This window comes from Desulfatitalea alkaliphila, assembly GCF_022968795.1.
Taxonomy (GTDB): domain Bacteria; phylum Desulfobacterota; class Desulfobacteria; order Desulfobacterales; family Desulfosarcinaceae; genus Desulfatitalea; species Desulfatitalea alkaliphila.
Window position 1 is genome coordinate 1 of sequence record NZ_JALJRB010000018.1, and the last position, 57,671, is coordinate 57,671.

General features: G+C 61.4%; 47 protein-coding genes (1 of these 47 running past the window's edge). 15 read left to right on the plus strand and 32 right to left on the minus strand.

What is annotated here, in order from left to right; genetic code table 11:
* The first annotated feature begins 365 nt into the window (after positions 1-365).
* The 4 genes from MRX98_RS14700 (at position 366) to MRX98_RS14715 (ending at position 4,989) form a co-directional block, all read left to right on the plus strand.
* Positions 366-2,177: a BCCT family transporter gene (locus tag MRX98_RS14700; RefSeq protein ID WP_246911116.1), complete on the plus strand. Its 1,812-nt coding sequence runs from the start codon at positions 366-368 to the stop codon at positions 2,175-2,177.
* Between the two features lie 87 nt (positions 2,178-2,264).
* Positions 2,265-2,984: an alpha/beta fold hydrolase gene (locus tag MRX98_RS14705; RefSeq protein ID WP_246911117.1), complete on the plus strand. Its 720-nt coding sequence runs from the start codon at positions 2,265-2,267 to the stop codon at positions 2,982-2,984.
* Between the two features lie 39 nt (positions 2,985-3,023).
* On the plus strand, positions 3,024-3,986 hold the full coding sequence (locus MRX98_RS14710) for a thiamine pyrophosphate-dependent dehydrogenase E1 component subunit alpha (RefSeq protein WP_246911119.1): 963 nt from the start codon (positions 3,024-3,026) through the stop codon (positions 3,984-3,986).
* A 25-nt stretch (positions 3,987-4,011) separates the two neighbouring features.
* Positions 4,012-4,989 carry an alpha-ketoacid dehydrogenase subunit beta gene (locus MRX98_RS14715; RefSeq protein WP_246911121.1) on the plus strand — a complete coding sequence of 326 codons (978 nt, stop codon included), beginning with the start codon at positions 4,012-4,014 and terminating at the stop codon, positions 4,987-4,989.
* A 77-nt stretch (positions 4,990-5,066) separates the two neighbouring features.
* Here MRX98_RS14715 and MRX98_RS14720 read toward each other — a convergent pair whose 3' ends face one another.
* Positions 5,067-6,533 carry a VOC family protein gene (locus MRX98_RS14720; protein WP_246911123.1) on the minus strand — a complete coding sequence of 489 codons (1,467 nt, stop codon included), beginning with the start codon at positions 6,531-6,533 and terminating at the stop codon, positions 5,067-5,069.
* A gap of 261 nt (positions 6,534-6,794) precedes the next feature.
* Between MRX98_RS14720 and MRX98_RS14725 the strand changes: the two genes are divergently transcribed.
* Positions 6,795-8,573: a CoA-transferase gene (locus MRX98_RS14725; protein WP_246911124.1), complete on the plus strand. Its 1,779-nt coding sequence runs from the start codon at positions 6,795-6,797 to the stop codon at positions 8,571-8,573.
* A gap of 84 nt (positions 8,574-8,657) precedes the next feature.
* On the opposite strand, the gene MRX98_RS14730 is transcribed toward MRX98_RS14725, so the two are convergent.
* The 8 genes from MRX98_RS14730 to MRX98_RS14765 form a co-directional block, all read right to left on the minus strand.
* Entirely contained in the window at positions 8,658-9,824 is a 1,167-nt protein-coding gene (locus tag MRX98_RS14730) for a (Fe-S)-binding protein (protein ID WP_246911125.1), read from the minus strand.
* Positions 9,824-11,182, minus strand: a complete 1,359-nt coding sequence (locus MRX98_RS14735) for an FAD-binding oxidoreductase (protein WP_246911127.1) — start codon at positions 11,180-11,182, stop codon at positions 9,824-9,826. Before MRX98_RS14735 ends, MRX98_RS14730 begins: the two co-directional genes overlap by 1 nt.
* A gap of 55 nt (positions 11,183-11,237) precedes the next feature.
* A complete protein-coding gene (locus MRX98_RS14740) occupies positions 11,238-12,278 on the minus strand; it encodes a heterodisulfide reductase-related iron-sulfur binding cluster (protein ID WP_246911128.1) in 1,041 nt (346 codons plus the stop codon).
* Between the two features lie 302 nt (positions 12,279-12,580).
* The gene (locus MRX98_RS14745; protein WP_246911129.1) at positions 12,581-14,404 is read right to left on the minus strand and encodes a CobW family GTP-binding protein; all 1,824 of its coding nucleotides are present in this window, start codon (positions 14,402-14,404) and stop codon (positions 12,581-12,583) included.
* Between the two features lie 73 nt (positions 14,405-14,477).
* The gene (locus tag MRX98_RS14750) at positions 14,478-15,656 is read right to left on the minus strand and encodes an MBL fold metallo-hydrolase (RefSeq protein WP_246911131.1); all 1,179 of its coding nucleotides are present in this window, start codon (positions 15,654-15,656) and stop codon (positions 14,478-14,480) included.
* A gap of 18 nt (positions 15,657-15,674) precedes the next feature.
* Positions 15,675-17,087: a hypothetical protein gene (locus MRX98_RS14755; protein WP_246911132.1), complete on the minus strand. Its 1,413-nt coding sequence runs from the start codon at positions 17,085-17,087 to the stop codon at positions 15,675-15,677.
* 91 nt (positions 17,088-17,178) lie between these two features.
* Positions 17,179-17,463 carry a hypothetical protein gene (locus tag MRX98_RS14760; RefSeq protein WP_246911133.1) on the minus strand — a complete coding sequence of 95 codons (285 nt, stop codon included), beginning with the start codon at positions 17,461-17,463 and terminating at the stop codon, positions 17,179-17,181.
* Positions 17,464-17,658: 195 nt separating this feature from the next.
* The gene (locus MRX98_RS14765) at positions 17,659-18,099 is read right to left on the minus strand and encodes a NifB/NifX family molybdenum-iron cluster-binding protein (protein WP_246911135.1); all 441 of its coding nucleotides are present in this window, start codon (positions 18,097-18,099) and stop codon (positions 17,659-17,661) included.
* Between the two features lie 327 nt (positions 18,100-18,426).
* On the opposite strand from MRX98_RS14765, the gene MRX98_RS14770 reads away from it, so the two are divergent.
* Positions 18,427-19,776: a sigma-54 interaction domain-containing protein gene (locus MRX98_RS14770; protein ID WP_246911140.1), complete on the plus strand. Its 1,350-nt coding sequence runs from the start codon at positions 18,427-18,429 to the stop codon at positions 19,774-19,776.
* 34 nt (positions 19,777-19,810) lie between these two features.
* On the opposite strand, the gene MRX98_RS14775 is transcribed toward MRX98_RS14770, so the two are convergent.
* The 5 genes from MRX98_RS14775 to MRX98_RS14795 all read right to left on the minus strand — a co-directional run bounded on the left by MRX98_RS14775 (position 19,811) and on the right by MRX98_RS14795 (position 27,440).
* Positions 19,811-20,167: a hypothetical protein gene (locus tag MRX98_RS14775; RefSeq protein ID WP_246911142.1), complete on the minus strand. Its 357-nt coding sequence runs from the start codon at positions 20,165-20,167 to the stop codon at positions 19,811-19,813.
* Positions 20,168-20,404: 237 nt separating this feature from the next.
* A complete protein-coding gene (locus tag MRX98_RS14780; protein WP_246911149.1) occupies positions 20,405-21,553 on the minus strand; it encodes a transporter in 1,149 nt (382 codons plus the stop codon).
* A 67-nt stretch (positions 21,554-21,620) separates the two neighbouring features.
* Complete coding sequence (locus MRX98_RS14785) at positions 21,621-23,558, minus strand: REJ domain-containing protein (protein ID WP_246911150.1); 1,938 nt, start codon at positions 23,556-23,558, stop codon at positions 21,621-21,623.
* Positions 23,559-23,645: 87 nt separating this feature from the next.
* Positions 23,646-24,563, minus strand: a complete 918-nt coding sequence (locus tag MRX98_RS14790; RefSeq protein ID WP_246911151.1) for a CsgG/HfaB family protein — start codon at positions 24,561-24,563, stop codon at positions 23,646-23,648.
* A gap of 918 nt (positions 24,564-25,481) precedes the next feature.
* On the minus strand, positions 25,482-27,440 hold the full coding sequence (locus MRX98_RS14795) for a fibronectin type III domain-containing protein (protein WP_246911152.1): 1,959 nt from the start codon (positions 27,438-27,440) through the stop codon (positions 25,482-25,484).
* A gap of 598 nt (positions 27,441-28,038) precedes the next feature.
* Here MRX98_RS14795 and MRX98_RS14800 point away from each other — a divergent pair.
* Positions 28,039-30,246, plus strand: a complete 2,208-nt coding sequence (locus MRX98_RS14800; RefSeq protein WP_246911153.1) for an amino acid permease — start codon at positions 28,039-28,041, stop codon at positions 30,244-30,246.
* Between the two features lie 33 nt (positions 30,247-30,279).
* Here the strand turns inward: MRX98_RS14800 and MRX98_RS14805 are convergent, their stop codons facing one another.
* From MRX98_RS14805 to MRX98_RS14815, 3 genes are all read right to left on the minus strand, one after another.
* Positions 30,280-31,041, minus strand: coding sequence for an SDR family NAD(P)-dependent oxidoreductase (locus tag MRX98_RS14805; protein WP_246911155.1), 762 nt, complete (start codon positions 31,039-31,041; stop codon positions 30,280-30,282).
* An 81-nt stretch (positions 31,042-31,122) separates the two neighbouring features.
* On the minus strand, positions 31,123-31,845 hold the full coding sequence (locus MRX98_RS14810) for a DUF4412 domain-containing protein (RefSeq protein WP_246911158.1): 723 nt from the start codon (positions 31,843-31,845) through the stop codon (positions 31,123-31,125).
* 91 nt (positions 31,846-31,936) lie between these two features.
* Positions 31,937-33,238, minus strand: coding sequence for a nucleoside recognition domain-containing protein (locus tag MRX98_RS14815; protein ID WP_246911159.1), 1,302 nt, complete (start codon positions 33,236-33,238; stop codon positions 31,937-31,939).
* Between the two features lie 52 nt (positions 33,239-33,290).
* Here MRX98_RS14815 and MRX98_RS14820 point away from each other — a divergent pair, with 52 nt between their 5' ends.
* The 4 genes from MRX98_RS14820 to MRX98_RS14835 are packed head-to-tail and all read left to right on the plus strand — an operon-like array spanning position 33,291 to position 35,464.
* The gene (locus MRX98_RS14820; RefSeq protein ID WP_246911161.1) at positions 33,291-33,509 is read left to right on the plus strand and encodes a hypothetical protein; all 219 of its coding nucleotides are present in this window, start codon (positions 33,291-33,293) and stop codon (positions 33,507-33,509) included.
* 16 nt (positions 33,510-33,525) lie between these two features.
* The gene (locus MRX98_RS14825) at positions 33,526-34,092 is read left to right on the plus strand and encodes a GAF domain-containing protein (RefSeq protein WP_246911163.1); all 567 of its coding nucleotides are present in this window, start codon (positions 33,526-33,528) and stop codon (positions 34,090-34,092) included.
* Complete coding sequence (locus MRX98_RS14830) at positions 34,092-35,000, plus strand: protein kinase (protein ID WP_246911165.1); 909 nt, start codon at positions 34,092-34,094, stop codon at positions 34,998-35,000. Before MRX98_RS14825 ends, MRX98_RS14830 begins: the two co-directional genes overlap by 1 nt.
* Positions 35,001-35,020: 20 nt before the next feature.
* Complete coding sequence (locus MRX98_RS14835; protein WP_246911167.1) at positions 35,021-35,464, plus strand: universal stress protein; 444 nt, start codon at positions 35,021-35,023, stop codon at positions 35,462-35,464.
* A 70-nt stretch (positions 35,465-35,534) separates the two neighbouring features.
* Here MRX98_RS14835 and MRX98_RS14840 read toward each other — a convergent pair whose 3' ends face one another.
* Entirely contained in the window at positions 35,535-37,352 is a 1,818-nt protein-coding gene (locus tag MRX98_RS14840; RefSeq protein WP_246911168.1) for an acyl-CoA dehydrogenase, read from the minus strand.
* A 295-nt stretch (positions 37,353-37,647) separates the two neighbouring features.
* Between MRX98_RS14840 and MRX98_RS14845 the strand changes: the two genes are divergently transcribed.
* Complete coding sequence (locus MRX98_RS14845; protein WP_246911169.1) at positions 37,648-38,370, plus strand: MerR family transcriptional regulator; 723 nt, start codon at positions 37,648-37,650, stop codon at positions 38,368-38,370.
* A gap of 198 nt (positions 38,371-38,568) precedes the next feature.
* Here the strand turns inward: MRX98_RS14845 and MRX98_RS14850 are convergent, their stop codons facing one another.
* Positions 38,569-39,540 carry a fasciclin domain-containing protein gene (locus MRX98_RS14850; RefSeq protein ID WP_246911170.1) on the minus strand — a complete coding sequence of 324 codons (972 nt, stop codon included), beginning with the start codon at positions 39,538-39,540 and terminating at the stop codon, positions 38,569-38,571.
* 259 nt (positions 39,541-39,799) lie between these two features.
* On the opposite strand from MRX98_RS14850, the gene MRX98_RS14855 reads away from it, so the two are divergent.
* Positions 39,800-40,216, plus strand: coding sequence for a hypothetical protein (locus MRX98_RS14855; protein ID WP_246911172.1), 417 nt, complete (start codon positions 39,800-39,802; stop codon positions 40,214-40,216).
* A 21-nt stretch (positions 40,217-40,237) separates the two neighbouring features.
* Here MRX98_RS14855 and ubiE read toward each other — a convergent pair whose 3' ends face one another.
* A complete protein-coding gene (ubiE, locus tag MRX98_RS14860; protein WP_246911173.1) occupies positions 40,238-41,053 on the minus strand; it encodes a bifunctional demethylmenaquinone methyltransferase/2-methoxy-6-polyprenyl-1,4-benzoquinol methylase UbiE in 816 nt (271 codons plus the stop codon).
* A gap of 35 nt (positions 41,054-41,088) precedes the next feature.
* Positions 41,089-41,823: a bifunctional 2-polyprenyl-6-hydroxyphenol methylase/3-demethylubiquinol 3-O-methyltransferase UbiG gene (gene ubiG / locus MRX98_RS14865; RefSeq protein WP_246911179.1), complete on the minus strand. Its 735-nt coding sequence runs from the start codon at positions 41,821-41,823 to the stop codon at positions 41,089-41,091.
* 298 nt (positions 41,824-42,121) lie between these two features.
* Between ubiG and MRX98_RS14870 the strand changes: the two genes are divergently transcribed.
* Positions 42,122-44,782, plus strand: coding sequence for an aldehyde dehydrogenase family protein (locus tag MRX98_RS14870; protein ID WP_246911180.1), 2,661 nt, complete (start codon positions 42,122-42,124; stop codon positions 44,780-44,782).
* A 12-nt stretch (positions 44,783-44,794) separates the two neighbouring features.
* On the opposite strand, the gene MRX98_RS14875 is transcribed toward MRX98_RS14870, so the two are convergent.
* The 8 genes from MRX98_RS14875 to MRX98_RS14910 form a co-directional block, all read right to left on the minus strand.
* Positions 44,795-45,808: a nucleotide-binding protein gene (locus MRX98_RS14875; protein ID WP_246911181.1), complete on the minus strand. Its 1,014-nt coding sequence runs from the start codon at positions 45,806-45,808 to the stop codon at positions 44,795-44,797.
* Positions 45,809-45,907: 99 nt separating this feature from the next.
* Positions 45,908-46,918 carry an alpha-hydroxy-acid oxidizing protein gene (locus MRX98_RS14880; RefSeq protein ID WP_246911182.1) on the minus strand — a complete coding sequence of 337 codons (1,011 nt, stop codon included), beginning with the start codon at positions 46,916-46,918 and terminating at the stop codon, positions 45,908-45,910.
* A 102-nt stretch (positions 46,919-47,020) separates the two neighbouring features.
* Positions 47,021-47,803: an SDR family NAD(P)-dependent oxidoreductase gene (locus tag MRX98_RS14885; protein ID WP_246911183.1), complete on the minus strand. Its 783-nt coding sequence runs from the start codon at positions 47,801-47,803 to the stop codon at positions 47,021-47,023.
* A 20-nt stretch (positions 47,804-47,823) separates the two neighbouring features.
* Positions 47,824-48,441, minus strand: a complete 618-nt coding sequence (locus MRX98_RS14890; protein WP_246911185.1) for a class I SAM-dependent methyltransferase — start codon at positions 48,439-48,441, stop codon at positions 47,824-47,826.
* 283 nt (positions 48,442-48,724) lie between these two features.
* Positions 48,725-49,900 carry a 3-hydroxyacyl-CoA dehydrogenase gene (locus tag MRX98_RS14895; protein ID WP_246911187.1) on the minus strand — a complete coding sequence of 392 codons (1,176 nt, stop codon included), beginning with the start codon at positions 49,898-49,900 and terminating at the stop codon, positions 48,725-48,727.
* A gap of 41 nt (positions 49,901-49,941) precedes the next feature.
* Positions 49,942-50,553 carry an MBL fold metallo-hydrolase gene (locus tag MRX98_RS14900; RefSeq protein ID WP_246911189.1) on the minus strand — a complete coding sequence of 204 codons (612 nt, stop codon included), beginning with the start codon at positions 50,551-50,553 and terminating at the stop codon, positions 49,942-49,944.
* 28 nt (positions 50,554-50,581) lie between these two features.
* Positions 50,582-52,141, minus strand: a complete 1,560-nt coding sequence (locus tag MRX98_RS14905; protein ID WP_246911191.1) for an acetolactate synthase large subunit — start codon at positions 52,139-52,141, stop codon at positions 50,582-50,584.
* Positions 52,142-52,143: 2 nt separating this feature from the next.
* Positions 52,144-53,277, minus strand: coding sequence for an NADH:flavin oxidoreductase (locus MRX98_RS14910; RefSeq protein WP_246911192.1), 1,134 nt, complete (start codon positions 53,275-53,277; stop codon positions 52,144-52,146).
* Between the two features lie 262 nt (positions 53,278-53,539).
* Here MRX98_RS14910 and MRX98_RS14915 point away from each other — a divergent pair, with 262 nt between their 5' ends.
* A complete protein-coding gene (locus MRX98_RS14915) occupies positions 53,540-54,340 on the plus strand; it encodes a crotonase/enoyl-CoA hydratase family protein (RefSeq protein ID WP_246911194.1) in 801 nt (266 codons plus the stop codon).
* A 21-nt stretch (positions 54,341-54,361) separates the two neighbouring features.
* Here the strand turns inward: MRX98_RS14915 and mltF are convergent, their stop codons facing one another.
* From mltF to MRX98_RS14930, 3 genes are all read right to left on the minus strand, one after another.
* A complete protein-coding gene (gene mltF, locus MRX98_RS14920; RefSeq protein ID WP_246911196.1) occupies positions 54,362-55,762 on the minus strand; it encodes a membrane-bound lytic murein transglycosylase MltF in 1,401 nt (466 codons plus the stop codon).
* A gap of 162 nt (positions 55,763-55,924) precedes the next feature.
* Positions 55,925-57,250, minus strand: coding sequence for a tetratricopeptide repeat protein (locus MRX98_RS14925; protein WP_246911198.1), 1,326 nt, complete (start codon positions 57,248-57,250; stop codon positions 55,925-55,927).
* On the minus strand, positions 57,247-57,671 hold the 3' portion of the coding sequence (locus MRX98_RS14930; protein ID WP_246911199.1) for a polysaccharide deacetylase family protein. 598 nt of this gene lie beyond the right edge of the window; 425 of the gene's 1,023 nt are visible here — the last part of the coding sequence; the start codon falls outside the window, past its right edge — the gene reads right to left on this strand; it ends in the stop codon at positions 57,247-57,249. The genes MRX98_RS14925 and MRX98_RS14930 overlap by 4 nt, the downstream gene beginning before the upstream one ends.

The window sequence follows — 57,671 nt, forward strand, 5'->3', positions numbered from 1 at the left end:
TTCAACGCACCCTACGCACCCTACGCATCCTACGCAGCCTACGCAGCCTACGGGGCATCCGTAACATTCGTACTTGTTCGCCATTCGACCAATATAACAGCCATCGGAATGCGAATCATTGCGATAAATGAATGCTTCTGGGGGTTGAGAAGCGCAAGCTCCAACGTAAAGGCGAGCCGCCTTCAGCTTGAGTTGCCGGTCCGTTGCCATCCGCCGCAACCATCCGCCGGTTGACAATCGCGCCGTTTCGGAGCAGCATTGTGGTAGCGGCCGACATCGGGGACCCGCCCCTGCAAAACGCCCCTATTCGCGATCGGAACGAAGGCATTCCATCACCCTTTGCTTATAGAGAAAGGAAACCTCCCATGGCGAAAAAGCAGAAGAAGGCCAAGAAGCGCAAGGAGTTGACCTACGAGCGCAAAGCCATCCAAATGGCGCGCGAACACTACGAAAAGCAGAAACAGAAGGCCATCCACGAGCGCCGCACCTTTCGCGGTTTGCAGATCGTGCCCACGGCGAGCTTTTATGACGAATCCGGCGGGCACAAGCCGGGTGAAAACAACTGGACCGGTTACGGCTTCGATCTGCATCCCCAGGTCGCGCTTGTGGCGGGCGGATTGGTGCTGCTCTTCATCGTGCTTACCCTCGTGTTTCGGGAACAGTCGGCCGCCTTTTTCCAGGGGGTGGTGGATGGCATCGGCAACTCCCTGGGATGGTTGTATATCCTCGCGGCCAATTTTTTTGTGATCGTCATGGTGTTGATCGCCGCCAGCAGTTACGGCAACATCCGTATCGGCGGACCGGACGCCCTGCCGGAGTTCAGCACCTTCAGTTGGTACGCCATGCTCATGAGCGCCGGCATGGGGATCGGCCTGATGTTTTGGAGCGTCGGCGAGCCGATCTTTCATTTCCTGACCCCCTCGCCCATGTTCGATGTGCCGGCGCAATCCGCCCAGGCGGCGCAGGTGGCCCTGGGGCTCACCTACTACCACTGGGGGATCCATCCATGGGGCATTTACGCCCTGGTGGGTATCTCCCTCGCCTTTTTCGCCTACAATCGCGGCTTGCCGTTGACCATCCGGTCCATTTTCTACCCGCTACTAGGCGAAAAAATTTACGGCTTCTGGGGCAATCTGATCGATGTGCTGTCGGTGCTGGCCACCCTTTTCGGATTGGCCACCTCCCTGGGGTTGGGGGTGAAACAGGTGTCGTCGGGTTTGCATTACTTGTTCGGATTCCCTGCCACAACGACCTTCGCCGTGGTCCTGATCGGCGTGATCACCCTCTTTGCCGTCCTGTCCATCGCCTCCGGTCTGGACAAGGGCGTCAAAAACCTGAGCCTGGCCAACATGTACACCGCCGGCGCCTTCATGGTGTTCCTGTTGCTGGTGGGTCCGACGGTCTATATACTGAAGGCCTTCACGCAAAACCTGGGGTTTTACATTCAGAATCTTCCCCAATTGAGCTTCTGGGTGGAAACCTTCTACGGCGCCGAGGGCAGCAACTGGCAGAACCCCTGGACCATCTTCTATTGGGGCTGGTGGATCTCCTGGTCGCCCTTCGTGGGCATGTTCATCGCGCGGATCTCCAAGGGCCGCACGGTGCGCGAATTCATCCTGGGGGTCATGGTCTTCCCGACGCTGCTCTCCTTTCTCTGGATGTCCTCTTTCGGCGGCTCGGCGCTCTGGTTGCAGCTCACCGGCGCCGCCGACATTGCGGCGGCCGTGTCGGCCGATGTCTCCACCGCCCTTTTCGTTATGCTCGAAAGCTTTCCTTTCACCAAGATCACTTCCTTCATCGGTATTATGTTGGTGACCATCTTTTTCATCACCTCATCCGACTCCGGCTCCCTGGTGGTGGATCATCTCACCTCCGGCGGCAAACTCGATTCGCCGGTGCCCCAGCGCATCTTCTGGGGGGTGGTGGAAGGGTTGTGCGCCGCGGTGCTGCTGCTGGGCGGCGGCCTGGTGGCCCTGCAAAGCGCCGCCATCGCCACCGGATTGCCCTTTACCATCGTGCTGCTGATCATGTGCTACAGCCTTTACCGCGGATTGCAGGAGGAGCACTACCACGCCACCATCATCGGCAAGATGCAGCCGGAGACCCACAAGATCGAGATACCGATCGCCAAGGAGGAGATGGCGGCGGCCAAGACACCCGCGCCGCCATCGGCCTGATTCGCACTGCAGGACGGCGTCCGGACGACAGCATAAATGTGTCGGACGCCGTCCACTACCCGTTGCGTTGCCGTGAAATGTCAAACCATGCCCAATGACGTACCCTCCCAAAACGCAGCCACCCTGGTGCTGCTGCCCGGCCTGCACGGCACCGGCAACCTGTTCCGGCCGTTGACCGACCGCCTGCCGCGGGACATTCCCTATCAAATCGTCGCTTATCCAACCGATCAGCGCCTGTCCATCGGCGGATTGGCGTGCCGCGTGGCCGATCGGCTGCCCCCCGGACCGGTGGTGGTGCTGGCGGAATCGTTTTCCGGACTGGTGGCCCTCGAACTGCTGGCGCAAAAGCGCCACACCATCCAGGGCGTCATCTTTTGCGCCGCCTTTGCCCGAACACCCCATCCCCTGCTCAGAGGCCCGGTCCGTCGGCTTACCCTTCCCGGCCGCTGGCTGCAACTCCTGCCCGGGCCATTGCTGCGGGCCTTTGCCCTCGGCCGGCACGCCGATCCACGGCTGACGATGTCGCTGCGCCGGGCGCTGGTAGAGGTGGCGCCGGCGGTGCTGGCCCAACGCTTGCGGCTGATCGCCGGGGCCGATTTTCGGATGGACGGGTCCTTTGCCGTTCCCTGCCATTACCTGCAGGCCGGCCGGGACCGGCTGGTCCGCCCCCGGTCCGCCCGGTGGTTCGCCCACCATTTCGTGCCGTTTCATCTCCATCGCCTGGACGGCCCCCACCTGTTGCTGCAGGCCCGTCCGCGCCGCTGCGCCCGGCTGATCGCTTCGATCTGCCGGGCATGGCAGTCCTGAAGAACATCCAGCATGCAACACACCCCCAAAGGAGGTCCAATGGAAATCCCCTTGGCGAAAAAAATGGAAATGCTTCGATTCCTGCTGCTCGCCCGGCGATTCGAGGAATCCCTCACCGAGTTGTGCAAGATCGAAGGCAAAATCCCCGGCATGATGATCCTGTGCACGGGCCAGGAGGCGGTGGGCGCCGGAGTGTGCGCCGCCCTGCAGCCGACGGACGCGATCATCACCAACCACCGCAGCCACAGCCACCTGCTGGCCAAGGGCGCCGACCCGAATGCGCTGATGGCCGAAATCTTTTGCAAACGCACCGGCTGCAACAAGGGCAAGAGCGGCACCCTGCACCTTGCGGTGCCGGAGGTCAATGCCCCCTGCACCACCACCGTGGTGGGCGGCGGACCGCCCATCGCTGTCGGCCGGGCGTTCGCCCAGCAATACCGCAAGGAGCAAAGCGTCACCGTCTGTTTCGTGGGCGACGGCGCCACCAACGAAGGCTCCTTTCACGAAGCGGTGAACCTGGCCAGCGTATGGCATCTGCCGGTGATTTTCGTGTGCGAGAACAATATGTATGCCGGCGCCCAGCGGCATGAAGAACACACCAAGGCCGAGAACATCGCCGACCGGGCGGCGGGCTATGCCATCCCGGGCGTGGTGGTCGACGGCAACGATACCCTGGCGGTCTACCGCTCGGCCATGGAGGCCCGCGCGCGTGCCCTGGCCGGGGAGGGACCGACCCTCATCGAGTACAAGACCTATCGCTGGCGCGGCCATGGCGAAGCCGATCCCCAGATTTACCAGCCCAAGGAGGAGATCGCCGCCTGGCAGGCCCGCTGCCCCATTCCCAAGCTGCGCGGCGATATGCTGGCCGACGGCTCCATCAGCACCGAGGCGCTCAAGGCACTGGAGGCGCAGATCGATGCCCTGGTGCAGGAGGCCATCCGCTTCGCCGAGGAGAGCCCCTATCCCGAGCCCCATGAGGCCCTGGAGGATGTATTCGCTTAGCCAAAACCATGAAAGGAACACCATCATGCAACAATTGGGAATGGGACAAGCCGTCAACCAGGCGTTACGAGAAGAGATGACCCGGGATCCGGATGTGTTCGTCGCCGGTGAAGGGGTCGGCGTGGGCATTCACGACAACCCCATGTTTCCCACCGCGGGGCTGATCGACGCCTTCGGGCCTGAACGCATCCGTGACACCCCGGTGTCGGAAGCGGCCATCGCCGGCCTGGCCGTGGGCGCCTCCGAGGCGGGCCTCAAACCGGTGGTGGAGATCATGTTCAACCCCTTCTTCACCCTGGCCTCGGACATGATCGTCAACCATGCCGCCAAGCTGCGCTATTTGTCGGGCGGCAAATCGTCGTTTCCCCTGGTGGTGCGCATGAAAAGCGGCGCCGGAATCGGCGCCGGTTGCCAGCACTCCCACAACCTGGAGGCCTGGGCGGCCCACTGCCCCGGCCTGAAGGTGGTGATGCCCGGCACGCCGGCCGACGCCAAGGGCCTGCTCAAGTCGGCCATCCGGGACCCCAACCCCGTCATCTTCATCGAAGACATGCTGCTTTACTTCGCGCCGGGACCGGTGCCCGATGAGGAATATCTGATACCCATCGGCCCGGCCGACATCAAGCGCCCGGGCAAGGACGTCACCGTGGTGACCTGGTCCAAGATGCTGGGCGTGGCCTTCAAGGCGGCCGAACAGTTGGCCCAAGAGGGCGTCGAAATGGAGATCGTGGACCTGCGCACCCTGGTGCCCTTGGACAAGGAGACCATCTTGAATTCGGTGCGCAAGACCGGCCGCCTGGTGGTGCTGCACGAAGCCACGCGCACCGGCGGTTTTGCCGGCGAGGTGGCGGCGGTGGTGATGGAAGGGGCCTTCGACAGCCTCAAGGCACCGCTGCGGCGGGTCACCGGCCCCGATATCCCGGTACCGGCCAGCCCGCCCCTGGAGCGGTTCTACATCCCCGATGAGCAGCAACTGATCGCCGCCATCAAGGAGATTATGTAAATCGTTGCAGGCGGCGCGGATTGCATGCCGGGTCCGCGGGGCAATTGGCCCGACACCATCTTCCGGCCGTTTGCCGCCTATTGCACGGTTGCGACAAGTCCCGTCTCATAGCCCAGGGGATCTTTGGCGATGCCCGGCAGGCCGGCGGTCGGCTCCTGAACGACGAGGAGCCCCGCGTCGCGGATCGCTTGCGTTACGGCCGCAGGGTCGGCAACGGTGAAGGTGATCCGGGCCGGTACGTTGTCATACGGGCGTGGATTGAAGTAGTCCATCAGCACCACGTCCATGCCGTGGCTCAAATCATAAGAAGGGCTGAGACGCGACTGCAGGATGGCCTCGTTCATGAAGTAGGGAACATGCAGGTAGTATTTCAGCCGCATGCCGATCACCCGGGTGTAGAAATCGTCGCTGGTCGCGATGTCGGGCACGCCGATGCCGATGGCGGTCAAATAGGTTCCGGGAACGGCAAATTCTATCAGTTCGATCAGGTAGCCGTCCGGGTCGAGGGCCATGCCGATGCGCCCCAATCCCGGTTGATCGGCCGGCGCTGAAAAACCGGTGCCGCCGTTGGCCACGATGGCGGCGTACACCGCATCGACATCGGCAACGGCGAAGACCAGCTTGACCGGGCGGTTGGTGCAATCGATGGTGTCGTCATCGTACTTCATCAGTACCAGCCGGTTCGGCGTGGATGTGGCGGAGACGGGCCGATTGTCTTCATACACCGTCTCGCTTCTGTCCGAGGAAACCCTGTCGTCGCGATGGTGCAGGCCCATCACCGTATCATAAAATGCCTTGGATGCATCCAGGTCGGTCACGCCGATGCCCACCTCTTTGACATAGGGGGCAAAGGGATGGGGCGCCAATGCCGTGAGGGTGGCATCCAGATGTCTGCGGGCGCCGGTGGCCGTTCGCAGGGCAAGGGTGCGCGGTGTGTGGGCGGAGAAGACGGCGGCATCGTCCAGGATGCCGATGATGCGATCCAGGAAGGTTGCAAAGGGGCCCGAATTCAGGAAAACGGATGTTTCGTCCTGAAAAAGGGTGCCGTCGTTGGCGCCGTCGGCCGCGTCCCAGGCGAGCAGGGGCCGCATGGCCTCGATGATCGCGATCCCATCGGCCGGATCGCCGTCCACATCGAGCAGTTGGAGAAATCGGGCGATGTTGACCGCTGTCATGTTGGCGGAGCTCCAGGGCCCCGTTCCGATGTCGATGGGCGTCAGCACCGGTCCGCCTTCGGCCGATCCCAGCACGATTTCGCCCGCGGCAAAGGTCACGATCTCTCCTTCACGGTATTCAAACCCGCCGTCGCTGTCGGTCAAACCGTTCAGGGTGGGGGTCGCATACTCCAGTCCGGCCACCGGGCCGTCCACAAAGACGCCCGATAGAACGGGCGGATCGGAGGGTTCGTCTTTCGTGCCGGCACCGCACCCTGCCAACGCCGTTCCCATGATCAGCACCACCAGCGCCGCCATACAGCACCCAAGTCCCTGACACCCGATTTTCAGAAGCCTTCGCATTTCCTCCTCCTGTGTGTGCATCACCATGATTCAATCCCTATCCGGACGCCTGAAACGAGCGCATGTTTCAAGGCGCCTCGGGTTCTGAGCCCCCGACGAAAATGAATCCCATATTTCAAGTTGCGTGCCTGCGGCGCGATGCATCGGACGATGGTTCAACTTATTGGCGATACATGCTATTCATTGCTTCTGATAAGGGGGGAGAAAGATGGGACGGTGTGCATGGCGCACATCCGCCCCCGAGAAATGTGTGCCATGGCACACATGAACCAAGGAGAAAGGCTCATCATGCCAAACCGGTTGGACGATCTGCTGAACAACACCTTTGCATTGCCGGAAAACGAAGGCGAAGACAAGGTGATGGACCTGGGCACGGCCGTGGCGCGCCATGTGCGGCCCGGCGCCGCGATCCACATCGCCGCCACCCACTGCTGCTCCCACGCCGCCATCCTGGAGATCGCCCGGCGTTTCCGGGGCACGCGGCCCGACTTCACCCTGATCATGCGCGGCATCCGCGACACGGTCATCATCCTGCTGCACATGGGTTTGCTCAAGAAGGTGATCACCAGCTTCTCGGGCAATGTCTACCCCTGGTACGGCCCCAATCCGGTCTGCCAGAAGGCCTACGCCGCGAAAACGGTGGAACTGGAGGAGTGGACCATTCTCACCTTTCCCCTGCGGCTGATGGCCGGCGCCTTGGGGGTGCCGGCCATGCCCACCGCCTCCCTGCTGGGCAGCAGCCTGGCCGGCGCCAACGCGGACACCTTCCGCCAACTCGACGATCCCTTCGGCGGCGAAAAGCCCCTGGGGCTGGTCAAGGCCCTCAACCCGGACATCTCCATCGTCCACGGCGCCGTCGCCGACCGCGAAGGCAACACCATTCTCACCGCCCCGTACAGCGAAAGCCTCTGGGGAGCCAAGGCGAGCACCGGCGGCGTGCTGGTGACCGTGGAGAAGCTGGTGAGCAGCGACGATATCCGCCGCCACGCCCATCTGGTCAAGCTGCCGGCCTACATGGTCAAGTCGGTCTCGGTGGCCCCTTTGGGCGCCCACCCCGGCGGCGTGTGGGGCCAGGGATTGGAGGGGTTTGAACCTTATGCCGAGGATTACGCCTTCATGACCGAATTCAATCGGGCCTGCAAGGACCCCGCGGCCCTGGACACCTGGATCGACCAGTGGGTGGGGGATTGTCCCGATTTCGCGGCCTACACCACCCGTCTCGGCGCCGACCGTGTGCTGCAACTCAAAGGCGCCGCCCACAAGGACGCCTGGCGTCACCAACTGGCCCAGGTGCAAGACCGCATCCCGGAAGACCCCGATTCCAACGCCACCGAACGGATGGTGGTCACCGCCGCCCGTCTGATCCAGGAGCGGGTGCGCGAGGCCGGCCACCGCACCCTGCTCGCCGGCGCCGGCACCGCCAACCTGGCCGCCTGGCTGGCCAAGTATCAGTTGCAGGCAGAGGGGCTGCTTGTCGAATTGATGGTGGAGCTGGGCTACTTCGGCAATTCGCCCCGGCCGGGCGAACCTTTTCTGCTCAACTTCGGCAACTTCGGCACCTGCAAGATGCTCACCGAAACCCTCGACACCCTGGGGGTGTTCACCTGCGGCGCCACCAACCGCTGCCTGGGGGTGCTGGGCGCGGCCCAGGTCGACCGCTTCGGCAACATCAATTCCAACTGGGCCGCCGAGGATCTCTACATCACCGGTTCCGGCGGCGCCAACGACGTGGCCACCGGGGCCTGCGAATCCATGGTGATCGTGCAGCAGTCCCGCCGACGGTTCCTGGAAAAGGTGCCCTTCGTCACCGCCCCCGGCGATCGCGTACGCACCCTGGTCTCCAGCCTGGGGGTTTTCGAGAAGTCGGGCAATGACGACACCTTCACCCTGACCCACGTCATGACCGACAGCGACGCGCCGGGGATCCACGACGCAGTGGAACGGGTGCGCGCCGCCTGCGGCTGGTCGCTAAAGGTGAGCGACCAACTACGGACCGTTGCGCCCCCTGCTGCGGAGGAACTGCGTTTGCTGCGGATTTTCGATCCCCGGCGGTACTACTTGAAATAAGGCCGATCACCTGCGGTGTTCAGATATAAGAAAGCGCCCGTTACAAGCGGTCGCTTTCTTTTGAGAGAGGTGGATCCGCCAATGTCACGGGCGGATCAACTCCGCGATATCCCGCACCGCCAACCGATCTTCCAATCCTTCCACCTTGACCGCATCTTCGAGCATGGTCAGACAGTTGGGGCAGGCCACGGCCAGCACGGCGGCACCGGTGGCGGCGGCTTCGCGGGCGCGGATGCGGGCCGGGCTGTCCGGGCTGCCGCCCAGCAGGTCGATGACGGCGTTGCCGGCGCCGCCGCCGCAGCACAGGGCGCTTTTCTTGTTGCGCGCCATTTCCACCAGTTGGACGCCGGGGATCGCCTGGAGCACCTGGCGGGGGGCTTTGTATTCGTTGTGCCAGCGGCCCAGAAAGCAGGGGTCGTGGAAGGTGATCTTGGCGGCCTCCGCCCCCGCGGGCTTGATGGCGCCCTTGCGCATTAGTTGCGCCAGCAGCTGGGTGTAGTGCCACACTTCGAACCGGCCGCCGTACTTTGGATAAATGGCTTTGAAGGCGTTGTAGGCGTGGGGCGAGAAGGTGACGATCTTGCGCACGCCTTTTTTTTGAAAGGTTTGGATGTTCTGCTGGGCCACCATTTCCGCCAGGCCGTCTTCGCCCAGCAGCTCCACTTCGTTGCCGTCGTCGGTTTCCTCTTTGCCCAGGACGCCGAAAGAGAGGCCGGCGGCCTGCAAGGTAAGGGCCAGGGCCCGGGCGGCCTGTTGGGCGCGGCTGTCGTAGGCCCCTTCGCTGCCCACGAAGAGGAGAAATTCCTGATCGTCGTAGGGCGCCACGGCAAGATCGGCCATCCATTCGCCGCGGCGCTTGGCCGCCAGGCCGTATGGATTGCCGTGCAGTTGCACGTTTTGCAGGTAGGTTTTGACCGGCGTGGGCAGCAGGCCCAGTTCGACCATTTCGTTTTTGGCGGCCACCACCATCTGAACGATGTCGTCGCTGAAGGAGAGGGGGCACTTCTCGACGCAGTTGTTGCAGGCCGCGCAGGCGTAGACAATTCGGCCCAGGTGCTCGGACCACTGCAGCTCGCCGTTGACCCAGGCGCGGATGAGCCACAGGCGGCCGCCGGTGGAGTAGCTTTCCATGCGAAAGCGGGCGTAGGCCGGGCAATTGGTGACGTCGCTCCAGTCACCGGGGAATTTGCAGTAGCCGCAGCGGAAGCAGCGGTGGATGTCGTCTTTATACTTGTATTGTGCCAGCGCCATCAGGCCACCTCCCAGTTGCCGGGGTTCATGATGCCGTTGGGATCGAGCATCGTTTTGACTTTTTTCATCATCTGCAGGGTGTTGGGGTCCATGCGCGACATGAGCAACTGCTGTCCGAAGACGGCCGGTTTCCAGATGGTGCCGCCCAGTTCCATCACCAGGTCGTCGGTTTCGTGCAGGGCGTCGCGGGCGTGTTGCACCGAGCGGTCGTCGGCACGGTTGAAGGCGTAGGACCAGGAGAACATCATGCCGTGGGCGGCGCCGATCACCCTTCCGAGCACGGTGTAGGGAATGTCGTGGCGCGTGGAGATTTCCGCTCCCCGCCGGTAGCACTCGGGGTAGGCCGCCACCGGCATGATGGATCCCACATATTCGAAACCGCCGCCCTTTTTCCAGTCGGCCGACTTGCTGATCTGGGGCCGTTCGCTGGGTTGGGCCACGGCGCCGATGGCGCCCACGCCGTCACGGATATACTTGCTCAACTTGATATCGAAGATCTGCCGGCGCTTGAACTCCATTTCTTCTTTGGAATCGCCGGTGATGTTGATGCTGATGTGGTGCAGTTCGTTGGCGAACGGCGGGATGGCGCTGCTCCAGGCCACCAGGTCTTCGGCCATGCCCACGTGGGTCAACGCGAACAGAACATCGGGGATCAGGGTTTCGTCTTCCACCACGAAGATGTCCATTTCACGGAACTTCTTGCAGGGAAACAGACGCAACGAGACCTTGGTGATGATGCCGGTGCTGCCGTTCCAACCGAGGAAAAGGCCCAGGTCGGGCAACGGGTGCAGGGTGTACCAGGCGCAGCCGATGGCGCAGGAGCCGAAGCGGCAGATTTCGCCGGTGGGCAGCACCACCTCCAGGCCGTTGAGCATGTCGGAGTTGAAGCCGTAGGGGTGGGCCAGATCCCCCTGGCCGTGGATGGCCAGGTTGCCGCCGATGGTGGCCGCCGGCGGCGCGCCCGGTTCCGAGTGCATCAAGTGGGGTGCATGCTTGTGCAGGTGGGCGGTCAGCTTGCCGTGGGAGGCGCCGGCCTCGATCACCACGTAGCGGGCCTTTTCATTCAACTCGATGATGCGGTCCATGCGCTTGAGGTCCAGCACGATGCCGCCGCGCAGGGGCAGGGCCAGGCCGGCCAGGGTCATGCCGCCGCCCAGGGGCACCACCGCTACCTTCTCCTGGTTGGCCATCCGGACGATCCGGCTCACCTCCTCGGCGGTGCGGGGGGCGGCCACATATTCGGGAAATTGGGGTGGGGAGGTGCCCAAATCCTTGGAATAGGTGAACAGCTCTTCGGGGCGGTTGGAAACGTAATCCTCGCCCACGATCTGTGTCAACGCGCTGTATATCTTGTCCATGAAATCCTTACCTCCTGGGTGAATCCGGGGTTGTTGCAAGGTGCGCCGCGGTTGCTCAAGGACTCTTCTCGCCGATGGCCAGCCGGCACAGATCGCTCATGAAAATGGGCATGATGCCGGCATCGGCCACCGGTTTGCCCAGGGTCTGCATGCAGGCCGGACAGTTGAAGACACACAGCTGGGCGCCGGCCTTTTTCATGTCGTCGATGTTCTTCTGCTGCAGTTCCAGGCAGAAGCGGCGACTGCCCTCGCGTCTCTGACCCATGATGGTGCTGCCGCAGCACAGGGCGTTTTCATCCACGAATTCACGCTGGACGTGCTCGACTCCGATCAGGTCGAACAGTTTGTCCACGAAGGGGTGCTTGTCCGGCGAAAGGCGCGAAGAGCACGGGCGCTGATAGGCCACTTTGTAGTTCAGCGGTTTGATATCGTCTTGCATGGCGCCGAGCCGTTCATACAGATATTCGAACAGGTGTACCGATTTGAAGGGGACATCGATGCCGAAGGCCGGCGCATAGGAGGCATAGGTGCCGTAGCACTCGTCGTGGAAATGGATCACCTCCCGGGCGCCGTGGGCCGCGATGGTGGCGATGCTTTCTTCGAGCCGCTCGTTGATCACCGAGGTGCGCCCGAAGTGCAGGTACATCAATTGGCAAAAGTAGTGAAACATCTTGCGTGAATCGGTGGACATGAGGGTGACATCCTCGAACAGGCGTCCTTGCACATGCGGGACCAGCATGCTGAACACGCCCATGTTCAAGGCCCGGCCCGCGATGGGTTCGATCTCCGGTTCACCGCGAAAGGGGATCGCCATCTGGACGCCCCGCTTGATGAGCGGCGACGGCAGCGGCAGGATGTCCAATTCCTCCTGGCGGGTGACGATCAGGTAGAAGGGGTGGTTGCCCAGGGGGCAATACTCCTCGCAGGCATAGCAGGTGACACAGTCGTGCAGCACCCGGCTTTCGCGTCCCTGGATCAGTTTCTCCATCTCCGCCTTGGCCGTGGGGATGTCCATCGCCATGTACTGGCAGCGGGTGAGACAGTCGTGGGTTTCGCAGGCCAGGCACTTGTTTTCGTCAAAACGCAAATTGAACATGAACAACCTCCTGCATTCTGGGGCCATTGAGTGGCAGCGCGCGCTGTGCTTTCGGCGGCGCTTTCGGGGGAACGGTGGCGGTCATTGCAGCCTCCGGGTTCCGGGTGGGCGAATATATGACAATACCGAACATGATTTGAGGATCACATGTCGGCAGGATACTGCAGAACACCCTAAAAAGCCAGAGGTGTTCAGCGAAAGGGTCAGCGGCACGGAATACACGGCCTTGCAAGGACCCTTGCCATGGATGCGTGGGATGGTTTTGGGCAAAGGGCCCGGCATCGATAAGGCGGTAAAACAGTTCAACCGGCCAGGGCCCCCAGGGCGTTGACGGTGGACGGATCCTTGGGTCCGTGACCGATGATCACCAGAAAATCGCTTTCCGTGGTCTCTTGGGGCATGGGGCTGAGGGTGTGACGGCCGCCCACATATTGAAACAGCATCGGCTGCGGCGCGTTGTTGAAATGCAGTACGCCTTTCATGCGGAAGATGGTGGACGGCAAGCGCTGCACGGTTTGTAAAAAACCGGCTTGGTCCAGAGGGTGTTGGAGGGCGATGGTTTTGACCCACACATCCTCCTGCTGGTGGCCGGAAGGGTGTTGGGAGGGGAAATGGTCGGCGCGGGTGGCGCGTGGCTGCTTGACCGGTTGGAGCAGCAAGGCCGGGTTCAGATTGCCGTTGGTGGTGTGAAACACGGGCGCCTGCGGGTTGATTTGTTGTAGTTGTGCGGTCAGCCTTTCCAACTGGTCTGCGGTGACGAGATCGGCTTTGTTGAGCATGATCAGGTCGGCGGCCCGGACTTGGTCGGTTGCCAGGGGATGGTGCGCCAGGGTGGCGGCGGCATGTTCGGCGTCCACGATGGTCAGGGTGCAGTCGAAGCGCACGATGGATTCCAGTTCGTCCAGTTCGCCGAGCAGGTTGTAGGGATTGGCCAGCCCGGTGGTTTCCAGCAAGATGATATCGGGGGTGAAGGCGGCGAGGATGCCGCGCACGGCCCGTTTCAGGTTGCCGGCCAGGCTGCAGCAGACGCATCCTTCGTCGATTTCGGTGACCGTGTAGTCGAGCAGTTTGCCGTCCAGGCCCACCTCTCCGATTTCGTTCTGGATGACGGCCACGAAGCGGCTGCGTTGGGTTTGATACTCGATGAAGTGCTGCAAAAAGGTGGTTTTGCCGGCGCCCAGAAAGCCGGTGAGCAGGATCAGCGGCGGCCGCTCGTCCACGCCCAGTGCGGTTTTGTCGATGGTCGCACTGCCCTGTAGCTGGTGCGCCCGCCACCAGAGACGGTCCTGAACCGACGGGGGAACGGGTTGATCGCCGGTCCAGCGGCAAACGACACGGCTTTGGTGATCGGTCGGATCGAGTTCCGCGAAGGCGGCTTGTCCGTAGCCCAGCACCAGGGTTTCATGCCGGATTTCATCCGAGGGCGCCTGGCGCAGCCTGCCGGCGCCGCTGCGGACCAGATGGTGGCCGGGGCGGTGCTGGGCGCCGAAGTAGCTGGGCGCCCGGTCGAGATTGAAGGTGGTCGAGGCCGCCAGCACATCGAAATAGGCGCAGGCCGCTTCAAAGGCGGGGAAGTCCTGTTCCCAGGTACCGGGCGGCACCAAGGTCACCATTTGTCCCTGTCGGGGCAGCCGGATGCCCTTTTCGCAAAAAATGCGCAGCCGGGACAGGGCGCCCAGGGTGAGCGCGAGGCCTTGGCCGCTGCGCTGGACGGCAAGGTACAGCTTGCCGATGGTGAACAGGTTCGCCCAATCGGGAAAGGCGGCGAAATTGCGTATGCGGCGCAGGTAGTCTTCTTCCTGGGTGGTAGCCGCGGCACGCAGGGTGCACTTTTCCACCAAGGCTTCGTCGGGGTGGGGGAAATAGAACAGGGCGAACCGGCCGCGCACCCATTGGGGCAGCGGATCCAACCCTTCGAAGCAGATGCCGAAAACCCCTTCCCAGCGGTCGATTTTGGCGGTCCAGCATTCCGCCGCGGCGGTGGTCTGTTTCAATCCGCGCCAACCGAGAAGGTGGCGCACCACGGGCGCGAAATGGGTGCGCACCAGGATGGCGCGCAGCAGTTCCTGGATGGCCGTTTCGGGACGGGCTTGGATGTCGCCGCGGAAAAAGGTTTCCAGTTGCATGGTCGTGCTCCCCGGTCGGGGAAATTGGCGGCGGTACGGGCCCCGTCTCCCTGCACCGCCGCTGGAAGAAGGCTTACACCTCGATACCGAATCCGATTTGGTCGCCGTTGCCCAGGTAGACCGTTTCCTTGGACCGGTGGCGGGCCGTGCCTTTGACCACCGGGTAGCCGGCTTCCACGAATTTTTTGGCGCACAGGATGCCGGTGCAGTGGTTGCAGCCGATCTTCTGGAAGCCGTATTTGCCAAGGGAGAGCACCAGGTCGTCGTACTTGGGATCCCAGTCCTCGAAGGGCGAGATGTGCAGCCCGCCGTAAACGCCATACAACTGGTCCTTTTCGTACTGGATCTCCTGGTAGGCGGTTTCGGCGAACTGGATGATGCTCTGGTGGCAGCAGCCGGTGACGCTCACCAGACCCAGGTCCTTGACATTGAAGTAAAGGGATTGTTCGCCGTAGACCCGGCAGATGATGGGAATGGCGAAGACAAAAGAGGCGAAGCCGGGCACAACCGGATTGAGCCCCGGTTTGACGGTCACCACTTGGCCCTTGTGCCCCGAATCCTTCAGGAATTTGATCCCTTCCGGGTAAAATCCGTCTGGAACGTAGGTGGTGATGGTGGGGTCGTACTTGTAGGTGACCGGTATGCCCCAGAAGTGGTCGAAATGTTCGTGGGAGATGAAAAGGGCTTCGATCTCACGGTCGCGCAGCATTTGATCGATGCCTTCGCGCTGGAAGCATTCGTCCATCCATTTGAAGGACCAGCCGCTGTCCAAAAGGTATTTGTGTTGCCGCCCCTGCATGTCCTCCAGTTCGATCAGACAGGCGAAGCCGCCGGCATTTTCCGGATGCATTGAAAGCTTCTCGGTAATGGCCCACGCTTCGTCCAGATCATGGGGCAGCAGGTGTTTGATTTTGGCGATGCCCTTGTCGTAGCTGCCTTTGCCCAGACCGGTGCCGTCGCCGAAGGGAGGCCAGTTGTAGCTGTACTGGTTGACCAGCAAGCCGCCGGCGCCCTTGATGTCGCCCATCAAGTCGGCATTGCTGAACCAACTGGTTTCCGAAATGTTGGTGACCTTGATGTTTTTGCATACACCGATGTCGGCCATTTTGCGCTCGATCTTCGGCAGGTGGGCCTTGCGCCACGGAGAATAGGAGTAGAGGCCCATGGCCAGTGCCGTGCCGCCCAGGGCGCCCATGGCCGCACCTCGGAAAAAGTCCCGGCGGCTGATCTTGCCTTTATCGTCGGAAGACATACGCGTTCCTCCTGTTGCCTATCGAATAATGGTGATGGTGTCATAGACCCATGGCAGAACGCCCACGGCGACGAAGTAGATCAGAATGCCGCAGGCAACCCCGGCGCCGACGCCCCACCCCAGGGAGGGGCTCCAGCGGATCTCGTCGATTTGGGCCTGCTCGAGGGCCTGTTCTTCGGCCATTTCATCGGCCGTTTTGGGCACCATTTTCCAGGCCGGCCAGTTGTCCATGAACCAGTGGTGCGCCAGCCAGATGTTGATCAGCCAGATGGTGGGGATCATGGGAAATTGCTGGGGATGGGAGAATCCCTTTTGGGTCCCCAGAAAAACGTGGGAGGTGGCATAGTAAAAGATATAGAGCAGCGCCGCCGCCGCGATGGTGATAACCGTGCGCACCAGCACGTTGACCGGCAGACTGAATCGTTTGGGCCAATTGTTGCAGTAGAAATTGAGGAACAGTGCCGGTACCAGCCAGAAGACCGCCATTTCACCGACATGCAGCCAGCGCCAATCCGGCGCCGCATCCCGCCGCGTGCCGCGAATGGCGCCGCCCCAGGTCAGCTCCTGGGCGAAATAGAGAAAGAAGTGCAGGGCAAAGGCGATGGCGATGATGCCGAAGAAGGCCACGATGCGCCGCCGCCAACCGGTTTTGATCAATTTGAACGGGAACCGCTCCCAGATGGTTTCCACCATCCAGACCGTCACCGTGCAGCACATGATCCAGGAGACATGAAAGTTGCCCGACACCGTATCGGCGAAGCGCTCCCAGTAGGGCGGGGCGATGGATGTAAAATATTGCCACGGGTAGTAAAGAATGCCCATGTGGGAATGCATGGTCATGAAGTAAACCAGGGTGCTCAGAAAAAAGGTCATCACCAGGATGCTGATGCCTTTGCCCGGCTGTTTCATTCCCTGCCAGGGCACCTCCTCGCAAGCCACCACCCAGGCCGGGCTGAGCCAGGAGGCGATGGCGGCGAACATCAGACACGCCAGGGCGGCGTATTCGATGGCGAAAAATTCGGTGATGCCCGGAAGGCGCATCAGTTGGTCCGGGTTGAAGTAGGCCAGTCCGAAATTGCCCAACAGGGTCTCGAAAAACCCCTTGATCAGCACATAGAGGATGGCCACCGAGATGAGGGTGAGCACCGCTCCCTTGAGCAGCGGATGGCTCTTTTGCAACCAACTGCGCTTGAACGGCCAGTAGTTGAAGATGTAGACCATCCAGATCAGCATGATCAGCCACCAGCGGGTGTACATGTAGCCCACGTAGGGCGTGTACATGCGCATCCAGCCGCGGGGGTCCTGGAAAATCCACCAGGAGGCGTAAAAAATCGCCAGCGTCAGCACCAGGGCGACGATGGCCGGAATCGGCTGGGGCCACCGGGGCACCAGTTTCCGTTCTTCCAAATAACCTGCGCCAAAACGCTCCATGGACGGCCTCCTTGAAAGTTGGGAATCCTGCGGTTGAATCTCTTATCCTCGAACGGGGTCGCTTGAACGGCAAAACAATTGTTGCGCTGAATCAATCTGCATTATCGTGGAGCGATCCGCCGGAAGAACGGGCGCGCTCCCGAAGCCGGGCGTACAACTGCCGGCGCAATGCCGCGGGGTTCTCGTGGGCGTCTTCGCTGCGTCCTGAAACATCGGCCTCCATGGCTACCAGGGACGGGCTCAACTCGGTGAAGGCGAGCATCGCGGGGCCCGACCCATTCACCGATGGCTTTGGTGGTGCTTGGGGGCGGTCACCGGTGGCGGCGTGCGCCAGTTTGAGCAGGAGGTGCTGAAAGAACTGTTTGCGGGTCATCATGGCGGCGCTCCAGTCCAACAAAGAGGAATGGGAATCGGCAGTTGCCGGTATATGGTTTTGCAACAGGGGTGCCAGCTCTTGGGGGCGGCCTAACCCACTATGAATTCATCGAAAAGGAGCCGTTGCAGCGCATGCCGCGGTCCATCGAGGACAAGATCGGGGAAACCGGATGCACCCGCGTAAGGCGCAAAGGGTTCACATTGTTCCCTGCTCGGACTTCCAAAAGCCCGGCAGATGAAAACAGGGCAGGTGCAGTCGGTTTTGTTGATAAGCACGCACCACTGCCGGCACATTGCCGGCGATGCCGCAGATCACCCGGATTTTCTTTTCAGCCAGCAAGGCGGCCAATTGTTGGCTCAACGCCCCGCAAATCACGACCTGGACGCCCAGGGTCTGCAATGCTTCGGCCCGATCCGCCAAACCGCTGCACGCAAGCGGCAGGCGGCGGGGTTCGGGGCCCAGTATCAGCAACTGGGTGCAGGTGTCCAGCACCGGGGCAACCCTTCCATGAAACACCGGCAAAGCCGCCGCCACCGATTCCACCGATGCGGTCGGTGACTTGCGGGAAGCTTGCCGGCGCCTGCGTTTGTGGCGCAGGATGGCGCCATGGTCGGTGATGCGTTGCTTGTGGGGCATGGCGACGATCCAACCGTCTGCTGTCGTTGGTTCGGATGGGTGAAGTGTCCTGATGCCGCCAGTAGCAAAAAGCATACCTGAACGCCAGCGTCGGCGCACCGGCATCGCCCGTGTGCTGATCGCGCGGTACATTTGGGCCCCTCGGTGCGCGCAGCGCGCCGAGGGGCCGAAGATCATCCCACGCCAAAGGTTTTTGCTTGACGAATGCAAAGATAGGGAACAAAGTGAACCCAAGGCGTCACCATCCGCAAATGCGCCGTTGCGGCGGGTGACCAACGAGGTCCTGCCCGTCTCGCTCCGGATGCGGGGTCACAAAGGGGACAACCGATGGCCGCGGCCTTTGTGCATCACCACGACTTCATCCTGGACAGCCTTGCCGAAGGGGTGTTCACCGTGGATCTGGACTGGCGCATCACCTCCTTCAACCGTGCGGCCGAGCGGATCACCGGCACGCCCAAGGATCAGGCCATCGGCCGTTTCTGTTTCGAGGTGTTCAGGGCCGATGCGTGCGAATCGGGTTGTGTGATTCGGCGTACCATGAAGGCCGGCCGGCCCCTGTCCAATCTGTCCGTGCATGTCTACCGCGCCGACAAGCGCCGCATTCCCATTAGCGTCAGCACCGCCCTGTTGCGGGATGAAGCGGGCAATGTCGTCGGCGGCGTGGAAACCTTCCAGGACATGTCCGCCATTCGGGAGCTGCAAAGGGCGTTGGCCAAGGACCATTCCTTTGCCGATATCGTCAGCAAGTCGCCCGCCATGCTGCGCCTGTTCCACCTGCTGCCCCAGGTGGCGGCCAGCGGCAGCACCATCTTGATTCAGGGGGCCAGCGGTACCGGCAAGGAGCTGGTGGCGCGGGCCATCCACCACCACAGTCCCCAGGGACAAGGCCCCTTCGTGGCCGTCAATTGCGGCGCCCTGCCCGACACCTTGATCGAATCGGAACTGTTCGGCCACAAGGCCGGTGCTTTCACCGACGCCCGGCAGGATCGGCCGGGGCGTTTCGCAATGGCGCAAAACGGCACCATTTTTTTGGACGAAATCGGCGACATCTCCCCCGCCGTGCAGGTGCGCCTGTTGCGTGTGCTGCAGGAAAAAACCTACGAGCCGCTGGGCGCCAGTCGCCCGGTGGCGACCAATGCCCGCATCGTTGCCGCCACCCATCGCGACCTCGCCCAGCAGGTGCGCGCGGAGCACTTCCGGGATGATCTTTACTACCGCGTCAATGTTTTTAAGATCGACCTGCCTCCGCTGGCGGCGCGCAAGGAAGACATTCCACTGCTGACCGAGCACTTCATCCAGCGCTACAACCATCTGAGGGCGCGCTCGGTGCAGGGCGTCTCTCGGGAGGCCATGGCGGCCCTGATGCAGCATGCGTGGCCGGGCAACGTCCGCGAGTTGGAGAACGCCATCGAACACGCTTTCGTTTTGTGCCCCGGCGACATCATCCGTTTGGAAGATTTGCCCGAGCATCTTCTACCGGCCTCCGAGCCGCCTCCTTCGGAAGGCATGACCCTCAAGGCCATCGAGCGCGAAGCCATTGTACAAGCCCTGCGCCGCCACCAAGGCGCCAAGATGGCCACCGCGCAGGCCCTGGGCATCGACAAAAACACCCTGCGGCGCAAAATGCTGCGCCTCGGTATAAGCCACCCAACCCAAAAAACCCAACAAACTCAATAAACAAAACAAACCCAAAAAACGAACGAGCCCACCGTCACAACCCCAACCCCTTGCGCTTGGCTTCGATGCGATTGCGGATCAGCACGGCCGCCTTTTCCGGGTCGGGTTCCACGGCGAAGGTGGCGCCCACGACCGCCTTCAGGCCCTGGGTCAGCAGATGGACCACATCCATGCTGCCGGTGATGGGGGGCATGGGGCCCAGAACGGTGTAGGCGCCCGATGCGACGAAGTAGGCGCCGATGGCCACCGCCTTTTCCGAGTACCATTCGGGAGCGGCACCGGCCAGGGGCAGATCGCTGATGTCGCTGTCCGGATCGTAGGTGCGGATGGTTTCGGCCGCGCTTATACCGGCAATGCCGTTGCCGATGATGACATGGTGAATCGTCGCCAAGCGGGCCTCCTTCAATGCAATCGAAGGGGATGGGCAAGCAGTGTACCAAAAATTGCGCTGGGTATGTTCATCTTGGCCCCCTGCTTTGAGGTTGTCGGCAGGAAGAAGTGCCGGGGCCGTGTCAAATTGTCTTTCGGGACGCCGGGGGTACTTACCAAGGGTTGTTCATTCCTATGAAACACCCCAATTCCGGATGTACCATAAGAGATTGTTCCATTGAATGTTAACCGGGTCTTGTCATCTAGGTCCATAAAAGCGATGAACGATGGCGGCGCTCACGCTCCACCCGTGATACTCCCGGCTTTCATTCAGGTGGAGCCAGTTGGGATCGTCGTCCATAAGAAAGCCCTTAAGGCCGAAGTCCAGCTCCAGCGAATCGGTCAATTGTTGAATCAAGCCCACTGCAAGTGTGTACTTCTGCCGCCGTCCCATATACAGGGGAGAGGTGGTTTCATAGTCGTTGGGCCGCAGATAAAGAAACTGAAAGCCTGCATTAATGCCTGTGCCGGGGTACGGGCGGTATCCGCCCAGGAGATCGATTGTCCATTCCTGGCCTTGGCTGTTGCGTGCCTCAGTGCTCAGGCCGTTGCCGCCGGCCTCAACGAAGCGGGCTTTTCCTCTGAGAATGGTTTGCGTGGAAAGGGTAATGTCCCAGCGTGCAGCGGTCCGGGCAAGGGCCGCCCTCATAAGCCAGGTGTCGCCCTTTTTCATCATATCGATGCCGTTGATTTTGTCCTTGCTTGTCGTTGCATATTGCCCTTGAAAGGACAACTGCCAGAAGTCCGAAAATGAATAGGTCACCCGGGCTGCAACATTGAATAAATCCCCGGGGTCATAATCCCGGGTCAGGTTGCTGTAGTCGTACTTGCCTTGAAAAGCGTACCCCGCACCTATCCCAACCAGCCAGCGCTGCCAACTACGTGCTGCTCCTAAATAAGGATTTATGTTGAATCCTTGCCCCGGGCTGATGATATTCACCAAGTCCGGATCGAGCATCATACGGAGATCTCTCTCATCCAAGCCGGTGCGCCCCGTGGGCAGATTCAGATCGACACCCGCCATCCAATCCCAACCGATCCATCCAGGCAATAAAAAGGCGCCACCGACCTGGGTGTCCAGAAAACCCTCTATTGAGCGACTTGTGTCCCCAGATAGGTCTCCTGAAGTGTATGCATATCCCGCAGTCAGATGCATGGAGAAACGGTTAGCGCGCAGATCGAGGTGGATCGGCAGGTGCCATTGACTGGCGCTTTCGTCGGCATCGCTGGTCCAGGCCTGGTAGGTGAAGCCGGTGCGGCCGTCGATCTTCTGAGCCGCCGCAGGCAAGGTGCCAAGTGTCAGGATGAGGGCAACAATGGCAAATGGGATCGCTTTCATTTTCGGCATATTATCCTTATGTTAAAAATGGCGGTGGCAATTTTGTTTGCGCGATAGGGGTGGATCCGACCGGCAATCACCAATTACTGTAAAAGTCAACGACAGCTGTGCCGGTTGCCCCTTGGGAGTCTGTAACCGTCAAACGAATGCGAAACTGGTCGGTATCGAATCCGTAAAGAAATCCTATATCAATTGTGGTTTCACTCCCTTGATAGTCCCAACCGGTATCCATGTATTGTCCGTCCATAAAATAAAAGAGTTCCCAGCGTAGGTTGGAGCCGGGCAGGGGGCCATCTTCAGGATCCCAGCCGCTCCCGGCTACGGGAACAACTTCGTCATACATGATTCCGGTTTCCGGTAGTGTGATGGTCGCTTCAGGCGATTGATTGACCGTAATGATTTCGATTAAAACCTCTACCGAGGCGGTATCGGACGCTCCTTGGGAATCGGTTGCCGTCAATGAAATCCTATACGCGCCGCTGCGGCTGGCGAAAACCGGATAGTCAATAAATGCTACTGTTCCGTATGATTCCCAGAGGATTGTATCGGGGTTGTCCACTCGCACCATCCGCCAATGCAACTGCTGTCCTGTCAAAGCGCCATCTTCCGGATCTACGGCATTACCCCTGCACACCAGTGCATCTCCGGGCCCGATCGATTGCAAGGTTCCATCCAGAGGCCTCAGGATGGTGGCTTCGGGAGTCTCATTGACGACTATTTCTACGGTGACATCCACGATGTCGGTGTCCGTTGCGCCCTCACTATCGGTGGCGGTCAGTGTGATCCTGTAGGGACCGCTTACATTTCGGAACGCCTGGTAATCGATCATTGCCGTTGCGCCGAAAGCTTCCCACAGAAGGGTTTCCGGATCATCCGGATGGATCATCCGCCAGCGCATTTGTGCTTCCGATAGGTTGCCATCTTCAGGATCAATGCCGGTGCCCTGGCAAGTTAGGCTTTCCCCAGGCTGGAGTGTGATGTTCGATTCATGCTCCGGCAAAAGGATGGACGCGGTTGGGGGGGCATTGTCCGTGACCTCCACCACAACATGGGCGGAACCCGTCAAACCGGCTGCACTGGTTACATCAAGGGTGATGGTGTGCGTGCCCGGGGATAGAACATTAGTGGAGAATGCTAATTGTTGGGCAAGGATTCCGTCTTGTTCGGACCACCACTGCACTCCGGAAAGCACATTGGGCGATAGCAATTCGCCATCGGCATCCGAAACGATGGCGTCAAAAGCAATAGGCGTGCCGTAAATTACTTGGGTTCCGGTGAACGGCTCGATAATGTCCACCGAAAGGAGTTCCCGGGTTACCTGAAAAGTTCGCTGAGTCGATGGCCCTCCCAAGAAACCTGCGCCGTCCTCTGCTTGGATGCGCCAAAAGTATACCCCGCCCTCTTCCAGAGTGCCGGTATCGAACTGAAAGGAGGATAGCTTCGTCCATATGGTTTGCAGGATGTCCTCATCCCGGAAATCAGGGGTGCTCGCGATGCTGATTTGATAGCGCTTGGCACCGGCGATAGGATTCCAGATGAAGGTCAGGCTGCCGATCGCCACCCGAGAGCCATCTTCCGGAGCGCTCAGGGTCGGTACGAAAGAAACGGCTGTGATGATGCCTGCATCAACAGTATCTCCGGGTGGAAGAAAAAAAGGCTCCGATTCTCCATAATAAAGACTCAGGCCGTCGCCACTTTGACCGATCACTGCTACTCGGACGAAACCGCCTGCAGGCACGCTTGCAATGGACCCCCGATGATCACTGCAGGGCCACGGGCCGCCGATGGCCAGCACGACGCCGTCCATGTCCAAAACAATAGCGGTAACGGTGGCCACATCTGCGCAATCGACCAAGCCGTACCTGGTGGTTTTTTCAACCATTGACATGGATGTCGCGCGATCCCAGTTCACAGAAAATACCACTCTGCCGGTGGATGGATCCGCAGCATCCGCCGAGCTGCCGCCGCCACTGCAGCCCGCTGTGACAAATAGAGCGTAAACGAGCAATGCCATTATGGATATCTTGTTGGAGGACAGTCGGCAGTTACGATACATTGTGCGGTGATGTAGCATTTGGGAAGCCCTCACTTGAATGAATGATCACCATTGGACGTTGATGTTTGCTGTGGCCGGTTGAAAATTTTGCCTCCGATTGATGGCGTTGGGCGTCGGTCCTGTGTTGACCGATATCTGCTGATGCAGATGCCGAAGCAAAGCATCGGTGTCGTTGGGGGGGCTGATCAGGCGCATGTCGATTAGCTCTTGCAGGGCGGCCCTGGCCGTATCCATCCCTGGCTCCAACTCCAGTGCCTTCCGGTAAGAAGCAGCGGCCGTATCGTAATCGCCCAGATCACTATGTTCAATGCCCTGGAACAGCAGCATCAGTGCCTTTATGTCCTCGGCGATAGGCTGTCTCAGGGCTTCCTCTTCTTCCGCGGTCAGATCCATGCCGAGTAGGCGGACGATTTCAAAAAGAAGCTCTTTTTCCATCCTGAGAAGCTCTTCCAGTGCGCCGGCGGCGTGGGCGGTTCCAGTAAGTCGTTCGAGGGGAACATTAAGAATATCGGAATCAATTCCAATTGAATCGGATGGCAACCCTTCAAATATACCTCCTACCAAATGGCGGGCGCCGAGGAATCGGCCCATTTGTTGGGTGGTATCTGTATCGACCAGGCCGGAGGCGCCCAACTCCAGCTCTTGGATAAGGGCTTGCAACCGGGCCCTCTCGATCACCTCCAAATTATCAATTTTAGCCAGATCGGTAATCAGCATAAGGGCCAGGCCCTTTTCCAGTAGGTCCAGTTCAGTTCGTCCTGTACGATTGTGGAAATAGAGTACGGCAACGGTTTGACTGTCAGGTTCAAATGACAAGGCGGCTTCGTTTACTATGGCTTGATGGGCCCATTGTCGTAATTCAGGGGTGACGACCTGTCCGGCGGAAAGTTGACCAGCCACACATAGAATAAGGGAAAGCGTCAGGATGACGATTTTCCATCGCTCAGCCGTTGGATATTGCATGAGATTATTCTCCTTGGATCAAGCAAGCACTGCTTATCAATTCATCGTATATTGTAATTCCACTTCGATTATGAATGCCCCTCCGAGCGTGAAGCGTAAACGCACAAAGGAGAGAGAGGCCATTTTGAATGATGTTATTGAGGTTAAACCACAGATGCCGGGAATACAGAAACCATTCTGTCTGGATTTCCAAATGTCGGAGAAAGGAGCTGTAGGGCGAATTGCGAAGGTGTCTTCGCCAGGTCTTCAAAGAATTGGTGCGTGCCCGAAAGGACAAGGTGAGCATGATGCATTCGATCTCAGACCTTGTGCACATGCTCATATCGATACTCCTCGAAGGATACAGTGACGCCGAAGATCGGTTTCACCGAGGGCATTATGTTCAGAGGATGAGATCCGGCTTCACAGCACTACAAACTAATTTTATCACAGACGCAACATTACAGGTCAGCATTCATGGGCCAAGGGGGGTATCCTTTTCCCACCGTCGATCAGGATGAGGATCTGATACGCGAATGAATACAGGCCCAAGAACTGAAGATTCAACCATTCGACCAAATGTTTTGATTCAGGCAATAAGCCGCTGTCTTTCAGGAGGCCACTGAATCAACCACTTTGATCAGTTCGCTTTCTTAAACCTCAACTTTACCGGAGGCTGTTCACTTGAACCTACTATGTTTATGGGCTTTATGATTGGGTAGCATCGTCAGGTCCAATGGTCAAGCAAAAAGGCGGTGGCTTTCTTTCGGGGGATCGTCCACAATTCCGGTGTTATTTTATAAAGATTTGGTTTCGGCGGGTTTGATCAGGCAGGTAGGGAAAGTGGTCGTCGTTCATTGCCCGGCGTGCGGGGGTATGCACCGCACGCCGGGCCGTTAAATAGAATCGGGCGGATGTTCCGTCCCTGTGCCGGAGGTTTTAGGGCAGCAGGGTGCCGATGAAGCAGCCGCCGCTTGACCCGCCGGCCGAACCCGCGCCGCTTCCGTCGAGTTGTTTGCCGGAGGTGTCGGCATCGGCGGTGGTTTGCACCGGCGCCAGCAGATCCACGATCACACCGTTGGCCACGCCGTCGGCGTCCTCGGGGCCGCCGTCGTCGATGGTGCGGATGGCGGTCAAGCCGTCGGGCTGCACTTCGACATTGTGGGTGCAGTCCACCCATTCGCCGTCGGGGCCGTAGGCGATCCAGCGGGTTTGGGGACCGATGGGTTCGGCAAAGTGGAGGGTGACTTCGGCCGTATGAGCCGAGCCCTTCATCAAGAGGCGGTAACCCAGTAGATCACCGGGGTGGTCGTCGGAAAGCGGGGGTTCGGGCTCGGTGTCGTATGGCGCGACGGCCGCCGCTCCTTCGATTTCTGCAACGAAACTGCAATCCATACTATCAACGGCCATCAAGAATCGACCATCTTCCGTCATCACCGTTTGTACCTGGCCTTCATCCGTTTGTTCCACCCAATCGTCGCTGCCGGCGATCAGGGGGGCCGAGAAGGCCATGGTGCTCCCCATTTCGAAAGCGGTGCGGGCGAACCAACTGGTGCGGGTGGTGAAGGTGGCCGGGGCGGACCATTCGGAAGCCTGGTCGTGGTTGTCGAAATAGCGCACCTGGCAGGCATAGGTAGTGCCGGGCCAGAGGGTGAAAAAAGGCACCCAGAGGCTGTCCAAAGCGAAATGGGTTCGCGTGACATCCATTACCACTTGCTTGTCACGGGTGCGCACTATTCGCCACTGGCTGCGCTGGTGGGTGTCCGTCGGTTGCCCGCCGGAGAAGGCCGATGCCGTCAGGCGGGGCGTCAGGGAAACCCCGGTGGCGCCGGCGGCCGGATAGTAGATCGAGGGCTGCATCGGCGGCAGCAGGTCCGGCTCGGTGGGCGGCGGCGTTTCATCGTCCGGGGGATTGGACGGATTGCTCGGGGGATCGTCGGCCGGTGGGGGTGGTTCCTCGGTGGGTGGCGCCGTTACTTGCACCAGACAAGTGTCACTACTGTTCAAACCGTTGGAATCGGCAACGGTCAACTCGAAAACCAAGGTGCTGTTGCCGCCGGAAGTTACGATGGGCGCTGTGAATCGGGGCCGGGCTGTATTTGCATAAGAGAGGCTGACGGATCGCCCGGAGGTTTGGGTCCACCGGTAGGTCAAAGTCAGGCCGTCGGGATGGAACGACCCGGAACCATTGAGGCGTACCGTTTCACCTGAAGTTACGCTTTGATTACCGCCGGCCTGGGCCACCGGGGGATCCTGGGGCGGTTGTACGGCTTCGACCGTCACGCGGCAGGTGTCGGTCGCCGAAAGGCCGGCGGAATCCCGCACTGTTAATTGAAAGGTCAGCACAGTGGGTTCGGTGGCACCCGCAGGTGCGGTGAAGGTGGGCCGGGCCGTGCGATTGCCAGCCAATTGTACCGTGGGGCCGCCCGTCTGGCTCCAGCTGTAGCTCAGTGTGTCACCGTCGGGATCCTGCGAGCCGGCGCCGTTCAGCGCCACCGAGGACAACGGTGTCACGGTCTGGTCGTTACCGGCATCGGCTACGGGGGCGCGGTTGACACTGGCCGTGCGGTGGCCCACTTCGTTTGAGTTGCCGCTCTCCGTATTGCCTGCATAGGCGCGCACCACGAAGTAGTATTGGGTGTCGGCGTTGAGGTCGGCGATGGTGCAGGTGGTGCCCCTGCCGGACCAGGCCGGTCGACTGAAATTGTAGGATTGGCCCTGGGCCCGTTGATAGAGCCGGTAGCCGTCCGGTGCGGGGTTGTTGGCATCCCAGGCCAGTGTCACCTGGGCGGCAAAGGCGAAAGCGGGTAGAATCAACAGCAACAGTGCCGCTAATCCGATTTTGGCGATGGCAAGGAACGACATTCCGGTCCGTGGGGTCAGATGATACAGATGCATTCAGCTCTCCTTGTTGCCAGCAGAGCGCGTTGACACTGCGTTGGAATGGCTGTACACTAAAATTTGCCATTCAGGCGGCATCCCCTTGGATTGGTCGGGGCGGCGTGCTCTCCTGGTGGTGATGTTTGAATCCCCGGTTTATGTGGGCGCATAAGCCGGGGATTTTCTTTTTCGGCTAGCGCACTCGGCGCATGTCGTCCCGTTTGGATGCAAAAGCCCTGCCATTTGTTTGTTCGGCTTGATCTTTGGGCGCCTGTTTTTCATATGTTGAATGATTTCAATTGCGAAATGCAAAATGCCAATATGGCTGCCGGCGACACGGCGGAAATGGTGCAAGTCCGCCAATGACGCGACTTTGACGGTGCCGCAGGGGGTGCCGGAAGGATTTTGTGCGGATCGGCTATCCCCCGGCAATAAGAGCCGTCAGGCGCAGAATTGGTACTCGGCAGCGCAAGGGGTGTAATCGGGGGGGATAAGCGAACCAGGGGACCATGACGGCCCGCGTTTCGGTGTTTTTCTTTTGGTATTCGTCGAGGTCGGGTGATATTGTCTATTTGCATTCACCCTCAGAGCGCATCATCAAAGCCATGAGGATCCCATGAGCATACCGGATGTGGAGCAGGAACAAAAGCCGCCGACCAAGTTCGGTGCCTTCGGTGGGGTGTTCACCCCCAGTGTGTTGACCATCCTGGGGGTGATCATGTTTTTGCGCTATGCCGACGTGGTGGGATACGCCGGTCTGTGGGCCGCTTTGTCTATTTTGCTGCTGGCCAAATCCATCACCATCGTCACCAGCCTTTCCCTTTCCTCCATCGCCACCAATATGCGCGTGCGGGGCGGTGGCGCCTACTATTTGATCAGCCGCAGCCTGGGGGTGGAGTTCGGCGGCGTTATCGCCATCTTTTTCTATGTGGCCCAAGCGGTGGCCGTGACCATGTACGTCATCGGTTTCACGGAATCGGTGTTCGCGGCCCTGCCCGTCAGTGGTCTCTCCTTCACTACGGTGGCCACCTTGACCAACCTGTTCGTGCTGGTATGCGTATACATCGGGGCCGGATGGACCATCCGCCTGCAGTATGGTATCCTAGCCGTTGTGTTGCTGGCCGTCGCCTCCTTTTCTCTGGGCGCCTGGGACCAGGCGTCGATGGTTCGGTTGCAGGAGAACCTGACGCCCCAATGGACGGACACCTACTCCTTTTTCACCACCTTCGCCCTGTTTTTCCCCGCCGTTACCGGTATCATGGCCGGCGTCAACATGTCCGGCGATTTGAAGGACCCCAGCCGCGCCATTCCCTTGGGCACCTTTGGCGCCATCACTTTCACAGGCCTGATCTATGGCGCCATGGCCTTTTTGCTGGCGGCCGGCAACACCCGGGCGACCTTGATCGGAGAGGGTTTCGTGATGTACGAAACCGCCCGTTTCGGCCCGCTGGTGACCATCGGCGTGATGGCCGCCACCCTCTCATCGGCCCTGGGAAGCATGATGGGCGCCCCTCGCATTCTACAAGCTTTCGCCCGGGACAACGTTTTCAAACAGCTCCGTTTCTTCGCCCCGGGCAGCGGCGTCTCGGGCGAACCCCGCCGCGCCATCGTTCTGACTTTCGTCATCGCCCAGGTGGCCCTGATGGCGGGGGATCTGGACAGTGTGGCCCCCATCATCACCATGTTTTTTCTCATGACGTACGGCACGGTCAACCTGGCCTGTTTTTACGAAAGCATTTCGCGCAACCCCAGTTTTCGGCCCACTTTCCGGCTGAACCACTGGACCCTGTCCCTTGCGGGCGCCCTGAGCTGCGTGGCGGTGATGCTGTTGATCAACACTTTGTGGGCGGTGGTGGCCATGGCCCTGGCCGGCGGCATGTACCTGCTCATTGCGCGGGCCGAATTGATGGTCCAATGGGGGGATGTGGAGAGCGGCGTGGCCTTTCAGCGGGCCCGCAAATCACTGTTGCGCCTGGAGCGGGAGCGATACCACCCCAAGAACTGGCGCCCGTCCATTCTGGCCCTGAGCGGCATGGGGGGGCGGCGCCTGCACATGCTCAAATATGCTTGCCTGCTGTCGGCCGACCGCGGGGTGGTGTCGTTGGCCCAGATTATCGTGGGCGATCTGGAAAATTTGTCCAAGCGGCGATTCGAGGCCGAAAAGATCCTGCGCAAATACCTGCGGGAAGAAGACCTGGCGGCCTTTCCCGTGGCCATCGTGGACGAAAGCTTTACCGAGGCATTGAAAGCCCTGCTTCAGTGCCACGGCATCGGAGGGCTCAGGCCCAACACCCTGCTGTTGGGCTGGAGCGACGATCCCGAGAAGGCCCGATCCATTTCCGAAGCCCTGGGCATGGCCCGGGCCCTGCGGCGCAGTTGTCTCTTGGTGCACAGTCGCCGAGAGGCACAGCAGTGGGATCTGCCCCGCGGGGCCATCAATATTTGGTGGACCGACGCGGTCAACGGTCCCATGATGCTGCTGCTCGGCTTCCTGCTCAAGGAGAACCGGGAGTGGCGGGACTGCCCCTTGCGCATTCTGCGTCCCGTGGCGCCCAAGGCCGATGTGGGCAACGTGGCGGCGGAGATGCGCGAGGTGCTGAGCCTGGCGCGCATCGAGGGCGAGGTGGTCGTGCTGCCCACCGAGGACCCGCTGCAGGCGGTGCATCAGCACATGGGTTCGTCGGCCGTGCTTTTTGCCGGCTTCGCGCCGGTACCCGACGAAAATCCTGCCTGCGTGCTGCTTTCCGGGTTACAGGAGACCATGGATCTGCCGGGGGACGTCATCCTGGTGCACAATGCGGGCGATGTTTCCCTGGACGCTTGAGCGAAAGCTTGCGGCCCCACCGGCCGACGCAATTTAAGTGGTCAATGCCCCGCCATCGACATAAATGCTTTCACCGGTCATGTAACTGGCGCCGTCCGATGCCAGAAAGAGCACGGCGGGTACGATCTCTTCCGGTTCGGCGATGCGCCCCATGGGCAGTTGGGCCGTGACGTGCTTGGCGATGTCGGGATTGGACCAGATGGGTTGGCTGAATTCGGTACGGGTCAGCCCGGGCCCCACCGCATTGACCTGCACGCCGAAAGGCGCCCACTCCCTTGCCATGCAGCGGGTGAGCATTTTGAGGGCGGCCTTGCTGCAGCCGTAAGCGGCCATACCCAGCTCGGCCTTTTCCGCGCCGACAGTGGTGATGTTGATGATCCGGCCGCTTTTTTGTTCCATCATGGTGCGCGCCACGGCGCGGCTCAACAGCCAGACCGCCTTGACATTGGTGTTGAACACCTTGTCCCAACCATCTTCGCGCAACTCCATCAGTCCCCGCAGAAAGCTGCGGGCGGCGTTATTGACCAGGATGTCGATGCGGCCAAAGGTTTTCACCGTTTCGGTGGCCAGGTGTTCGATGCGGGCCGGGTCGGTCAAATCGGTCGGGACGGCCAGGGCCCGGCCCCCCTTGGCTTCGATTTCGGCGACCACCGCCTGGAGTTGCTCGGCGGTGCGGCTGGCCACAACGACCGCGGCACCCGATGCGGCCAGGCCGACGGCGATGGCCCGGCCGATGCCGCGGCCGGCGCCGGTAACGATGGCGACTTTTCCGGTAAGATCGAATTTGATGCTCATGGGGCTCCTTTCAGTGGGTTATGGGCGGTTGCAACGACCCGACTGTTACGACGTGTGACGGCGGGCTTTTTGCAGCGCGATTCAATCCGTGACGCGCTGATAGTCGGCCGGCACGGCGAACAGGGACGGGTCCAGGGCCTTGCGTTCGAAGGTTTTCAGCGTGGTGGTGATGGTGCCGCCCATCATTTGGGTGACCGTGTGGACGGGAAAACCGTCCAGGGTGTTCATCATGCCGGCGACGTTCAACTGCTTCATCATGGGGTTGTTCATGAACAGGCGCGACGCTTTCTCGCCGATGACCTTCATCTCCTCGTAACCCTCGATCTCCTTGGTGACCCAGTATTCCGAAGTGGACATCATCACCTGGACCAGGAACTTGCGGCATTTGTAGCCCGCAATGGTCTTGTATTCGTCGGTGGGGGTCACCTTGAGGCTGTCCGCCATCGCCTTCATCATGGCCTGGAACATGGGGTTGTCGGCCATATCTTCTCCCTCGGCACCCATTCCCGGAATGCCGCCCAGTTTTTCGATTTCGGTTTGGCGATAGGTCCGGTTTTCACGGTTCAGCTCGTAGAGCATTTCTTGTTTCATATCGATGATGGTCACTGCATCGCCCAGGTCGGTCATGGTGGCATCGGTCGTCAGGTACTGTTTGATGATGCCCTTGCCGTCCGGTTGGTTGGGGATTCCCTGGGTCACCTGTTCCGATTCGAAATAGATGTCCGCCGCGGCCGTGCCGACGCCGACCGACGGCAGGATCAAGGCGATTGCCAGTACCAGCAAAAGAGGTGTGATGCGTTGCATGGAGGGTCCTTTCGTTGTTCCTTGTTGGTTGGTGTTTACCGTCGCCGGGGAGCGGCCGGCCAGGGCCGGCCGATCAGGCGAAGGTTGCGAATTACAATTGGAGCAGGAAATGGCATGCCAGAATGGCACAGGCGATGCCTGCCACGTCCGCCGTCAAGGCCGCAGCCAGGGTGTGGCGGATGCGGCGGATCTGGACGGCGCCGAAATAGACGGCCAGCACGTAGAAGGTGGTTTCGGTGCTGCCCTGCAGCGTGCTGACCAGATAGCCGGTATAACTGTCCGGCCCGATGGCCGGATCGTTGATGATGGCGGCCATGACGCCGTAGGCGCCCGAGCCCGACAGGGGACGCAGCAGCGCCATGGGCAGGGCTTCGGCGGGCAGGCCGATGCGCTGCGTCAATGGCCCCAGAAGTCCCGCGATGGCGTCCATGGCGCCACTGGCGCGCAGCATGCCCACGGCCACCAGGATCGCCACCAGGTAGGGGATGATGCGCAGGGCTACCTGAAAACCTTCCTTGGCGCCGTCCACCAGCACTTCGTAAACCCGGACGCGCCGCACGGCGCCGAAGGCGAGGAAGGCGACCATCAACCCCGGAATGATCCAGGGCGAGACCACCCGGCCGTAGGTCACGGCCAGGGGTATCAGGGAAAAAAGACCGAGCAGGGTGACCATGCTGACCCAAAAGGGATAGGCATCGGTCTGTGTCAAGGCGGCGTCCTCGACGCCGGGCGCCGTCACTGCCGGCGCCCGGCCTTGATCCACCGCTGCCGGTGGGTCGCCGGCAACCGGCGCCCAATGGCGGTATAGCTTGGCCGCCAGCAGCGCCACGACGGTGGAGCCGATGGTGGCCGACAAGGTGGTGGGCAGGATGCCGGCCGGATCGGCCGACCCGGCCGCCGCGCGTATTGCGATGACGCCGGTGGGCAGCAGGGTGATGGAAGAGGTGTTGATGGCCAGAAACAGGGCCATGGCATTGGTGGCCGTGCCCGGGTGGGGATTGAGCTTTTCCAGCTCCTGCATGGCCCGGATGCCGAAAGGGGTGGCCGCGTTGCCCAATCCCAAGGCATTGGCGGCCATGTTCAGAATCATGGCCCCCATGGCCGGATGATCGGCGGGCACATCGGGAAAGAGGCGTACCATCACCGGCCGTATCAGGCGCGACAGGATGCTGAGCATGCCGCCGGCTTCGGCCACCTTTATCAGGCCGAGAAAGAGGGTCATGACCCCCACCAGGCCGATGGCCAGCTCCACGGCGCCGCCGGCCGAAGCGATCATGGCGCTGGAGAGCGCCTCCATGGGCGAGGGTTCCTCCGGCACGGGCACCCAGTGCCACTGATGCCAGGCGGCGAACACAAAGGCGGTGCCCACGAGCACGAGAAAAACGACGTTCATTGTCCCCCGCTGCTTGTCAAAGGGTTAACGACGTTCATGGTATACCACACCGTTGGAAGACGCTGCAATATCACACCCTGAAGCGCATTTTCGCGCGATGCTGCGCGGGGAGAAATCGGTGGTGGTGTGGAAGCGGAGAAATGGCTTGCCAAACGGTTCCTGCGGTATCTATAATTTTTTTGTGATCGGCAGTTTGTCTGATCGGCGGGATCCGGCCTTTCCTATTCGCAAGGGCATCCGCCACCACCGAATTGCTTCCATTCCATCCTGACAAAAGGGGCCGTGCCATGCAACAGGAGCCGCAAAGAAGGTTTTATTTGCCGGAATTCCGGGCCATCAGTCGGGCCATTTCCACCTATGAGGATCTGAACCTGCTGATCGACCACTTCGTGGAGGGCATCACCCGGGCCTTCAAGGTCAAAGGGGCCAGCATCATGCTCTATGACGAACTCGAAGGCCAGCTGTTCCGGGTCGGCAGCTTCGGCATTTCCGAGGGCTACCTGCGCAAGGGCCCCGTTTTTCTCCAAGATCAGGAGGATGCCTTTGTCAAAGGGGAGCCGGTATTTGTACAAGACCTGGAGCAGGATTCGCGGGTGCAGTACCCTGAAGCGGCCCGTTCGGAAAACATCCACGCCATGCTCTCCTTTCCCATCAAGTGCCGCGAGCATGTGGTTGGCATTTTGCGCATTTACCACAGCGAGGCGATCCAATTGCACAGCGACGATGTGGACTCCGTCTGTGCGCTGGCCCTGCACCTGGGACTGGTGATCGAGGACAACGGTTTGCGCAATTTCGTGCAACTGGTTGCCGGCGCCATCGACAGTCTGCCCCCGCGCATGCGCAAGGGTGAGTGATGCGTTTCCAGGGGCGCGTTTACACGGATACGACCGAATTTTTCAACATCGGTCCGGGGGACGTGATCCTCGTGGGCGGGCGCCGTTACTTGGTCAAGGGGGAGGAGCGCGAGTATCGTTTCGGCATTGAAGACCCCAAGTTTTGGGTTAAAAAGGCGGTGGATGAGCAAAGCGGGGAGCGCAAGATCATTAAACTCTCCTATGCGGAGACGTTCTTCACCGATTTGGGGGGCGTGAAGGTGCGCTGTTTTCGCGATCCGGTCAAAGAAGGCACCATCCTGGAACTGGTCGGCGATCGGCCCGGGTTCATGCACGGCTTCATGCGTCGCGACGTGCGCGACAACCCGGTGCGGATTCTGGAGATTGTGCGGGGCACCAATTTTCTGAACTATATGGAGACGTTTCGCATGCCCCACGAAAAATACTTTTGGGAAGCACTACCCGGCGTGCTGCGCCGCCTGATCGAGGCGTTCCAGTCCATCCATTTCCTGCATCTCAACGGCTTTCGCCACGGGGATGTCCGCAACGACCACGTGATCGTGCCGCGGGGCGACGCACCCTATGTCTGGATCGATTTCGATTACGATTTCGAGGGGCTGGACAACCCTTTCAGCCTCGATATCTTCGGCCTGGGCAATTTGTTGATCTACGCCGTGGGCAAGGGGTTTCATGACTATTACATGATCAGCAACGACACCTTTATTTACAAGGATTTGGCCGGACGGCTGGAAAAGGCCGATTTTTCCCTGCTGCACACATCGCGTCTGGTGAACCTGCGCAAACTCTATCCCTACATTCCCACCATGCTGAACCATATCCTGCTGCACTTTTCCAGGGGCGCCAATGTGTTTTATGAAAGCACACAGGAAATCATCGAGGATCTCGAAGGCTATCTCGAATCCTTGTAAAATCGGGGAGGAGGCGTGACGTGAAATGTTCCATATTGATGGCATTCAATGATTCGCCCAGTTCGCGCTCGGCCCTGGACTTTCTCGCCAGGATGACCACTTGCCCCGGCGAAAGCCATGTGACCTTGCTGCACGTTTTCCGCAAGCCCACCGGCAGCGAGGGGTTGATGGGCAAGAAGTACATGCAAAGTGTTTCCCTGCGGATCAAGGAGGCCATGGAAAAGGCCCGTGCGCAGCTGATCGACAACGGTTATCCGCCGGAGAACATCACCCTTCAATTGGTGGACACCCCCTACCCGACGGTGGGCGACGGGATCATCGATCAATTCAACCAAGGGCGCTACGATCTTGTGGTGCTGGGGCGTAAACGAATGTCCAAGGCCGAGGAGTTCGTGCTGGGGGATCCCAGCATCCGATTGGTGCGCGCTTTGGAAGGCACCGCCGTGATGGTGGTCAAGGAGTGAAACACTTCGGCCGCCGGTCTGAATACCGGCGGCCGAAGCTTACATCATCGGTCAGCGCTCGGAAAATCGTTTAAAGGGCGCCGAAACCGTCGTCTTCCATTTCCAGGGCCGCTTTGCAGCCGCTCTGGATGCCGTTGAATTTACCCATGGTCGCTTCCAGCTCGGTCATGATGAAAAACTGAGCGGTTTTCAACTGGCCGTTGTAGAACACCACATCCTTGGCCTTGGGGCCCTTGGCCAACTGCCGGGTGGCCGTCACGGCGCGCCAGAGCAGCATCCAGGCCATGATCACATCGCCGGTGGCGTGCAAAAAGGGCAGGGAGTGGGCAAAGGCCACCTTGAAATCGGGACCGGCCGCCAGCTTGCCCATGTGGGCGCAGATTTCGCCCAGGCGATTGGCCGCCGCATCCACCTTGGCCGCCAGTGGGGCCAGGGTGTCGTCGGCCTTGGCATCGGCCACGGTTTTCTTGATCTCGCCGATGAACTTCATGAACACGGTCCCCTTGCCGGCGCCGATCTTGCGGGCCAGAAAGTCCATGGCCTGAATGCCGCTGGTGCCCTCGTAGATCGTGGCGATCTTACAGTCGCGGGCGTACTGCTCCACCGGGTAGTCACGGCAGTAGCCGGGCCCGCCATACACCTGCATCGCCTGGATGCACACTTCGTGGCCCCTGAAGGCCAGATACTCCTTGATGATGGGGCTGAGCATGTTGAAGATGTCGCCGCAGGTCTGGCGTTCCTCTTCGGTGGCGCCGGTTTCTGCCTTGGTGCGGCAGGCGGCCATGTATTGGAAGAAGCTGCGCATGCCCTCCACGTAGGACTTCATCCAGGAGAGGTTGCGCCGCACGTCCGGGTGCTTGATGATGGGCACCGAGGGGGCCGCGGGGTTGGCGAAGTTTTCCAGGTCGCGGCCCTGGAGCCGCTCGCGGGCGTAGTTGGCCGCCAGGGTGTAGGCCGCGCCGGCATAGGTAAGCCCCTGCAGGCCGGTGGCCATGCGGGCGTTGTTGATCATGTTGAACATGATCTTCATGCCCTCGCCCTGCTTGCCCAGCAGCCAGCCGGTGCACTTGCCCTTGCCGCCCAGCACCATGCTGGCGGTGCAGCTGCCGTGGATGCCGTGCTTTTCCTCGACGCCGGAGCAGACGATGTCGTTGCGCTCGCCCAGGGAACCGTCGTCATTGACGATGAACTTGGGCACGATGAACAGGGAGAGGCCCTTGGTGCCCGGCGCATCCCCTTCCACGCGGGCCAGCACCGGGTGGATGATGTTTTCCACCAGGTCGTGCTCGCCGTTGGTGATGAAGATCTTGGTTCCCGACAGGGAGAAAGTGCCGTCCGCGTTCTTGGCCGCCGTGGTGGTCAGGGCGCCCACATCGGAGCCGGCTTCCGGCTCGGTCAGCAGCATGGTGCCGCCCCACTTGGCCGCAGTGAGCTTGTGGATGTATTTTTTCTTGTCTTCCTCGGTGCCGTATTTTTCGATCAGGTGGGCCGTGCCGTTGCCCATGGTGGTGTAACAGGCCAGGGACCAGTTGGCCCCCATGAAATACTCGGCCACCGAGGTGGCCAGGAAACCGGGCGCACCCTGGCCGCCCATTTCAGGATCCACCGCCAGGTTGTTCCACTCGCCCTCCACCATCAGCTTGAAGGCGCGATGGTAGCTTTCGGGCACCTTGACCGTGCCGTTCTCGAAACGCACGCCCTGCTCGTCGCCCTCTTTCATGGTGGGCAGAATCTCCTTGATGGCCAGGGCGCGGGCCTCGGTCATGATCATTTCGCAGGTTTTGCGGTTGAACGCCTTGTACTTGGGGTGCTTGATGATCTCTTCGTTGTTGAACTGTTCCCAGATGACGAAATCCTGGTCTCTGCGGTCGGCAAGTTGTTGGGCCATGGGGTGTTGTCTCCTTTGTGGGTGAATTTACAGCGGGGCGGTTTCGCATGCCGCTCCGAAGCCTTGGGTGCCGGCAATCGGCGTGTATATGACTATACGCTTGGCGTTTATTCAACTACACGTGAAACCTTCTAATAATACGGATAAAATATGTCAAGATATTTTTAAAAAAGGTTTGACATAGTCGAAAAATATTGGCAGATCTGATCTATCGGAAAGGTTTGCCGCAATCGGTGGCAGACATCTTTCGATATAACCCAGGGGGCCAGGCCCCCATCGCGCGAGGGGCGGGCCCATGAAAATCAGCGAGTTGGTCAAGCGCACCGGGGTGCCGAAGGAGACCATCCATTTCTACATTCGCGAGGGCCTGTTGCGTAAACCCCGTAAATCGGGCGTCAACACGGCCGATTATACCGAAACCCACGTGGAGCGCCTTCGCCTGATCAAGGATCTGCGGGACAACCACTACCTGCCCATTCCGGAAATCAAGAAGATCCTCAAAGCCCTCAAAAAGCAATCCCCCGGCGACCAGGCGGTTTCGCGCTTCAAAAGCCGCTATTTGCGGCCCATGGATCAGTTGGTGGAAGCCGAGGTGCCCGGTCGTGAAGCTTTCTGCCGCACCACCGGTCTGGGTCCCAAATGGCTCGAACGCATGGAGGCGTGGGGTGTGATCAACGCCCGCCAGGAGGATGGGCAACCGGTCTACAGCCAGGATGATGTGATCATCGGCCGCCTGCTGGTGGACATCGACCGCTTGGGCTTCGGCCCCAAGGACGGCTACGATCCCCGGGACCTGCAGCAAATCAGCGACTTCATTAAGGATTATGTGCGTTCCGGCCAGAACAAATACCTGAGCACCACACTGAAAAAGATCGCCGCCGGCGACTATCGCGAGAGCAAGATCCAGATCCGCGAAGTGATGAGCCTCTTTTTCTACCACATGTACCGCAAACGGGTGCGTGAACAGTACGAAGAGATCCTCGAGGCCATGAAGGATGAGGACCGGGCCGGGGCGTAAGGGCTCGCCCTCGGTAAATGGTTCAAAAGGGCAGGGCGGGCGGCATCGCCCCTGTTTGCCGATGTTGCCGCCTGGTGGCGCGAATGCAATGGAGCGCACCGCACCTCTCTTTGGCAGCAAACTTGCCCCGACACCTCAGCACACCAAGAGAGGCCCCGTTTCCGGGGCCTCCTCTATTGGCGGACCGACGGTTTCGCTTTATGGCGCGTCGGCGGGGGAGATGACCGTGTCAATGGCATGGACGATGCCGTTGGTGGCGATGAAGTCGGTGGCCGTGACAATTGCGGGGGCGCTGCCGCCGGTATTCAGGGTCAGGGCATCGCCGACCAGATCCACGCTGACATCATCGCCATTGAGCATGGTGATGGCCGTGCCGTCGGCCGCGATGGCGTCCACTGCGAAGATTTCAGCCGCGTTGACATGGTAGGTCAGAAGGTCGGTCAGGGTCGGGATGTCGGCCAGCAGCGCATTTATTGTGGCACTGGGGATTTTGGCAAAGGCTTCGTCGGTGGGCGCAAAGAGGGTCAGTGGCCCGGGTCCGGAGATTGCGCCCTCCAAGCCCGCGGTTTGCACGGCGAAGACAAGCGTGGTGTAGTTGCCCAAATTGATCAACTTATCAACGATGGTGCCTTTGCCGTCCGCCGGTGATAAAACGGTATCGATGACGTGGATGACACCATTGCTGGTCACAATATCGGTAATGACCACGGTGGCGGGACTTGTGCCGTCGATATTGAGCACCAGGTTGCCGCCATCGAGATCCAGGGCCAGCAGATCACCGTTGAGCATGGGCACGCTTTCGCCGGCTTGTGCCAGCATCAGCGCTTCGGTGGCACGCACCTCACCATCGAACACGTGATAGAGCAGAATGTCCCTCAGCGGGGCTTTGTTGGCTGCGGTCACCAGATCGTTCAGAGCTGTGGCCGGAATGGCGGCAAAGGCATTGTCGGTGGGGGCGAATACGGTGAAGGGGCCGGGGCCTCGCAGGGCCTCGTCAAGGCCGGTGGCTTGAAGCGCGCTGACCAAGGTGGTGAAGTCGCCCGCTGCCACGGCGGTGTCCACAATGTCGGCGGCAGGCGCCGGGGTGCCGTGCCCGTCACTTGCGCCGCCGCTTGCGGCTGAATCATGGCTGGAAGATGAACAGCCGAAAATCGTGAGTGTTGCTATCATAAGAATTGCTGCCGAAATAGTTGCACGTTTATAATTTTTCATGGGTCTTCTCCTTGTTGGAAGTTGATGCCGGATTTGGGACTAAAGATGTGACCATCGGCCGGCAAGCCAAGGGGCAATGGTTTGTCGGTGTAATGGGGGCTTATAACTACCATAGGAAGGGCGGGCTTTGCCGGGTTGTGCGTCGGGTGCAATGGTGATACGCAAACAAGGTTTGTTGTTAATCCGTCGTGAATACCTGACAAAAGGAGCGAGCACCATGGACAAGGATGCGGAGCAAGCGTTAGCGGCCTTTGTCGCGGATTGGGCATCGACGCCTGACGGTACCAAGACCGTTTTTTTGCATTTGAAGGACCACCTGGGCAAGCAACCGGGGGTTGCGCTGGATTTCATTTCGCGCCCGGGGCTCACCTACTCTCTCAGGGCCGTGCATGAACATCAGAAGGCAAAAGAGCTGTTCGTGATGGTGGATGTGATCGAGGATACGCCGCGGTGGCTTTCCGTCTGTTTCTACGGTGAGATGATCACGGATCCGGAAGAGATCGGTGATTTCGTGCCGGAGGGACTGCTCGGCGAAGATGCCGTGTGCTTCGATATCGATCAGCAGGACGATGATTTGGTGGGCTATGTAAAGGCGCGCATCGACGAAGCCGTCGCCCACGCCGCCAAAGAATAGCGCCGATGGTGCGCCTCCCTATTACGCTTTGATCCCCACATGGGCCACGGCGATGCCGTTGGTGAAAGCGCGCCAGGTCACCCGGCGGAACCCGATGCGGGCGAGCAGGACCGACAGTTCGTCGGGCAGGGGGAACATGCGGATGGTTTCCGGCAGACAGGCGTAGGATTGGGCCGCGCCGGTGATCAGGCCGCCGAGCAAAGGCATGATGTTGAAGGAGTAGAAGTCGTACAGCGCCCGGAACAGCGGGTTGCCGGGGCGCGAGAATTCCAGGCAGAGAATGCGGCCGCCCGGCTTGAGCACGCGGTGCATTTCAGCGAAGCCGCGCTGCAGGTGCGTCAGGTTGCGGATGCCGAAGCCCACCATGGCGGCATCGAAGCTGTTGTCGGGCAAGGCGATCCGCTCGGCGTCGCCCTGCACGAGGGCGATGTTGCCCAGTTCGGGGTGCGGCGCGATTTTGGGAAGCCCGGCGAGCAGCATTTCCCGATTGATGTCCAGCAGAACCACCCGGCCGTCGGGTCCCGTGCGCCGGGCGGCCAGGATGGCCAAGTCGCCCGTACCGCCGCAGACGTCCAGCACGCGCTCGCCGGGTCGAATATCCAACATGCGCACGGCGGCCCGCTTCCACGCGTACTGAATGCCGAAACTCAGCAGGGTGTTCATGAAATCGTATTTGGGGGCCACGCGGTTGAAGTGTTGCATCACCGCCCGCACCTTTTCATTTTCCTGCAGGGTGCGCAGGCCGAAGCGGGCCTGGCCGGTGGCCGCCACATGTTCGTCCAGTTGTTCCTGCCGCCCGCGGTCATCGAACCAGCGTGGGTTGTGCCATAACGCCATGGAAATCAGTCCTTTTCTGCAATGCGTTCCGCCGATCACTTGGCGTCCGCGCTTTTCTTTGTAACGGGTTTTTCAAAGCAGACCAAGTAGTTCATTCGCACCGAGCCGCACAGCCGGGTCTGTCCGGTAAAGGGGATGTAACGCAGTCCCGACAGGTCCGTCAGATCCAGTCCGGCGGCCCGGCCCCAACCGATCAACTCTTGCGGCCGGACCAGCTTGCGGTAGTGGTGGGTGCCTTTGTGCACGATGCCCAGCAGATACTCCGCCGCCAGGATCACCAACAGGAAGGAGAGCAGCGTTCGGTTGACCGTGGCGAAGAACAGGCGACCACCGGGCCGCGCCAGCCGGGCGCAGGCCGCCACCAGGGCGGCGGGGTCGGGCACATGCTCCACCAGTTCCATGCAGGTGACGATGTCGTAGGCCCCGGCGTGGGTGCCGACCCGGGTTTCAGCGGCGGCCTGTCGGTAGTCGACGTTGACACCGTTTTGCGCCGCATGTTGACGGGCCACGGCCAATGCCGCGGGGGCCATGTCGATGCCCGTGACCCGGGCACCCGCGCGGGCCATGGCTTCCGACAGCAGTCCGCCGCCGCAGCCCACGTCCAGCACCCGCCGGCCGGATAGTTCGGCATGGCGGGCCACATAGGCCAAGCGCACGGGATTGATGTCGTGCAGGCCCTTGAAGGGGCCTTCGGGCTGCCACCACTGGTGGGCCATGGCGCCGAAGCGGTCGATTTCCTCCTGGTCCACGTTTTGCCCCGAATGGCCCATCGTGCCCCATCCTCCATGCCGTCGTGGCCTGCTGCCGTAAAAAAGAGCTTTTTAGCATGATCGGCGAAGTTATGGAATCGGTTCCTGAAACCAATCGTAAACCGTCGGACAATTCGTTGACAGAAGTTCCCTCACGGCCTTAGGATGTCCATGACGTTCCCGATTTCATTTCCACTGTTGCAGGCACCATCCGATTTCACACCGGCACGCGTCCGGCGGTTCCAATGACGGCTGTCTATTTTCCCGGCCCTGGCGGCCGTGGCGACCAATGCAAACCATTACGAATGGAGGGGTGGACGTGGATCATTACAAGCTTTTCATCAACGGGGCTTTCGTGGACGCCGCCGACGGCGGTACTTTTCAATCCATCGATCCGGGCACCGGCGCGCCTATTGCCACGGTGGCCAAGGCGGGGGCCGCCGATGCCGAAGCCGCCATTGATGCGGCCCGACGGGCCTTCGACAGCGGGGTGTGGAGCGGTTTGACACCCCGGGAACGGGCTGATCGCATCTACGCCTTCGCCGACCAGATCACCCAGCAGACCTTGCGCATGGCCATCACCGAGGCCATGGACTCGGGCCAGATCATCGGCTTGAGCAAGTACTGGGGCATGCTCGGATCGCAGATGCTGCGCAACTACGCCCACTATGCCGCCACCGGTTTTCCCTGGGAGGAGGAGATTCCTTACGCCGGCAATGTGTTCGCGCCGGGACGGGACTTCATCCGCCGCGAGCCGGTCGGGGTGTGCGTGGGGATCGTGCCCTGGAACTTTCCCTTGAGCATGGCTTTCTGGAAAATCGGGCAGGCCATCGCCATGGGCAACACCATCGTGTTCAAACCGGCCAGCGCAACCCCCCTGGGGGTCATGATCCTGGCCGAGGCGGCCAAGGCGGCCGGGATTCCCGACGGGGTGATCAACGTGATCGCCGGACCCGGAGGCGAGCTGGGCAACATTTTGTGCACCCATCCGGAGGTGGACAAGGTCGCCTTCACCGGCAGCACCGAGGTGGGGCGGGAGATCATGAGGATGGGGGCCGACACGGTCAAGCGGGTCACCCTGGAGTTGGGCGGCAAGTCGGCCAACATCATCCTGGACGATGCCGATATGGAGCTGGCAGTGGAGGGGGCCCTGTTCGGCACCTTTTTCCACCAGGGCCAGGTGTGCGAGTCGGGGACCCGGGTGCTGGTGCCGGCCAAGCACTACGATGCCTTCCTGGATAAGCTGAAAGCGCGCGCCGAGAGCCTGCGCATCGGCTATCAACTCGATCCCGCCTCCCAGCAGGGGCCGCTGGTCAGCGCGGAACAGTTGGCCACGGTGGAGCGCTATGTGCGCCTGGGCATGGAGGAGGGGTGTGAGCTGGTGACCGGCGGCGAGCGGGCCGAGGTGCCGGGCCTGGATGGCGGATTCTATTACAAGCCCACCATCTTCGCCGAGGTGCAGAACAGCATGCGCATCGCCCGGGAGGAGATTTTCGGGCCGGTGGTGTGTGTGATCAAGTACGAAAGCGAGGAGGAGGCGGTGGCCATCGCCAACGACTCCATTTACGGATTGGCCGGCGGGGTCTTCTCCCGCAGCAACGCCCGGGCCGAGCGCATCGCCCGGCAGATCCGCACCGGCACCATGTGGATCAACAACTACCATGCCTTCGGCGACTTCTGCCCCTTCGGCGGGTACAAGCAATCGGGGGTGGGACGCGAGCTGGGCCACGCGGGACTGGCCGAATACACCCAGATCAAGCGGGTGCATGTGGCCGCCGCGGCCGATCACCAAAGCAACTTCACCATGAAGCTGCTGTCCGACGATCCCAAGATCCCCTTCGCGCAGTACATCACCCCCACCCTGGTGCTGGCCGGCCACGGGAGCTTGGCGGCGGTGTACCGTGAGGTGGTGCGCTTGGGCGCCCGGCGGGCACTGATATTGACCGACGCGGGGGTGCGGCGTGCGGGGCTGGTGGACCGGGTGCAAGAGGCCCTGGGCGATTTCTGCGTGGGGGTCTACGACGATATCGCCCAGGACACCGACCTGTCCATCGTGGATGCCGCGGCGGAGATGGCCCGGGAATTCGGTGCGGACATCATCGTCAGTGTGGGCGGCGGCAGCGTCATCGACACGGGCAAGGCGGTGTGCGTGACCTTGAAAAACGGCGGCAAGGCCAACGATCATGTGGCCCTGATGCGACTGACCGAACCTCAGGTGCCCCACATCGTCATTCCCACCACCTCGGGCACCGGCAGCGAGGTGACCAACGTGTCGGTGATCAAGAGCGGCGATGCGGGGCGCAAGGTGTACATCGTGGACAACTACATCGTGCCCAACACGGCCATTCTCGATCCGTTGTTCACCATGACCCTGCCTCCCGGTTTGACCGCCACCACGGCCATGGATGCCATGACCCATGCCATGGAAGCCTTGACCAGCACCATGTCCAATCCCATCTGCGACGGTCACGCCTTGAACGCCATCCGCTTGATCCGTGAAAACTTGCCCAAAGTCATTTCCAACGGCAAGGACGAGCAGGCCCGCGGCCGGATGCAGATGGCCGCCACCTGCGCCGGATGGGCCTTCGGCATCGCCCAGGTGGGGCTGGCCCACTCCATGGCCCACACCCTGGGCATGTTGGCCAATGTGCCCCACGGCGCCGCTTGCGGTCTCGTGCTGCCGGCGGTGATGCGGTTCAACGTGGATTACGCCACGGACAAGTATGTCTTGGCGGCCCAGGCCCTGGGGGTGAGCATCGGCGGCAAGGACCCGAAAGAGGCGGCCTTGGCGGCGGCCGATGCGGTGGAGGCTTTGATGAAGGAGGCCGGTCACCCCATGTTGCTGCGGGAGGTGGGGGTGACCGAGGACATGTTGGATCTGGCGGCCCTGCATGCCATCGCCGACACCCCGACCCTGTTCAATGCCCGGCCGGTAGCCGATCCGACGGCCGTGGCGGGTTTGTACAGGCAGGTGTTTTAACACAGAGGGGGTTCAGGGGCTCGAGGGTCGCGTCCCTGAACCCAGTTGCAGTCGCTCGACGATCAGCGCCAGGTTCTGGGCCAGCATGCCTTCGGGGTGGAGTGCCACTTCGGGGACCAGGTCCCGGGTGCTGCGGGCGATTTCGTCGGCGGCCGGAATGTCGGTCAAATAGGATACCTGGACGGAGAGCATGCGCCGGGCCACCTTTTGGAACCGTTGCACCACCGCCTCGGCACTTTCGGTGTCGGCCGCCATGTTGACCAGCAGCAGGGGTTGGAAATCGGCCACGGCCCGTTCGACCAAGGGCAACCCTTCCGGCAAGGTTGCTGCCACGGCGGCCAGCAGATCGTCGATATTGGCCCCCTTGGCGCCGTTGGATTTGGCCTCGGGCCCCACGTAGCTGTTGAGCAGGGAGAGCAGGCGTGGGTCCCTGGGGACATCCGTCGCTTCTCTGGATTCCGGGCCGAAAAGACGGGTCAGGCGGCGGTGAAGGGCCATTTTGACGAAGGTGTAGGCGTCCAGATAGGCGGCTGGATCACAGGATGTGATAACGATGCCGTGATCGGCTTGCAAAAAGAAGTCCAGGATGTTGTAGGCGGTATCGCCGCCCAGGTCCACCACCACGACATCGGCATCCAAGGTTTGAATGGCCCGTATCAGTTTCAGCTTGCGGGCGAAGGGCAGGTTGGTGGCCCCCAGCCGATTGCTGCCGCCGCCGATCAGTCGGGGCCCGTAGCGGGTCTCCACGGCGATCTGATCCAGCCGTTCCCACTTTTTATCCAGATAGTCGTTGATTCGATGTTCCAGGGCCCAGACGCCTAAGTAGAGGTGCAGGTTGGCGGCCCCCAAATCAAGATCCACCGCCACGGTGCGGCGACCGCGGTTGGCCAGGTGAACGGCCAGGTTGGCGGCCAGCAGCGATTTGCCGATACCCCCCTTGGCGCCGCCGACGGCCACCACCGTGGGCCGCCGGTCGCCGGCCCTCCGGATTGCAGTGGTTTGGGCCCTGATTGGCTCAGCTGGCATCGTATCTCCTTGCACTTGTTTACGGAAAGATCGCCCCGCGGCCCTTCCTGTTTTCCTATCGGCACCCACCAGCGGAAACTTGACCCCATGTTAGGTTCTTCAGCCGCGCAGGATGGCCGGATCGGCGGCGGATACGTCGGGGGTGCCGGTGAGCACCATGGCCGCGATCAGCTCCGATTCGATCTGCCGCAGGTAGGTGGTCACCCCTGTTTTCAATGCTCCCACGGCGGCCACGCTTATGGGGCGGCCGATCATCACCGCATCGGCGCCCAGGGCGAGCGTTTTCAACACGTCGCCGCCACTGCGGATGCCGCCGTCGGCCAGGATCGTGATCCTGCCTTTGACGGCCGCCGCGATTTCGGGCAGCACCTCCGCCACGCCAGGGGTGTGGTCCAGCACGCGGCCGCCGTGGTTGGACACCACGATGGCATGGGCGCCCACGTCCACGGCGCGGCGGGCGTCATCGGGGGTCATGATGCCCTTGAGAATGAGCTTGGCGGGCATCTTGCGCAGCATGCGGCGCAGGGTCTGCGGCGATTTGGGTGTCACCGGACGGCCCATCAGTTTCAGGGTGACCAGCCCGGCGGCATCCACGTCCATGCCGATGATGTCGGCGCCGGCGGCCAGGGCCTTGTCGATTTTCGCCTCCATTTCCGCGGCCTGCCAAGGCTTGATGAAGGGAATGCCCCGGCCGTCCAGGGCCTTGATGGCGCTGAAGCCGGCCTCGTGGATGAAGTCCGGCACCCCGTCGCCCACACAACCCATTGTTCCGGCGGCCACGCACCCTTCGAGCACCGCGCTGATGTACATCTCCTCGCTGATGGGATCGCCCATGTTGAAGGCCACGCCGCCGATGGGCGCCGCCAGCACCGGAAAACGCAACGGTTTGCCCAAAAAGTCGATGGCGGTGCCGGGTTCGGCCACGTCGTGGAGCAGGCGCATGTTCAAACGCCAGTGGGCCAGGGCCGCAATGTTGGCTTTGAAGGCGGCGCCGGTGCCGATGCCGCCCATGCCGGGCACCTCGCCCGCACAGGCGATGCCGTTGCATACGGGACAGACCCGGCAGAATCCCTTCAACCGTTCCTTGGCGGCCTTGCGAATCTCTTTCATGGGGGAACTCTCCTTTCCGATCGGATAGGGGCGCGTGAGCAGCTATGCTTTTTTTCCATTGCGGACGCCGGCCACTTGAAACACCAATTTGTTTATGGCGATCTATCGCCGCAACGGCGCGGTGTGCAGGTGGGCGCCGCCGTCCACGATCAAGGTTTCACCGGTGGTCCAATCGGCCCCGCCCACCAGGGCGGCGAGGGTCTGGGCCACCCGTTCGGTGGTGGCGGTATCCTTGAGCGGGGCGATCTCGGCATACTGGTTGTAAACCGATGCGTAAACCTCATCGCCCAATCCTTTTTTAAGCCATTCGCCCTGAACGAAACCCGGACAGATGGCGTTGACCCGGATCTGGGGTCCCAGAACGCGGGCCAGGGAGAGGGTCATGGTGACCAGGGCCCCCTTGGAGGCGGCGTAGGCCATGGAGCTGCCGATGCCGGTGATGCCGGCGATGGAGGCCATGTTGACAATGTGGGCCACCGGCTGCCGACGCAGGGCCGACTCGGCGGCCCGGGTCATCTGAAAGACCCCCACCAGGTTCACCGCGTAGATGTCGAGAAAGTCCTGTTTGCTCAGGCCCGCCAGATCCTGGTGGGCGCAGAATTTGGTGATGCCGGCATTGTTGATCAGGATGTCCAGGCGGCCGAAGTGCGCCACCGCGGCCTCCACCAAGGTTTGGCAATCGGCATCCTCGGTGACATCGGCCTGTTGGATGAAAGTGCGCCCGGCGTGATTCTCGCAAGCCGCGGCCGTTTGTTGGGCGCCCGCCGCGTTGCGGCTGTAGTTGACGACCACATGACACCCCTTGGCGGTCAGTTGGCGGGCCACGCAGGCGCCGATGCCCGATGAGGCGCCGGTGACGATGGCCACAGCGTCGGTCAATTCCATGATTTCCTCCTCGATGGTGTTTACTTTTCCGCCACCCCGAAGATGTGGGGGGCAAAGGGCATCCAGCGGGATCGCATCACGAAGCAATCCATGTCCACCCGCGCAAAACCGGCCGCCTGGATGATGTGCTGCGTGTCACGATTGAGGTGGCAGCCGTCGAAACACCAGCGCCAGCCCCGCTGCATCCACTCCTGCAGGCCCCGCAGGGGTGTACCCGGAAGGGCGGCCACATGTTCCAGGAAGATATAACGTCCGCCCGGCGCCAGCATGCGCTGAATCCGGGCCACCACCTGTTGCGGGTCGGCCACGGTGCACAACACCAAGGTGCCGACCACGGCGGCCACGCTGTTATCGGGCAGGTCGGACGCCTCGCCCGGAATGGAACGGATCTCCAGATCGATACCCCGCCGCCGCGCCGCCGCCCACAGATAGGGGTGCATGGCCCGGTTTGGTTCGATGGCGATCACCCGGGTACCGGGGGCATAATAACGGAAATTGGCCCCCGCCCCCGCCCCGATCTCCACCACGGTGCCGGGCAATCCACCGTACACGGCCCGCTTGCGCGCACCGTAAATCCGGTCCATCACCCCCTCCATCCGGTACAGCAACCAACCGTTCAACCCCTCACGCATAACCATCCCATCGAACCCATTTCACTCAACCGGTCAATCCAACTTACTCAAAAAAAACAAACAGCAGTCTTCATCGACCAGGCAGTGGATCCATACAAGCCTCCGCCGCGTCTCACGCCGCTTTTATCGATCCCGATCCCGATCCCGATATCGATTTCGATGGGCCCGAACACCCCCACCACCCCATCCAACCCACCAAATCCAATCGACAGAATTCCTTCAACTTAAAACTTTAAACTTAAAACTTTAAACCGGCCCGCCAGGGCCCAAAACTGGCCCGCCAGGGCCCCTACCCTATCTCTACCCGGCCCTCTTTCAGGGATTCCGTGGGCATAAACCACTCAATCCCCGTGCGCCGGGCGATGGCTTCGCACTGCCGGGCCACTTTTTCCCACCCCATGCCCTTGGCGAGGGCGAAGGGGCCGAAGGCTGCGCCGCCGCCGTTGATGACGGCCTTGTCGATCTCTTCGGCGCTGCGCGCCACGCCCTCTTCCAGCAGCTTGGTGCCTTCATTGACCTGCAGGCAGATGATGTCCATGACGTCGAAGTCGGGATCGGCCTTGGCCGGATCAATGGTGGGGCGGTTGCCGTCGGGCCAATCGTAGATGCCCTTGTCCGTCTTCTTTCCCAGGTGGCCTTCGTTCACCAGGCGTTTCATCCAACTGCGCGGCGCGAACTCCGGCGAGAGGGTTTCGGCGAAGTATTCGTTGCCGTGCAGGTTGACGTCCAACCCGGTGAAGTCCATGATTTCGTAAGGTCCCATGGGCGCGCCGATGGATCGCACCTTGGCGTCCAGAGCCTCGGGCACCACCAGCCCCTTTTCGTACAGTTCGGCCATGTAAAGGCCGATGGGGGCCCCCAGGCGGTTGTAGATGAAGCCGGGGGTGTCCTTTTCCACCCGCACGGGTACCATGGCGCCGCGGAAGTTCTTCAGTCGTTCAATCAGTGCGCAGCTCGTCTGCATGGTCTCTTCCGAGGTGCGCTCGCCGCGGATCACTTCCACCAGCAGCATCAGCATTACCGGATTGAAGAAGTGAATTCCCAGCACCTTGTCCGGTCGACCGGTGGCCGCGGCCATGGCGGTGATGCTCATGTTGGAGGTGTTGGAGGCGAGAATGGCGCCTGCCGGGGCGTGGGCGTCGGCTTCCTTGAAGATGGCAAGCTTCAGATCGAGCCGTTCGGGCGCCGCTTCGATCATGAAGTCGGCTGTCTTGACCGCATCGGCCAGTACGGTGAAGCCCTGGATGCGCGCCATGGCCGCCGTTGCCGCATCGGCCGCCAACTTCTGTTTGGCCACCTGTTTTTCCAGGCTTGCCTGGATGCGCTGCCGGCCGCGGTCCACGAAATCCTGCTGGATGTCGTACAGGTGCACCTGGAGACCGGCCAGGGCGCAAATTTCAGCAATGCCGTGGCCCATGTCGCCGGCGCCGATGATCGCCATCGTCTGGATTTGTTCCGCCTTCATCGTGTATTTCTCCTTGGTTGAAATAAAAGAACAACTGCCCTTCATTCCCACTCCGCATCTCCGTAAAAATCGCCGTGATCCCTTTCCAGAAAATCTTCGATTGCGGCCCGCTTGTCGCCCAAGCGAAAGAAGGGGCCGTGCCCTGGATAGCAGATGGTGTCGTCGGACCAGGGCAGAACGACGGTCTTGAGTGTCGTCAGGGTGGTGCGGAAGTCTTCCGGCGACCAGGTTTTGCCCGGTCCGCCTTCGAAAATCGTGTCGCCCACGATGACGTGACAATCGTTTTCCACGGCGAAACAGACCTGATCGGCGGTGTGGCCGGGGGCATGATAAACTCGCAACCGGTGATCGCCCACCACGATGCCCTCTCCGTCGGCCAGCGGCCGGTCGGCGGTCACGGGGCTCCGGCCGGCGTTATCGGGGTGGGCCAGTACCGGCACCTTCAGCCGTTGGCGCATTTCTGCCAAGGCGCCGATGTGGTCCGGGTGGCCGTGGGTGATCAGGATAGCTTGGGGACGGCTGCCCTGCACCATTTTGGACAGGGTGTCGGGTTCGCCGCCCGGATCGATGAGAATGCTGTGGCCGGTGGCGGGGCAGGTCAGGACATAGCTGTTGACCGACCAGGGACCGACCGCTTTGAAGGTGAGGTGCATGGCACTGCTCCGGCTGTGGGGTGTCGTTTTATATGACCGCTTCGATCAAGTGGGGACCCGGTTCGGCCAACGCCTTGTTGAACTGGGTGATGAAGGCCGCGGTGGTTTCGACCCGCACGGCCGGCACCCCCATGCCTTGGGACAGTTGGACCCAATCCGGCTCGGGCCGCCCCAGGCGCATCAAATCGGTGGTGCGGGCGCCGGGCGTCTTGAACCCCAGGCGCCACAGCTCCACTTCGAGAATCTGGTACTTGCGATTGGAGAAGATGACGGTGGTGATGTTGAGCTGTTCGCGGGCCTGGGTCCAGAGGGCTTGCAAGGTGTACATGGCGCCGCCGTCGCCCTGCAAACAGATCACCGGGCGGTCGGGGCAGGCCAGGGCCGCGCCGGTGGCCAGGGGGATACCCTGGCCGATGGATCCGCCGGTGAGACAGAGCCAGTCGTGGGGTGGGGTACCGCCCGTGGCGCGGTAGGCGAACTCGCCGGAGGTACCCGATTCGTCGGAGACGATGGCGCCCTCGGGCAGCAGGGCGCCGATGGCCACCCCGATGGTTTCGGCGCTCAGGGGGCCTTCGGGAAGTTCGGGGCGTGAAAGGGGCGGCGCCTCGGCGGGTGTGGCGCCGCCGGCGCCCAGTGCATCGGCCAGGGCCGCCAGGGATGCCGTGCCGTCCTCCTCGGGGGCTGCCAACGCAGCCACCCGGCAACCGGGCGGCAGCAGGTCCGTCGAACGGTCCGGATAGGCGAAAAAGGCGGTGGGCGCCGGTACCCCCACCAGGATCAATTGGCCGAATCCGGCCAAGCGCTTTTGCACCCGTTCGGGAAAGTAGGGCAGGCGCCGCACCATGGGGATGCCCGCGCCCCGTTGGAAGCGGGCGTCGAAAGTGGGTGCCAGCAGGGTCGCCCCGGTGCGTGCGGCGATGCGCGCCGCATGCCGCAGACCCTCTTGCTGAAGCGCCTTGCCGCCGATCATCAGGGCCGTGGGCACATCGGCGCGCAGCATCCCTGCCGCGGTCGCCACGGTGCTGTCCGAGGCGGGCGGAATTTCAGGTGGTTGCCAGTCAACGGCCGGCGCTTCGGCGTTGCCCCAGGCGCAGTCGGTGGGAATGATCAAAGTGGCCACCTGCCCCGGCGGGCTCAGGGCGGCCCTTACGGCCGCCAGGCATTCGGCGGGCAGGCCGGCGGCATCGGTCGCTTCACTGACCCAGGCGGAGACCGGTCGGGCCAGGGTGGCGATATCCGAGGCCAGGGGCGGATCGTTGCGTCGATGGGCGGCCGGGTGGTCCCCCACCAGATTGACCACGGGCGAACGGGCCCGCCGGGCGTTGTGCAGGTTGGCCATGGCGTTGGCCAGCCCCGGCCCCAGATGAAGCAAGGTGGCGGCGGGTCGGCCGGTCATGCGGGCGAAGCCGTCCGCCGCGCCGGAACAGACGCCTTCGAACAGGCAGAGCACGCCTTTGATCCGGGTCTCTGTTTCCAGGGCGGCCACCAAGTGAATTTCGGTGGTGCCGGGGTTGGTGAAGCAGACGCTGATCCCGGTATCGGCCAGCACTTTCATCAGGCTTTCGGCAGCGCTTACGGTTTTCGGCATGGTCACCCTTTCTTTGCGGATTTTTTCTCGCCGCGGGCTTTTTCCATTCTTTCCAGCACGCAATGAACCCCTTCGCCGGACCGCGCCGCGTCGAAACAGCGGTTGCACGAAACGCAGGTCGCCTTGCGCCGGTCGCCGCCGGCCCAACGCCGTACCAGTTGCGGTTCGCGGATCAGGGGCCGGCTCATGGCAAAGCCGTCGGCCACCCCGTTGTCCAGCAGTTGTTGCGCCGATTGCGGGGAGCGGATGCCCCCCACCAGCAAAATCGGAATAGTAAGTGTTTGTTTGAATTGCTGAGCGGCAGTGCGAAAATAGGCCTCTCTGTCCGAACGGTTGATACGGGTGCGCGAGGGGCTCAGCCCTTTGGACACCACGGTGCCGCCGCTGACCTCGATGGCGTCGATACCGTTGTCCTGCAGCCATCGGCCGACGCGCAGGGCGCTTGCCGGTTGCAGCCCGCCGTCCAGAAAATCGGCGCAGTTGAGTTTGACCAGCAGCGGGTAGTCCCGGCCGAGGGTCGCGCGCAACCCATCGACCACTTCCAGCAGCATGCGGGCCCGCTTCACCAGGGATCCCCCGTAGGTATCGGTGCGTTTGTTGAACAGCGGCGAAAGGGATTGGGAGAGCAGATAGCCGTGGGCGGCATGGATCTGCACGCCGTCGAAGCCGGCCTCCCGGGCACGCCGACCGGCGTCCACAAAGGCCGTCACCAACTGTTGAATATCGGCCGGCGTCATTTTGCGACGCGGCCCCTTGCCGAACTTGCGCACGGCGGTCAGGGCCGGGGGCGGTTGGCCGATCAAGTCGGCCTTGGCAAAAAAACCGGCATGGGCGATTTGAGCCACAATGCGGCCGCCCGCTGCGTGGACCGCCCGGGTCATTTCCCGCAGACCCGCGATCTGCTCATCCCGGTGGATCCCCAGCTGGCAGACGCCCGCCTGGCCGTCGGGCCGCACATAGGCATGGCTGCTGATGATCAATCCCACCTGTCCTTCAGCCAAGGCTTGCATCATGCGGGTCAGGCGCGGCGTACAGTCGCCGTCCGGAGCGGCCATACCCTCGTAGGTGGCGGATCGGACGAAGCGATTGGGCAGTTGCAAGCCGTTGATGGTGATAGGGTCGAAAAGAGATGGCATGGCGCGGCGATCCTTTGCAGTGGGCGTTTGGTCCAGCGTCGACCGGCTCAAGTGAAAAAACTACTATACGCGCCGACAATTGGCAACTTACAATTTTCTGTGCGTTCGATATGGTTTAGGTTTGTTTGATAATATAGAATTCTTTCAACTTAAAACTTTAAACTTAAAACTTAAAACTGGCCCACTAATTGACACCTTTATCGGATTGGGGAATGATGGGCGGCGATAGCCTATCCGACAACCACACGAGGAGAAACGAATCATGTCTGAACTGGTGAAGATCACAATCGAGAATCATGTCGCCGACGTGCGCCTCAATCGCCCTGACAAGTACAACGCCCTCAACCCGGCCATGTTCCAGGCCATCATCGAGGCGGGCCAAGCATTGGCGCAGGATACCCGTGTGCGGGCCGTGGTGCTCTCCGGCGAGGGGCGTGGCTTTTGCGCCGGTCTCGATTTCCAAGGGTTCGTCGAGATGGGGCAGTCGGGCGGGCTCAGCCTTATGGACAACCAGCCGGGTCAGATTGCCAACAATGCGCAGTTGCCCGGCATGGTCTGGAAGCAGGTGCCGGTACCGGTGATTGCAGCACTCCACGGGGTGGCCTTCGGCGGCGGATTGCAGATCGCCTTGGGTGCCGACATCCGGTTGGCGGCGCCCGACACCCGGCTTTCGGTGATGGAGATCAAGTGGGGCATCATCCCGGACATGTCGGCCACCCAGACACTGCGTGATCTGGTACGCCTCGACGTGGCCAAGGAGTTGACCTTTTCGGGGCGCATCGTCGAGGCCGTGGAGGCCGCCCAGCTGGGACTGATCACCCGCATCAGCGATGATCCGCTGGCCGAGGCACACCAAATGGCCGAACTGTACGCCGCCAAGAATCCCAATGCCATCGCCGCGGCCAAGCGCCTTTTCGAGACCGCCTGGCATGCCGATGCCGCCGAGGGCTTGCAGTTGGAAGCGTCGCTGCAACGCTCCTTGATGGGCACAGCCAACCAGATCGAAGCGGCTACGGCCAATTTCGAAAAGCGCGCGCCGCGGTTCGCCGATCGGGAGGGATGATGGCGCGATGGGTGTTCGGGGTCAGCCGGCGGTGTACATTTCGGTGGCCATGATCATGTTCAGAACGCGGTGATAGGTGCGGATGCGGTCCACGTACTGCACCGCTTCGGTGCCGCGGGCGTAGCCGTGGGGCAGCTTCTGGTAATAGAGCCGTTGCTGCAGCAGCGGTAATACATCCCGCAGGCTGCGCCAGGTGTAGTCCGGCTTGCCGATCTCACGGGCCAGGCGGCGGGCGTCGCGCAGGTGGCCGAGGCCGATGTTGTAGGCCGCCAGGGCCATCAGGGTGCGGTCCGGCTCGGCCACCTCATCTCCGATCTGGTCGCGCAGAAGGGCCAGGTAGCGGGTGCCGGCGAAAATGCCCTCCTCCACATCCAGGCGGTTGCGCAAGCCCAGGGTCTTGGCCGTGTCCAGGGTCAGCATCATGATGCCGCGCACACCGGTGAAGCTCACGGCATCGGGGTTCCAGTGGGACTCCTGGTAGGAGAGGGCCGCCACCAGTTGCCAGTCCAATCCGTACTCCTCGGCGGCGGCCTGGAAATGGTCCTGGTAACGGGGCAACCGTTCATGGATGCGCCGCCGGTAGCGGGCCAGGTCCACGTAATCGAAATCTTCCAGGTGGCTATAGTAATGGGTCATCAGGCCGGCCAACAATTCCTTGGTGTCGGCCTGTGCAAACCACTGCCGCAGGGCATGCAACAGGTAGCGATCACCGGGTTTGACGGCCCAGCGCAGTTTGCGGGGTTCGCTCAGTTCCAATTGCACCACCAACTCGGGGTAAAAGCGGCGGTTCATTTTCAAGATGTTGGACTGCACCACGGCCAGGGGCAGGTCCCGGTTCCAGATCATGTGGAGCAACTCTTCGCTGCTGCGGTCGGGAAAGGTTTCCCAGTTCAGCTCCGGAAGATCCGCGCGCAGGGCGCCGAGCCGTTCGATGGCGGCACTGTCCCCGGCCACGCCGATGGAGGTCTGCACCAGATCACCGGTTTCGGAGATGCTGGGCCCGCCGCGACGGCCGACGACCTGCTTTTGGACCTCCAGGTAGCCCGGACCCAGGGCCAGCATACGGGCCGCCGCTTGACCGAACAATTTGCCGGCGGCGATGATGTCGGCATCGCCCCGCAACAGAGTGGCCACCATTTCGGCTTCGTCCTCGATGACCACCATGCGCAGGGCTACGCCTATGCTTGTGGCGAAGGCGTCGGCCAGTTCATATTCGAAACCCGAAAAACCGTGGGCCGTCTCGAAGTAACAAGCGGCATTGTTGCGGGTGATGACGACCAGCTCGCCCCTGTCCCGGATGGCTTCCAGGTCGTTGCGCACCAGCGGATTGCCGCAGGCGGCCAAGACCCATATCAGCACCAGGGCCGGTATCCGGCGCCAAGAACGATGGGCGGTAAATTTGAGGCGGCATGGTCGGATCATGGTCGATTCGAATTCCGGATATTGCCAAATCAAAACGAACAATTAAACGTCATGGCGTGCCTGTTTCGGCACCCTTGCCCGCGGCCGGGGTGCCGAAACAGGTAAATCTATCTTCGGCCGGGGTGACGTTGCAAGCAAAAAATAGGCACCCTCCCGCGGCTTCTATTGTTCCTGGCCGAGACGCTGCCATTTTTCCAGGAGTCTCTTGGCGTTGTCGATGTCCTGGCGGGCCTTGGGGTGTTGGGGGTTGAGGGTCAGGCATTTTTTCCAGGCGGCGATGGCCATCTCCAGCTCTTCTTGCAGGAAGTGCATCACCCCTTCACGATAGTGGGTTTCGGCCCTTGCATTGCGGCGCGCTTGGGCCTGGTTGAGCAGTTGGGCGGTGTCCTGGTAGTTTTTGTCCAGCATGCGCAACGCTTCGATGGCCCCGATCTCGTCGCCCAGTTCCAGATGTCGACGGCCAAGGCCGTAGTGGGCCGCCTCGAATATCCCCCTTGCCGCCCGGTGGTTCGGTGCTTCATCGAGAATGCCGCGGCTGATGGCGATGGCTTCGGCGAATTCGCCCCGGTCCAGATGGCGCTGAGCGCTGTGCAATTGCTGTTCGGTGGTTTCCCGGGACATAAGGCGCCGGACTTCGGCGATGGTACGATTGCGCCGGCTGTGGTCGGCGCTGACCTGCTGCAAGCGGGTCAGGGCCGCCGTGTATTTTTTTTGCGCGATCAAACTTCGGGCGATGGCCAAGTGGGCCGTGTCGGCCATGCGTTGGGCCTGGACGTTGCCGGGGCTCTGTTCGTTGATGCGGTCGGTGATGGCAATCGCTTCATGATAGCGGTTTTGCTGCAAGGCACGCCGGGCTTGATCCAAGAGGGTGAGCAGGTCCCGGCGGGGCAGCAGTTGCTGCGTCTCCAGCCGGGGCAGCACCAGCAGGGTGCCGATCAGCAGGGGGCGGTGGGGGTCCATGTCGTTGAAGTAAGCCAGGACATAAGCCTTGCTGACATCCTTGTAGATGTCGTTGGCGATCTTGGTGAAGGAGTCGCCCCGTTGCACGCGGTAGGTCGCATGCTCGGCCTTGGGCAGCCGGGTCTTCAGGTAGTAACGGGCATTTTTATAGTCGGGATCCAGGTGAAGTACCGCCAGAAAGGATTGCAGCGCCAAGGCATGATCGCCCTTTTGAAAGTGCTCCACGCCTTCCTGATAGCGGGTCTTGACGGTGTCGGCGATGCGCTGTTCCAGGTCCGCCACGGCTTCCGTGGTGGCGGGATCTTGCTCCGTGACCAAATGAGCGGCCACCCGCCAGGTGAACAGGGCCCGGCGCCATTCACCTTCCGATTCCAGGGCCCGGGCTTTGGCACGGTAGGCTTCCGCCGAGGTGGTCATGGCCGGCCGGGATTGGATTTGCAGCCAGGCCGGCGCCCCGGCGCACCCTTGGGACAGGAGCAGCAACAAGCCCGCCAGCAGTCCGGCGGTCGGGCGCAGATCGGCCTTCATGGCCGCGTCTCCGGTATGGCCTGAAAGGTGGCCGGCGCCGTCAGGAACCGATCCGATGTTCCCTGGTGGTCGATGGTGGTGCGGTGCACTTTGAACGGATCTACGAAAAATGGGTTGGGACCGTCCTGCCGGGTAAAGGCGATTCGGTAACCGTACTGCTTGAGCAGGGCGATGAGCAGATCGTTGGCGGCGCCGCCGGGGTAAGCGAAGTCGAGGCAGGGGCGTTGCAGGTAATCTTCCAGCATTTGCCGCGACAAGCGAATTTCGTCCTCCAATTGTTTCAGATAGACATCGGTGGCGGTGTCCGGGGGGATGCGGGTCAGGTCACGGCCGGATAACCCCGATGCACCGATGCCCCAGCCACTGTCGGCCAATTGCGCCAAAGCGTCCCATTGCAGCCGGTCGTTGTGGCCGATTTGGG

Excerpts from the sequence above, each read along its gene's own strand:
- mltF (WP_246911196.1), bottom strand. The coding sequence starts at position 55,762 with ATGATCCGACCATGCCGCCTCAAATTTACCGCCCATCGTTCTTGGCGC.
- MRX98_RS14825 (WP_246911163.1), top strand. The coding sequence starts at position 33,526 with ATGCAACAGGAGCCGCAAAGAAGGTTTTATTTGCCGGAATTCCGGGCC.
- MRX98_RS14700 (WP_246911116.1), top strand. The coding sequence starts at position 366 with ATGGCGAAAAAGCAGAAGAAGGCCAAGAAGCGCAAGGAGTTGACCTAC.
- MRX98_RS14880 (WP_246911182.1), bottom strand. The coding sequence starts at position 46,918 with ATGAAAGAGATTCGCAAGGCCGCCAAGGAACGGTTGAAGGGATTCTGC.
- MRX98_RS14915 (WP_246911194.1), top strand. The coding sequence starts at position 53,540 with ATGTCTGAACTGGTGAAGATCACAATCGAGAATCATGTCGCCGACGTG.
- MRX98_RS14805 (WP_246911155.1), bottom strand. The coding sequence starts at position 31,041 with ATGAGCATCAAATTCGATCTTACCGGAAAAGTCGCCATCGTTACCGGC.
- MRX98_RS14885 (WP_246911183.1), bottom strand. The coding sequence starts at position 47,803 with ATGGAATTGACCGACGCTGTGGCCATCGTCACCGGCGCCTCATCGGGC.
- MRX98_RS14755 (WP_246911132.1), bottom strand. The coding sequence starts at position 17,087 with ATGGAGCGTTTTGGCGCAGGTTATTTGGAAGAACGGAAACTGGTGCCC.
- MRX98_RS14890 (WP_246911185.1), bottom strand. The coding sequence starts at position 48,441 with ATGGTTATGCGTGAGGGGTTGAACGGTTGGTTGCTGTACCGGATGGAG.
- MRX98_RS14730 (WP_246911125.1), bottom strand. The coding sequence starts at position 9,824 with ATGGCGCTGGCACAATACAAGTATAAAGACGACATCCACCGCTGCTTC.
- MRX98_RS14850 (WP_246911170.1), bottom strand. The coding sequence starts at position 39,540 with ATGATAGCAACACTCACGATTTTCGGCTGTTCATCTTCCAGCCATGAT.
- MRX98_RS14710 (WP_246911119.1), top strand. The coding sequence starts at position 3,024 with ATGGAAATCCCCTTGGCGAAAAAAATGGAAATGCTTCGATTCCTGCTG.
- MRX98_RS14785 (WP_246911150.1), bottom strand. The coding sequence starts at position 23,558 with ATGGCATTGCTCGTTTACGCTCTATTTGTCACAGCGGGCTGCAGTGGC.
- MRX98_RS14750 (WP_246911131.1), bottom strand. The coding sequence starts at position 15,656 with ATGTCTTCCGACGATAAAGGCAAGATCAGCCGCCGGGACTTTTTCCGA.
- MRX98_RS14745 (WP_246911129.1), bottom strand. The coding sequence starts at position 14,404 with ATGCAACTGGAAACCTTTTTCCGCGGCGACATCCAAGCCCGTCCCGAA.
- MRX98_RS14875 (WP_246911181.1), bottom strand. The coding sequence starts at position 45,808 with ATGCCAGCTGAGCCAATCAGGGCCCAAACCACTGCAATCCGGAGGGCC.
- MRX98_RS14760 (WP_246911133.1), bottom strand. The coding sequence starts at position 17,463 with ATGATGACCCGCAAACAGTTCTTTCAGCACCTCCTGCTCAAACTGGCG.
- ubiE (WP_246911173.1), bottom strand. The coding sequence starts at position 41,053 with ATGGCGTTATGGCACAACCCACGCTGGTTCGATGACCGCGGGCGGCAG.
- MRX98_RS14725 (WP_246911124.1), top strand. The coding sequence starts at position 6,795 with ATGCCAAACCGGTTGGACGATCTGCTGAACAACACCTTTGCATTGCCG.
- MRX98_RS14705 (WP_246911117.1), top strand. The coding sequence starts at position 2,265 with ATGCCCAATGACGTACCCTCCCAAAACGCAGCCACCCTGGTGCTGCTG.
- MRX98_RS14735 (WP_246911127.1), bottom strand. The coding sequence starts at position 11,182 with ATGGACAAGATATACAGCGCGTTGACACAGATCGTGGGCGAGGATTAC.
- MRX98_RS14790 (WP_246911151.1), bottom strand. The coding sequence starts at position 24,563 with ATGCAATATCCAACGGCTGAGCGATGGAAAATCGTCATCCTGACGCTT.
- MRX98_RS14795 (WP_246911152.1), bottom strand. The coding sequence starts at position 27,440 with ATGCATCTGTATCATCTGACCCCACGGACCGGAATGTCGTTCCTTGCC.
- MRX98_RS14855 (WP_246911172.1), top strand. The coding sequence starts at position 39,800 with ATGGACAAGGATGCGGAGCAAGCGTTAGCGGCCTTTGTCGCGGATTGG.
- MRX98_RS14900 (WP_246911189.1), bottom strand. The coding sequence starts at position 50,553 with ATGCACCTCACCTTCAAAGCGGTCGGTCCCTGGTCGGTCAACAGCTAT.
- MRX98_RS14780 (WP_246911149.1), bottom strand. The coding sequence starts at position 21,553 with ATGCCGAAAATGAAAGCGATCCCATTTGCCATTGTTGCCCTCATCCTG.
- MRX98_RS14715 (WP_246911121.1), top strand. The coding sequence starts at position 4,012 with ATGCAACAATTGGGAATGGGACAAGCCGTCAACCAGGCGTTACGAGAA.
- MRX98_RS14815 (WP_246911159.1), bottom strand. The coding sequence starts at position 33,238 with ATGAACGTCGTTTTTCTCGTGCTCGTGGGCACCGCCTTTGTGTTCGCC.
- MRX98_RS14840 (WP_246911168.1), bottom strand. The coding sequence starts at position 37,352 with ATGGCCCAACAACTTGCCGACCGCAGAGACCAGGATTTCGTCATCTGG.
- MRX98_RS14895 (WP_246911187.1), bottom strand. The coding sequence starts at position 49,900 with ATGAAGGCGGAACAAATCCAGACGATGGCGATCATCGGCGCCGGCGAC.
- MRX98_RS14830 (WP_246911165.1), top strand. The coding sequence starts at position 34,092 with ATGCGTTTCCAGGGGCGCGTTTACACGGATACGACCGAATTTTTCAAC.
- ubiG (WP_246911179.1), bottom strand. The coding sequence starts at position 41,823 with ATGGGCCATTCGGGGCAAAACGTGGACCAGGAGGAAATCGACCGCTTC.
- MRX98_RS14925 (WP_246911198.1), bottom strand. The coding sequence starts at position 57,250 with ATGAAGGCCGATCTGCGCCCGACCGCCGGACTGCTGGCGGGCTTGTTG.
- MRX98_RS14905 (WP_246911191.1), bottom strand. The coding sequence starts at position 52,141 with ATGCCGAAAACCGTAAGCGCTGCCGAAAGCCTGATGAAAGTGCTGGCC.
- MRX98_RS14910 (WP_246911192.1), bottom strand. The coding sequence starts at position 53,277 with ATGCCATCTCTTTTCGACCCTATCACCATCAACGGCTTGCAACTGCCC.
- MRX98_RS14810 (WP_246911158.1), bottom strand. The coding sequence starts at position 31,845 with ATGCAACGCATCACACCTCTTTTGCTGGTACTGGCAATCGCCTTGATC.
- MRX98_RS14770 (WP_246911140.1), top strand. The coding sequence starts at position 18,427 with ATGGCCGCGGCCTTTGTGCATCACCACGACTTCATCCTGGACAGCCTT.
- MRX98_RS14720 (WP_246911123.1), bottom strand. The coding sequence starts at position 6,533 with ATGGTGATGCACACACAGGAGGAGGAAATGCGAAGGCTTCTGAAAATC.
- MRX98_RS14765 (WP_246911135.1), bottom strand. The coding sequence starts at position 18,099 with ATGCCCCACAAGCAACGCATCACCGACCATGGCGCCATCCTGCGCCAC.
- MRX98_RS14845 (WP_246911169.1), top strand. The coding sequence starts at position 37,648 with ATGAAAATCAGCGAGTTGGTCAAGCGCACCGGGGTGCCGAAGGAGACC.
- MRX98_RS14800 (WP_246911153.1), top strand. The coding sequence starts at position 28,039 with ATGAGCATACCGGATGTGGAGCAGGAACAAAAGCCGCCGACCAAGTTC.
- MRX98_RS14740 (WP_246911128.1), bottom strand. The coding sequence starts at position 12,278 with ATGTTCAATTTGCGTTTTGACGAAAACAAGTGCCTGGCCTGCGAAACC.